Annotated in this window: 52 protein-coding genes (1 of these 52 running past the window's edge); 7 read left to right on the plus strand and 45 right to left on the minus strand. The window is 53.0% G+C overall.

Translation table 11 applies throughout. From position 1 onward, the window contains the following. Nucleotides 1-302: 302 nt before the first annotated feature. The 8 genes from ACE418_RS02245 to ACE418_RS02280 all read right to left on the minus strand — a co-directional run bounded on the left by ACE418_RS02245 (nt 303) and on the right by ACE418_RS02280 (nt 11,566). Nucleotides 303-575, minus strand: coding sequence for a GNAT family N-acetyltransferase (locus ACE418_RS02245; protein ID WP_022498315.1), 273 nt, complete (start codon nt 573-575; stop codon nt 303-305). 13 nt (nt 576-588) lie between these two features. Then, the gene (locus ACE418_RS02250; RefSeq protein WP_416449037.1) at nt 589-1,164 is read right to left on the minus strand and encodes a histidine phosphatase family protein; all 576 of its coding nucleotides are present in this window, start codon (nt 1,162-1,164) and stop codon (nt 589-591) included. Between the two features lie 163 nt (nt 1,165-1,327). Then, nucleotides 1,328-1,639, minus strand: coding sequence for an endonuclease domain-containing protein (locus ACE418_RS02255; RefSeq protein WP_416449039.1), 312 nt, complete (start codon nt 1,637-1,639; stop codon nt 1,328-1,330). A gap of 384 nt (nt 1,640-2,023) precedes the next feature. Next, nucleotides 2,024-5,554 carry a pyruvate:ferredoxin (flavodoxin) oxidoreductase gene (nifJ, locus tag ACE418_RS02260; RefSeq protein ID WP_416449040.1) on the minus strand — a complete coding sequence of 1,177 codons (3,531 nt, stop codon included), beginning with the start codon at nt 5,552-5,554 and terminating at the stop codon, nt 2,024-2,026. 556 nt (nt 5,555-6,110) lie between these two features. Continuing rightward, entirely contained in the window at nt 6,111-7,277 is a 1,167-nt protein-coding gene (locus ACE418_RS02265) for a class I SAM-dependent methyltransferase (RefSeq protein WP_416449042.1), read from the minus strand. A gap of 17 nt (nt 7,278-7,294) precedes the next feature. Continuing rightward, entirely contained in the window at nt 7,295-8,146 is an 852-nt protein-coding gene (locus tag ACE418_RS02270) for a bifunctional 5,10-methylenetetrahydrofolate dehydrogenase/5,10-methenyltetrahydrofolate cyclohydrolase (protein WP_416449044.1), read from the minus strand. Nucleotides 8,147-8,166: 20 nt separating this feature from the next. Continuing rightward, the gene (locus tag ACE418_RS02275; protein ID WP_416449046.1) at nt 8,167-10,143 is read right to left on the minus strand and encodes a penicillin-binding protein; all 1,977 of its coding nucleotides are present in this window, start codon (nt 10,141-10,143) and stop codon (nt 8,167-8,169) included. Next, nucleotides 10,136-11,566, minus strand: a complete 1,431-nt coding sequence (locus ACE418_RS02280) for a CCA tRNA nucleotidyltransferase (protein WP_416449047.1) — start codon at nt 11,564-11,566, stop codon at nt 10,136-10,138. Before ACE418_RS02280 ends, ACE418_RS02275 begins: the two co-directional genes overlap by 8 nt. A 146-nt stretch (nt 11,567-11,712) precedes the next feature. Here ACE418_RS02280 and ACE418_RS02285 point away from each other — a divergent pair, with 146 nt between their 5' ends. Beyond that, nucleotides 11,713-12,240 carry a cob(I)yrinic acid a,c-diamide adenosyltransferase gene (locus tag ACE418_RS02285; protein ID WP_416449048.1) on the plus strand — a complete coding sequence of 176 codons (528 nt, stop codon included), beginning with the start codon at nt 11,713-11,715 and terminating at the stop codon, nt 12,238-12,240. A 19-nt stretch (nt 12,241-12,259) separates the two neighbouring features. Further along, complete coding sequence (locus tag ACE418_RS02290; protein WP_416449050.1) at nt 12,260-13,519, plus strand: M20 metallopeptidase family protein; 1,260 nt, start codon at nt 12,260-12,262, stop codon at nt 13,517-13,519. 285 nt (nt 13,520-13,804) lie between these two features. On the opposite strand, the gene ACE418_RS02295 is transcribed toward ACE418_RS02290, so the two are convergent. Both ACE418_RS02295 and ACE418_RS02300 read right to left on the minus strand, forming a co-directional pair. Next, nucleotides 13,805-15,007 (minus strand): multidrug effflux MFS transporter, encoded by a 1,203-nt coding sequence (locus ACE418_RS02295; RefSeq protein WP_416449052.1) that lies wholly within the window; start codon nt 15,005-15,007, stop codon nt 13,805-13,807. A 1-nt stretch (nt 15,008) separates the two neighbouring features. Continuing rightward, on the minus strand, nt 15,009-15,671 hold the full coding sequence (locus tag ACE418_RS02300) for an HAD family hydrolase (RefSeq protein ID WP_416449054.1): 663 nt from the start codon (nt 15,669-15,671) through the stop codon (nt 15,009-15,011). A 235-nt stretch (nt 15,672-15,906) separates the two neighbouring features. On the opposite strand from ACE418_RS02300, the gene ACE418_RS02305 reads away from it, so the two are divergent. Beyond that, nucleotides 15,907-17,085, plus strand: coding sequence for a cation diffusion facilitator family transporter (locus tag ACE418_RS02305; RefSeq protein WP_416449056.1), 1,179 nt, complete (start codon nt 15,907-15,909; stop codon nt 17,083-17,085). A gap of 234 nt (nt 17,086-17,319) precedes the next feature. Here ACE418_RS02305 and ACE418_RS02310 read toward each other — a convergent pair whose 3' ends face one another. Then, nucleotides 17,320-20,799 carry a DNA polymerase III subunit alpha gene (locus tag ACE418_RS02310; protein WP_416449058.1) on the minus strand — a complete coding sequence of 1,160 codons (3,480 nt, stop codon included), beginning with the start codon at nt 20,797-20,799 and terminating at the stop codon, nt 17,320-17,322. 541 nt (nt 20,800-21,340) lie between these two features. Here ACE418_RS02310 and ACE418_RS02315 point away from each other — a divergent pair. Next, complete coding sequence (locus ACE418_RS02315) at nt 21,341-23,266, plus strand: sigma-54-dependent Fis family transcriptional regulator (protein WP_416449060.1); 1,926 nt, start codon at nt 21,341-21,343, stop codon at nt 23,264-23,266. Nucleotides 23,267-23,513: 247 nt separating this feature from the next. After that, entirely contained in the window at nt 23,514-24,665 is a 1,152-nt protein-coding gene (gene fucO / locus ACE418_RS02320; protein WP_298586664.1) for a lactaldehyde reductase, read from the plus strand. 106 nt (nt 24,666-24,771) lie between these two features. Here the strand turns inward: fucO and ACE418_RS02325 are convergent, their stop codons facing one another. The 4 genes from ACE418_RS02325 to ACE418_RS02340 are packed head-to-tail and all read right to left on the minus strand — an operon-like array spanning nt 24,772 to nt 28,050. Further along, entirely contained in the window at nt 24,772-25,626 is an 855-nt protein-coding gene (locus tag ACE418_RS02325; RefSeq protein WP_416449062.1) for a type II restriction endonuclease, read from the minus strand. Beyond that, a complete protein-coding gene (locus ACE418_RS02330; protein ID WP_416449064.1) occupies nt 25,596-26,402 on the minus strand; it encodes a DNA-methyltransferase in 807 nt (268 codons plus the stop codon). The genes ACE418_RS02325 and ACE418_RS02330 overlap by 31 nt, the downstream gene beginning before the upstream one ends. Nucleotides 26,403-26,412: 10 nt before the next feature. Continuing rightward, entirely contained in the window at nt 26,413-27,258 is an 846-nt protein-coding gene (locus ACE418_RS02335; protein ID WP_416449066.1) for a DNA adenine methylase, read from the minus strand. A 57-nt stretch (nt 27,259-27,315) separates the two neighbouring features. Further along, on the minus strand, nt 27,316-28,050 hold the full coding sequence (locus tag ACE418_RS02340) for a TRM11 family SAM-dependent methyltransferase (protein ID WP_416449068.1): 735 nt from the start codon (nt 28,048-28,050) through the stop codon (nt 27,316-27,318). A gap of 192 nt (nt 28,051-28,242) precedes the next feature. Between ACE418_RS02340 and ACE418_RS02345 the strand changes: the two genes are divergently transcribed. Beyond that, complete coding sequence (locus ACE418_RS02345; protein WP_416449070.1) at nt 28,243-28,794, plus strand: PD-(D/E)XK nuclease superfamily protein; 552 nt, start codon at nt 28,243-28,245, stop codon at nt 28,792-28,794. A gap of 409 nt (nt 28,795-29,203) precedes the next feature. On the opposite strand, the gene ACE418_RS02350 is transcribed toward ACE418_RS02345, so the two are convergent. Further along, nucleotides 29,204-29,617 carry a hypothetical protein gene (locus ACE418_RS02350; RefSeq protein WP_416449072.1) on the minus strand — a complete coding sequence of 138 codons (414 nt, stop codon included), beginning with the start codon at nt 29,615-29,617 and terminating at the stop codon, nt 29,204-29,206. 166 nt (nt 29,618-29,783) lie between these two features. On the opposite strand from ACE418_RS02350, the gene ACE418_RS02355 reads away from it, so the two are divergent. Then, nucleotides 29,784-30,194: an amino acid-binding protein gene (locus ACE418_RS02355; protein WP_416449073.1), complete on the plus strand. Its 411-nt coding sequence runs from the start codon at nt 29,784-29,786 to the stop codon at nt 30,192-30,194. 226 nt (nt 30,195-30,420) lie between these two features. On the opposite strand, the gene ACE418_RS02360 is transcribed toward ACE418_RS02355, so the two are convergent. The 29 genes from ACE418_RS02360 to ACE418_RS02500 all read right to left on the minus strand — a co-directional run. Beyond that, the gene (locus tag ACE418_RS02360; protein ID WP_416449075.1) at nt 30,421-31,455 is read right to left on the minus strand and encodes a 3-deoxy-7-phosphoheptulonate synthase; all 1,035 of its coding nucleotides are present in this window, start codon (nt 31,453-31,455) and stop codon (nt 30,421-30,423) included. A 75-nt stretch (nt 31,456-31,530) separates the two neighbouring features. Then, entirely contained in the window at nt 31,531-32,805 is a 1,275-nt protein-coding gene (locus tag ACE418_RS02365; protein WP_416449076.1) for a sensor histidine kinase, read from the minus strand. A 3-nt stretch (nt 32,806-32,808) separates the two neighbouring features. Beyond that, nucleotides 32,809-33,495, minus strand: a complete 687-nt coding sequence (locus ACE418_RS02370; protein WP_416449077.1) for a response regulator transcription factor — start codon at nt 33,493-33,495, stop codon at nt 32,809-32,811. A gap of 14 nt (nt 33,496-33,509) precedes the next feature. After that, entirely contained in the window at nt 33,510-34,124 is a 615-nt protein-coding gene (locus tag ACE418_RS02375; protein ID WP_416449078.1) for a GTP pyrophosphokinase, read from the minus strand. A 126-nt stretch (nt 34,125-34,250) separates the two neighbouring features. Next, nucleotides 34,251-34,886 (minus strand): redox-sensing transcriptional repressor Rex, encoded by a 636-nt coding sequence (locus tag ACE418_RS02380; protein ID WP_014015920.1) that lies wholly within the window; start codon nt 34,884-34,886, stop codon nt 34,251-34,253. A gap of 88 nt (nt 34,887-34,974) precedes the next feature. Next, nucleotides 34,975-36,252: an O-antigen ligase family protein gene (locus tag ACE418_RS02385; protein WP_416449080.1), complete on the minus strand. Its 1,278-nt coding sequence runs from the start codon at nt 36,250-36,252 to the stop codon at nt 34,975-34,977. Nucleotides 36,253-36,468: 216 nt separating this feature from the next. After that, nucleotides 36,469-37,773, minus strand: coding sequence for a bifunctional folylpolyglutamate synthase/dihydrofolate synthase (locus ACE418_RS02390; protein ID WP_416449082.1), 1,305 nt, complete (start codon nt 37,771-37,773; stop codon nt 36,469-36,471). Nucleotides 37,774-37,782: 9 nt separating this feature from the next. Then, complete coding sequence (locus tag ACE418_RS02395) at nt 37,783-40,446, minus strand: valine--tRNA ligase (RefSeq protein ID WP_416449084.1); 2,664 nt, start codon at nt 40,444-40,446, stop codon at nt 37,783-37,785. A 318-nt stretch (nt 40,447-40,764) separates the two neighbouring features. Further along, nucleotides 40,765-41,592, minus strand: coding sequence for an NAD(+) diphosphatase (gene nudC / locus ACE418_RS02400; protein WP_416449086.1), 828 nt, complete (start codon nt 41,590-41,592; stop codon nt 40,765-40,767). After that, on the minus strand, nt 41,589-42,506 hold the full coding sequence (gene thrB, locus ACE418_RS02405; protein ID WP_416449088.1) for a homoserine kinase: 918 nt from the start codon (nt 42,504-42,506) through the stop codon (nt 41,589-41,591). The genes nudC and thrB overlap by 4 nt, the downstream gene beginning before the upstream one ends. 3 nt (nt 42,507-42,509) lie before the next feature. Then, on the minus strand, nt 42,510-43,799 hold the full coding sequence (locus tag ACE418_RS02410) for a homoserine dehydrogenase (RefSeq protein ID WP_416449090.1): 1,290 nt from the start codon (nt 43,797-43,799) through the stop codon (nt 42,510-42,512). A gap of 22 nt (nt 43,800-43,821) precedes the next feature. Further along, complete coding sequence (locus ACE418_RS02415; protein ID WP_014015913.1) at nt 43,822-44,271, minus strand: ACT domain-containing protein; 450 nt, start codon at nt 44,269-44,271, stop codon at nt 43,822-43,824. Then, entirely contained in the window at nt 44,268-45,200 is a 933-nt protein-coding gene (locus ACE418_RS02420) for an NAD-dependent epimerase/dehydratase family protein (protein WP_416449091.1), read from the minus strand. Before ACE418_RS02420 ends, ACE418_RS02415 begins: the two co-directional genes overlap by 4 nt. A 17-nt stretch (nt 45,201-45,217) precedes the next feature. Beyond that, nucleotides 45,218-46,066, minus strand: coding sequence for a ChbG/HpnK family deacetylase (locus ACE418_RS02425; RefSeq protein ID WP_416449092.1), 849 nt, complete (start codon nt 46,064-46,066; stop codon nt 45,218-45,220). 96 nt (nt 46,067-46,162) lie between these two features. Continuing rightward, nucleotides 46,163-46,609, minus strand: a complete 447-nt coding sequence (gene larC2, locus ACE418_RS02430) for a nickel pincer cofactor biosynthesis protein LarC2 (protein WP_416449093.1) — start codon at nt 46,607-46,609, stop codon at nt 46,163-46,165. Nucleotides 46,610-46,614: 5 nt separating this feature from the next. Further along, nucleotides 46,615-47,292 (minus strand): nickel pincer cofactor biosynthesis protein LarB, encoded by a 678-nt coding sequence (gene larB, locus ACE418_RS02435; RefSeq protein WP_416449094.1) that lies wholly within the window; start codon nt 47,290-47,292, stop codon nt 46,615-46,617. A gap of 2 nt (nt 47,293-47,294) precedes the next feature. Then, nucleotides 47,295-48,104, minus strand: a complete 810-nt coding sequence (locus ACE418_RS02440; protein WP_416449096.1) for a TrmH family RNA methyltransferase — start codon at nt 48,102-48,104, stop codon at nt 47,295-47,297. 88 nt (nt 48,105-48,192) lie between these two features. Further along, the gene (locus ACE418_RS02445; protein WP_298587651.1) at nt 48,193-48,669 is read right to left on the minus strand and encodes an ATP synthase subunit B family protein; all 477 of its coding nucleotides are present in this window, start codon (nt 48,667-48,669) and stop codon (nt 48,193-48,195) included. 13 nt (nt 48,670-48,682) lie between these two features. Next, nucleotides 48,683-49,174: a pantetheine-phosphate adenylyltransferase gene (gene coaD / locus ACE418_RS02450; protein ID WP_020311470.1), complete on the minus strand. Its 492-nt coding sequence runs from the start codon at nt 49,172-49,174 to the stop codon at nt 48,683-48,685. A 3-nt stretch (nt 49,175-49,177) separates the two neighbouring features. After that, nucleotides 49,178-49,735, minus strand: coding sequence for a 16S rRNA (guanine(966)-N(2))-methyltransferase RsmD (gene rsmD, locus ACE418_RS02455; RefSeq protein WP_416449098.1), 558 nt, complete (start codon nt 49,733-49,735; stop codon nt 49,178-49,180). 54 nt (nt 49,736-49,789) lie between these two features. After that, nucleotides 49,790-50,413, minus strand: a complete 624-nt coding sequence (gene plsY, locus ACE418_RS02460; RefSeq protein WP_416449100.1) for a glycerol-3-phosphate 1-O-acyltransferase PlsY — start codon at nt 50,411-50,413, stop codon at nt 49,790-49,792. Beyond that, on the minus strand, nt 50,410-51,741 hold the full coding sequence (der, locus tag ACE418_RS02465; RefSeq protein WP_416449102.1) for a ribosome biogenesis GTPase Der: 1,332 nt from the start codon (nt 51,739-51,741) through the stop codon (nt 50,410-50,412). The genes plsY and der overlap by 4 nt, the downstream gene beginning before the upstream one ends. 69 nt (nt 51,742-51,810) lie before the next feature. Further along, complete coding sequence (locus ACE418_RS02470) at nt 51,811-53,769, minus strand: bifunctional 4-hydroxy-3-methylbut-2-enyl diphosphate reductase/30S ribosomal protein S1 (RefSeq protein ID WP_416449103.1); 1,959 nt, start codon at nt 53,767-53,769, stop codon at nt 51,811-51,813. Beyond that, complete coding sequence (locus tag ACE418_RS02475; RefSeq protein ID WP_416449104.1) at nt 53,766-54,380, minus strand: lysophospholipid acyltransferase family protein; 615 nt, start codon at nt 54,378-54,380, stop codon at nt 53,766-53,768. The genes ACE418_RS02470 and ACE418_RS02475 overlap by 4 nt, the downstream gene beginning before the upstream one ends. Further along, nucleotides 54,380-55,048, minus strand: a complete 669-nt coding sequence (cmk, locus tag ACE418_RS02480) for a (d)CMP kinase (protein ID WP_416449106.1) — start codon at nt 55,046-55,048, stop codon at nt 54,380-54,382. Before cmk ends, ACE418_RS02475 begins: the two co-directional genes overlap by 1 nt. Beyond that, nucleotides 55,036-56,289 (minus strand): BaiN/RdsA family NAD(P)/FAD-dependent oxidoreductase, encoded by a 1,254-nt coding sequence (locus tag ACE418_RS02485; RefSeq protein ID WP_416449108.1) that lies wholly within the window; start codon nt 56,287-56,289, stop codon nt 55,036-55,038. Before ACE418_RS02485 ends, cmk begins: the two co-directional genes overlap by 13 nt. Nucleotides 56,290-56,301: 12 nt before the next feature. Further along, on the minus strand, nt 56,302-57,021 hold the full coding sequence (locus ACE418_RS02490; protein ID WP_416449110.1) for a pseudouridine synthase: 720 nt from the start codon (nt 57,019-57,021) through the stop codon (nt 56,302-56,304). Next, nucleotides 56,990-57,538, minus strand: coding sequence for an SMC-Scp complex subunit ScpB (gene scpB, locus ACE418_RS02495; protein WP_416449111.1), 549 nt, complete (start codon nt 57,536-57,538; stop codon nt 56,990-56,992). The genes ACE418_RS02490 and scpB overlap by 32 nt, the downstream gene beginning before the upstream one ends. A 4-nt stretch (nt 57,539-57,542) precedes the next feature. Further along, nucleotides 57,543-57,671: the 3' end of a segregation and condensation protein A gene (locus ACE418_RS02500; protein ID WP_416449112.1), read on the minus strand. 591 nt of this gene lie beyond the right edge of the window; 129 of the gene's 720 nt are visible here — the last part of the coding sequence; the start codon falls outside the window, past its right edge; the stop codon is at nt 57,543-57,545.

Genomic DNA, 57,671 nt, shown 5'->3' on the forward strand with positions numbered 1-57,671 from the left:
TCCCATACGACAAACGATGAACGACCTACGATCAACGTAAAAAGAGGCTGTCTTAATGCGACAGCCTCTTTTTTTAGTGGTTAGTGGCTAGTTGTTAGTGGTTAGCAGATGATTTAAATTTAAAGCACTCTATAAGCACTCTATATAACAAAAAAGCCGCGTACTTGCGGTACACGGCCTTCTTCAAACACTAAAACTAGAGGAGAGCCGATGTCCCACCACCGAGCTATCTCTATTTTTATCATAAATGTACGATGAATGTACGATAAATGTACGATAAATCAAGTGGATTCTCGTCCTGATTATCCAAGTAAATCCTGTTCGTCTTTGTGGCGGCGGAACCAGGCGTCGGCGTAGGAGCAGCTGGTGGCCGTTTTTTTGTGGCGCCGCCGGATTTCGTCGGCTGCGGCCTTGACGAGTTTGGCTGCGGCACCTTGGCCGCGCAGACTGTCGTCGACAAAGGTATGGACGATGTCGTAATTGCCGTCTTCCCGTTCGACGAAGTCCACTTCTGCTACGACCGTCCCTGCTTCATTTTCCATCCAGATTTTATTGGGTCCATATTGTAATTCCATGGTGATTTCTCCTTTACATCGTGATTTCTACAATCTGTCCATTGTGGACCGGGCGGCTGCGGCGGAAAGCAGCCATGTATTCTTCTACGGGCCTGCCCGGATTTTCATAGACCAAGAGCAGGTTGCGGATAAACTGGGCATGCGTAAAGACCAGGATGAATTGTTCCGGCCGCCGCTGCAGCAGAGATAAAGTCCGTTCAATGCGCCCGATGAGCTGGCGATAACTTTCCGCCCCTTCGCCGTCGACATAGTCCGGGTCGAGTCTGCGCCAATAATTGATGACCCGCGGCCGCCGCTGCTGCGATGTCGTCCCGACACACGTCGCCGGTGCCAAATAAACAAATTCATGGACACAATCCCAAATCCCCGTCACCGTATCGGGAAACCGCCCGATCGTACACATGGCCGTCTGCTGCGCCCGGAGATACGGCGATGTGACAATCAGGTCCGGTTTTCTGGGAATCTGTAAGGCCAAGGCCTGCGCCTGCTTAAGCCCCAATTCCGACAAGGGAATATTGCGATGATCCTGCGTCGCTTCGCCGGCATTGGCAATACTTTCGCCATGACGGATGAGCCATATTCTCTTCACACTATCACCTGCTTTTTTTCTTTTATTTTATCACAAAAAAAGGAGGATTTGAAAGGCAACCTCTCCGGCCTGGCGGCCACCTCCCCTATGAGGGGAGGCTTTCCCACTGGCTCTCCTCATAGGAGAGCTGTCAGCGCCAGCTGACTGAGAGGTTGCTTTTTGATCACCAGGAACATCCTTTATGCTCACTGACGTATTGATGAATAGTTTGGCAAACTCCGCTAAAATTTTTATGGATATCCAAATTGGTAAAACGGATGACCGTCAATCCATAGGATTCCAATACAGCTGTCCGTTCCTGATCTGACTTCATACCGGTTTCATCGTAGTGCTGCCCACCGTCTAATTCGATGACGAGCCCTGCTTCTTTGCAATAGAAATCGGCAATATAATTACCAATTCGTCGTTGTTTATAAAATTTCACTGGATACGTCCGTAAAAAGTCATACCATAAGTGACGTTCTTCTTTGGTCATATTTTTCCTTAATGAACGGGCAAATGATATATTTTCTTTAGAATAGGGAAGCGTTTTCATAGAACCTCCTTTTACTGCAACCTCTCCGGCCTGACGGCCACCTCCCCTATGAGGGGAGGCTTTCCCAATGGCTCTCCTTATAGGAGAGCTGTCAGCTCAGGCTGACTGAGAGGTTGCTTTTTGATTATTGATAGACATTGGTGAACTGCAACCTCTCCGGCCTGGCGGCTACCTCCCCTATGAGGGGAGGCTTGGTTCCCGAGGCGATGTCGTTCTTTTGCGTCTGTTGCGGCTCTGCCGCATCGGAGTCCGAGTATACGAAAACAGGGCCGCCTTTTCGGCAGCCCTGTTTTCGGGTGTGTATATGGCATTAGCGTGTTTTAACTATTTGTCAGCCAATTCCTTATAGGTTTCGTATTTCTTCTTAGCAAATTCTTCGGCCTTGGCAAAGAGTTCTTCGGCGATGTCCGGGAAGGTTCTCGTCAGGGCAGCGTATCTCGTTTCGCCCATGAGGTATTCGCGGAAGGACTGCTTCGGTTCTTTGGAGTCGAGGATGAAGGGGTTCTTGCCTTCTTTCTTAAGCAGCGGGTTGTAGCGATAGAGGTGCCAGTAACCGCAGTCTACGGCGCGTTTCATTTCGTGCTGGGCATTGCCCATGCCGCCTTTGATGCCGTGGTTGATGCACGGTGCATAGGCGATGATGATGGACGGGCCATTGTAGGCTTCTGCTTCTTTGATGGCTTTGATGAGCTGGTTCGGGTCGGCGCCGAGGGCGACCTGGGCGATGTAGATGTGGCCATAGGTCATGAGCAGGCGGCCCAAGTCTTTCTTATTGAACTTGCGGCCCGATGCAGCGAACTGGGCAACCGCACCGATTGGCGTAGCTTTCGACGACTGACCGCCGGTGTTGGAGTAGACTTCCGTGTCGACAAGCATGATATTGACGTTGGCGTTCATAGCCAGGACGTGATCCAGGCCGCCGTAGCCGATATCGTAAGCCCAGCCGTCGCCGCCATACATCCAGATAGTCTTCTTGATGATGTGTTCTTTATGAGCCAGGATTTCTTTCTGCAGGTCCGCAGCCCGGCCGGTGAGATGAGCGGCCATCAATTCTTTGATGTACGTCCGGCTGATGCCTTCCGTGACTTCGCCTTCGTTAGGAACGCCGATGGAGTCGAGCCAAGCTTTGATGGCGTCGTGGAGGGCACCGTCGGTCAGGCCCATGAGTTCTTCCGATTTGATGCGGATAGCATCGCGCTGCTGTTCCATGGACAGGGACATGCCGAGAGCGAATTCTGCATTGTCTTCAAAGACCGAGTTCGACCAGGCCGGCCCGAAGCCTTCGCAGTTCGTCGTGTACGGGATGCTGGGCATGGCCGAGCCCCAAGCCTGGGTACAGCCCGTAGCATTGGCAACGATCATGCGCGGCCCGAAGAGCTGGGTCAGAATCTTCATGTATGCCGTTTCTGTACAGCCTGCACAGGCGCCGTTGAATTCGAGGAGCGGCTGATGGAACTGGCTGCCTTTGACGGAGAATTTATCGAGAGTCGTATGTTTTTCAGGGAGTGTCTGGGCATAATCCCAGTCGGCGCTTTCATGACGCTGCGTTTCCAGCGGTTTCATGGTCAGGGCCTGAGCCGGGCAGGCATTGACGCAGGCACTGCAGCTGTAGCAGTCGAGCGGCGAAACCTGGATGCGGAATTCATAGTCTTCCAGCCCCTTGCCAATGGCTTTCTTGGTCTTGAAGTCAGCCGGAGCCTTGGCTTTTTCGTCAGCCGTTACCAGATACGGACGGATAGCGGCGTGCGGGCAGACCAGGGAGCAGCGGTTACACTGGACGCATTTTTCCAGATCCCATTCAGGGACGGTCGATGCGATGCCGCGTTTTTCATATTTCGTTGTGCCCAGGGGATAGGAACCGTCAGCATAGGGAACGAATTCGCTGACCGGAATGGTATCGCCGAGCTGTAAGTTAGCCGGTTCGACGACTTTCTTGATGAATTCCGGAATATCGCGGGTATCGGCAACGATGGGATCGGACGGCAGGTCTTTCCATGCTTCTGGTACGGCGACTTCGACGATATCCGAAATACCGCGGTCGACGGCAGCCTGGTTCATGGCGATGACTTGTTCGCCCTTGGCCAGATAGGTCTTGGCAATGGCGTCTTTCATGTATTTTACGGCGTCATCGATGGGCAGGATGTTAGCCAGTTTGAAGAAAGCTGCCTGCAGGACCGTATTGGTGCGGTTGCTGCCCAGGCCGATTTCTTCGGCAATCTTAGTGGCATTGATGATATAGAAGCGGACGTGCTTGGATGCGAGCTGGCGTTTTACTTTATTGCTGAGGTGGCTGGCGACGTCGTCTTTATCCCAGCTGCAGTTGAGCAGGAAGATGCCGCCGTCCTTGATTTCACTGACAATATCGTAAGTCCCCATGTAGGCCTGTTTATGGCAGGCCAGGAAGTCCGCCGATTTGATATAGTACGTAGCCCGGATTGGGTTCTTGCCAAAGCGCAGGTGCGACTTGGTGACGCCGCCGGATTTCTTGGTATCGTATTCAAAGTAAGCCTGGACATACATATCCGTGTTGTCGCCGATGATTTTGATGGAGTTCTTGTTGGCGCCAACCGTACCGTCCGAACCAAAGCCCCAGAACTTGCAGCTGATGGTCCCTTCCGTATCGACGGTGATAGGTACGTCGGCCAGGGAATGATGGGTAACGTCGTCGATGATGCCCAGTGTGAAGTGGTTCTTCGGCTGGAGCGATTCCATGTTGGTGAAGACGGCGTTGATCGATGCCGGCGGTACGTCTTTCGACGACAGACCATAGCGGCAGGCCAGGACAGTGACGTCCTGTTTGACGTGGGACATGGCTGCACAGACATCTTCGTAGAGCGGTTCGCCCAGGGCGCCCGGTTCTTTCGTGCGGTCCATGACCGTAATCGTGCGGACCGTATCCGGCATGGCCTTCATGAAATGTTCCAGCGAGAACGGACGATAGAGGTGGACCTGGATGAAGCCGACTTTCTTGCCTTCTTTGCAGAGCTTGTCGATGGTTTCCTGGATGGCCCCGGTGACAGAACCCATGGCGATGACGACGTGTTCTGCGTCGGGAGCGCCGTAGTAATCGAAGAGATGGTACGGACGGCCCGTCAGTTCGCTGATCTGGTCCATGTAATCCTGGACGATATAAGGCAGGCGCTGGTACCAGGGATTATTGGCTTCGCGGGACTGGAAGAACATGTCCGGGTTGGTAACGGTACTGCGCATGACCGGATGTTCCGGGTTCAGGCCGGTGTGTTTGAAATGATAGAGGGCATCGCGGTCGATGAGTTTGCCCAGTTCTTCAGCCGGCAGCATCTTGATCTTCTGGATTTCGTGGGATGTACGGAAGCCATCGAAGAAGTGCATGAACGGCACGCGGCCTTTGATGGTCGACAGATGGGCAACGGCTGCCAGGTCGGCACATTCCTGGACACTGGCGCTGCAGAGCATGGCCCAGCCGGTGTTGCGACAGCCCATGACGTCGGAATGGTCGCCGAAGATGGACATGGTGTGGGTCCCGACGGTACGGGCGGCGATGTGCAGGACGACCGGTTTCAATTCGCCCGACAGGCGGTGCATGACCGGAATCATCAACATCAGGCCCTGCGATGCCGTAAAGGACGAACAAAGGCTGCCCGTTTCAGAAGCACCATGGACGGCACCGATAGCGCCGGCTTCGGACTGCATTTCGACTAATTTGACGGGCTGGCCGAAGAGGTTCTTGCGGCCATTGGCCGACCAGACGTCGACGTGTTCTGCCATCGGCGACGACGGTGTAATCGGGTAAATCGTAGCGACTTCAGTAAAGTTGTACGCAACGTCAGCCGCAGCTTCGTTGCCGTCTAAGGTTTTCACGATCTGTTTAATCATAAGAGACACTCCCTTTTCTGCTATTCAAAGATAATTCATCCGGATTCGTATAACGTTTAACGCTTTCTGTACTTTTAGTATAGCCGCTAGTGATATAAAAGTCAAGCATACTGTTTATGCTATTTTATCATCGAAATGGTTATGGTTATACGTTTTACGCGCATATAGGAGAGGGTGGGGAGTGGCTCGTGGTTCGTGGCTCGTGGTTCGTGGCTCGTGGCTCGTGGTTCGTGGCTCGTGGCTCGTGGCTCGTGGCTCGTGGTTCGTGGCTCGTGGTTCGTGGCTCGTGGCTCGTGGTTCGTGGCTCGTAGTTCGTGGTTCGTGGCTCGTAGGGGCCGTCTCAAAGGGCGGCCCGCCTACCCGCCTATGGGTACGTGGTCAGTTTACAAAAAAGGGGCTGTCGCATGTGCGACAGTCCCTTTTTGAGTATTAAGTTTGTAGTGGAAAATCAACCTCTCAGACCGCCTTCGGCGGCCAGCTCCCCTATCAGGGGAGCCGCGGGACGCCCCTGCGAATGCGACCTGCGACCTGCGGGACGCCCTTTGGGTGTCCCCTACTAGTACCAACGGGTCATGGGCAGGTCGTTTTTGGTGCCTTTGGTCATGAGGAGCTGGTGGATGTCGATATTGCCGATGTAGAAGGATACGGCGCAGCCGCAGAGATAGAGGTCCCACATGCGGGCAAATTCTTCGCCACGGGCAGCGATGACTTCATCGCGGACGTTCTGGAAGTTATTGAACCAGCACATGAGGGTCTTATAGTAGTGGCGGCGCAGGCTTTCGACGTCGATGACCTGGAAGTCGTTGTCGTAAGCGAGGCTGACGATTTCGCGGAGCGACGGCAGCGTTCCGCCCGGGAAGATGTATTTGCGCATCCACGGATTGCCGATGCTTTCATCGTGGCCGCTGATGTAATGGAGCAGGAACATGCCGCCGTCTTTCAAGAGGTGGCTGGCCGTTTCCATATACAGCGGATAGTTGGAGCGGCCGACGTGTTCCAGCATACCGACGCTGACGATGCGGTCGTACTGGCGGCCTTCGGCGACGAGGTCACGGTAATCGATGAGGTCGATCTGTACCAAGTCCTGGAGACCCAGCTTTTCAATACGTTCCTGGCCTTTTTTCCACTGTTCTTTACTGAGCGTGCAGCCATAGCCTTTGACGCCGTATTTCTTGGCAGCTTCAATGAGCAGGTAGCCCCAGCCGCAGCCGATATCGAGGAGCGTCATGCCTTCTTTGAGGTAGAGTTTTTCCAGGATATAGTGTACTTTATTGTGCTGAGCCTGTTCGAGGCTGTCGTCTTCATTCTTGAAGTATGCGCAGGAATAGCTCATGGACGGATCGAGCCATTTGGCATAGAAGTCGTTGCCCAAGTCGTAGTGGGACGAAACCTGTTTCTTCTGGGCCGATTTCGATTCCGACGGATAGAGGATGCGTTTGAACAAGGATTTATCCAGCGAGAACTGGCTCGTCTGGGATAAGAAGCAGCGAAGAGCTGTGAACAAATCGCCTTCAATTTCGACATCTTTGCGCATGTAGGCTTCGCCCAAGGCCAGCGACGTCGACGCCAGCAATTCTTTTTTCGGAATGTCCTTATGGATAACAACGTTGAACAACGGCTGGCCTTCGCCAATGGTGTAGGTTTTGTCGTGAAGTTGTACCGTAAAGCAATGTTTATCGAAGCGACGTAAATAATGAATCATAAAATTATCTAAGATATGCATAGATTACTCCCTCACTTTTATAAAATAGTTTCTGTCCGGGCGATGCCGCAGACGACGTTTTCCAGTACCATCATCGTCGTCACGGCGCCAACACCGCCCGGCACGGGCGTCACGGCCCCGGCTACGGCAGCCGCTTGGTCAAAAGCGACGTCACCGACGGTCTTGCCATCGACGCGGTTGATGCCGACATCGATGACGACAGCGCCGGGTTTTATCATATCGCCTGTCACCAAACCGGCTTTCCCGGCAGCGGCGATGACCAAGTCTGCCCGGCGGCAGACGGCTTTCAGGTCCTTCGTGCGCGTATGACAGTGCGTGACCGTGGCGTTGCGGTTCAGACAGAGCTGGGCCAGTGGTTTCCCGACGACATTGCTGCGGCCGATGATGGCTACCTCCTTGCCGCTCAGAGAAATATGGTAATAGTCGAGGATGGCAATGACCGCCCGCGGCGTACAGGGAACGAATCCCGGCCGTCCCGTATACAAATGGGCGATATTGACATCGGTCAGGCCATCGACGTCTTTCTTCGGGTCGATGCAGTCGATGATGCGCTGGCTGTTCAAGTGACGCGGCAGGGGCATCATGGGCAGGATGCCGAAGACAGAAGCCTGGTCGTTGAGCTTATCGATGAGCGATAAGATTTCTACTTCACTGACCGAAGCCGGTTCCTGATAGATTTCTGCCTTCAAGCCGACAGCCCGGGCCGTCTTCTGCATGGATCTGGCATACATAGCCGACGGCGCATCATCGCCGACGAGGATGATGGCTAATTCCGGCTGGATATGGAGTTCTTCCTGGATATCGGCCAGGCGGCGTTCCACCCGCTCGCGATGAAATGCGGCCACTTCCCGGCCGTTGAGTAATTGCATAACTAGTTCCCCCTGTTGTTCTATGGATTCCGTTTGAAAATAACGGTGACATTACTGCCCTGTGGTGCATAACTGCCCGCCTGTGGCGATTGCTGGATAGCTTTCCCCATCCCCTTGGGGATAAAGCCTAAGCCCGCTTCATTGAGCCAGTCATTGACTTCCCTTGTACTCCAGCCAATGAAGGACGGCATGAGGACGCCATCACTGGAAAGGTGGACGGGCGGAATGGTATGGGACGGCGTCATGACGACGGGTCCCAGCGGTTTCTGGTCCATCGCTTCAGTCGGACGGATGCCCTTCATGCGGACGATTTCGGTCATCATTTCCTTAAAGACCGGCGCAGCGACCTGGGCGCCGTAGTAGACGCCCTGCGGATTATCGACGACGATGAGGACCAGGAACTGTGGGTCTTCCAAGGGACCAAAGCCGATGAAAGAACCGACATACTCGCCTTCGGCGTACCCCGTGCTGTCTTCGTTCTTCTTCTGGGCCGTCCCGGTCTTGCCGCCAAAGCGATAGCCTTCGATTTTGGCGCTCTGGCCGCCGCCGATGGCGACTTCTTCACCCATGAACTTGCTGATGGTTTCAGCCGTCCCGGCGTTGATGGGCTGCCCTACTTCTTTCGGTTCTGTCTTTTGGTAAATGGAACCGTCCGGATTATCGATTTCCTTGACCAGGAAGGGCTTCATCATGTGCCCTTCATTGGCAATGGCGCTAAAAGCCTGTACCATCTGAAGGGGCGTGACGGCGACGCTCTGGCCGATGCCCATGGTAGCCGTATCGACGATGGACATTTTATCGGGGTCGAACAGGATGCCTTCTTGTTCCCCTGACAATTCGATTCCCGTAATCGTTCCGAAGCCAAAGCGTCGGGCGTAGTCGGTCAGCGTCTTGCCGCCTGTCGTCACGGCGACGTGGGCCATGCCGGTATTGATGGAATACATGATGATTTCCCGCAAGGTCACGTCACCCATGCCCTTATGGTCCCAGTTGTAAATTGTCCGGTCGGCGACATGGACAGAGCCCGTGTCGTGATAGACATCGCCGATATGCCATTTCCCCGAATCCAGAGCAGCTGCCGCCATGAGGGGCTTGAAGGTCGAACCCGGTTCATAGACGTTGACGACGGCCCGGTTCTTATAAGATTCTTTATTGCCTTTGCTGTAATCATTGGGGTCATACGTAGGCCGGCTGGCCATGGCCAGGATTTCGCCAGTCTTTGGATTCATGACGATAATCGAAGCTCCGTCAGGATGGCTGCGGGACATGATGCCATCCAGGCCTTTTTCGGCAATATACTGGATAGTACTGTCCAAAGTCAGGCGGACAGACCGTTCCTTGTTGGGCAGGATCCGTTCCAGGGCGGACGAAAAGACAGGGATATTATGGTTATCCGTCTGCAGGCGGAATGTCTGTTTGCTGCCACGGATTTCATCATCCAGCATCATTTCGAGGCCTTCCAGGCCATGGTCGTTTTCACCGACAAAACCGATGACTTGGGCAGCCATCGATCCATTCGGATAGAAACGGCGGTTTTCATCGCGAAAAGCCAGGCCGTGCAATTTTTCTTCCTTGATGAGCGATTCGACGGCTTCATATTTTTCGTGGTCCATCTGGCGATCGAGCCAGACGAAGGCTGTATCTTCTTTCAGGCGTCGTTCGATTTCATCCTTCGAGATGCGGAGATAAGGCGCCAGTAAATCGGCTACCAGGGCCGGATCTTCATTGAGCATGGTCGGGTCAGCATAGAGGGACTTGGACATCTCGCTGATGGCCAGGACCTTGCCGTTGCGGTCGAGGATCATGCCCCGCGGCGATTGCAGGTTCCGTTCGACCTGACTCTGTTCCTGGGCAGCTGCTACATTTTTGTCATGATAGATGACTTGTTCATAGAACAAGCGGCCTACCGTACAAAAACCGATGACCGCAAAAAATACCATGCAGCCGACCATGCGGGTGCAAATGCGATGGGTCAGGTTCTTTTCATTTTTATTCATGATGCCCTTCCCCTTCATGGCGCTTCATCCAGCGCCGGGCTGCGTCTGCCAGTATATCGGCATCGTTTTCCAGGTCCTGGTTCTGGACCCGTTTCAAAAGGATCCGCAGGCAGTCGCCGGTACGGCGGCCGCAGGTGTCTGGAATCCGCCGGTCATAGTGCAGGTCTTTAGTACTGACCGGCATGGCCGCAGCCAGCATGGCCATATAGGCTCCAAAGGATTCGGTCCCCTCCGTGCTGGCATCGGCATGGCCGCAGCCTAAAATATCACCGCAGGCGACAGCCGTAGCCTGGCCGACGGCTTCGACGAGTTCTTCCGTCCGATGGAAGGGCCCATCGAGGGCTTCATGACGCAGCCACTTCTCGACGTCGCCTTCGGCTGTATTGGCAAAGAAATGGAATTTCATGTGCGTCTTGACCAGCCAGGCCACGCGCTGGGCAAAGGCCGGTTTCTTGTGCCAGCGCAGCAGGATGGCTTCGGCCAGTTCCGCTCCCTTGGCATCATGGCCGTAATCGGTATAGCGGCCCTTGTGGACGCCGCGGATACCGGGCAGGCCTTTGGCGACATCGTGAAACAACGCCGCATATCGGATGGTCAGATTCGGCGGCGTGTTGGCGACAGTCGCCAGGGTGTGTACCCAAGCATCGAAGAGATGGAACGGTTTCGACTGCGGCGTATCGGGCAGGTGGCTCAATTCCGGCAGGATCGGGACGGCTTCATAGCAGCCGTTCACCTTCTGGCGGCACGAGCAGGCGCCGAGGCCGGTGCGGACGAGGATGTCCAGCCCCCGGTACGCTGCCGGCGTGACCATGAGGCGGTCCATTTCGTTGACGACCCGTTCCATGGACAATCCTGGGACGCGGCCAAAGGCCTGAGGCATGGCTTTGACGAGTTCCTTTGAAGCCATGAAATCGAGCTGGCCGGCAAAGCGGCAGGCCCGGAACAAACGCAAGGCGTCTTCCTGGAAACGGCGGACCGGGTCACCGACCGTGACCAGCCGTTTCTTGCGCAGATCCTTCTGGCCGCCGACGTAGTCGTAAATATCGCCGCGGCAATCCATGGCCATGGCATTGACGGTGAAATCGCGACGCAGGACATCTTCGCGCAGGCTATCGGCATACCAGACCGTATCCGGCCGGTGGCTGTCCTCCCCATAAGCCTCACCGCGGAAGGTCGCCACTTCAAAAGTCTGACCGGCGATGACGACGACGACGATGCCAAAGGCTTCACCATGGATTTCGACGGTGTGCCAGTCCTCCTTAGCGGCGACGGCCCGTATATCATCAGGCCGGGCAGAGGTAGCGATATCATAGTCGTGCGGCTCTTTCCCCATGAGCAGGTCGCGCACGGCACCGCCGACGATATAGGCTTCAAAGCCTGCATCCTCTAAAGCTGTCAATAGCTGACGGGCTCGTTCTTCCATCTTCCCGGCCATCCTTTCCAAAAAAATTAACTGATGTTATATTATATCACGAATGGATGAGCCTGACCACTACCTGCCCTTTTTTGATTATGGTATAATAATTGACGTATTAATGAATAGCTAACCGCTAAACGCGAGGTGATGAGATGGATACAGGTTTAATACATATATATTGCGGCGACGGCAAGGGCAAGACGACGGCTTCCCTGGGGCTGGTCCTGCGCTGTGCCGGCCGGGGCGGCAAGGTCCTTTTCGCCCAGTTCCTCAAGGGCCGGCCGACGGGGGAATTGACGGCCCTCAAGGCCCTGCCGCAGGTCACGGTCCTGCGGGGCAAAGCCATCTTGAAATTCACCTTTCAGATGACGGCGGCTGAAAAGGAAGCTACCTGCCAAGCCCAGACCGCCTTGTTGCAGCAGATCCGGGCCTTCTGCCAAGAACACCAGCCTGACCTGGCCGTCTGCGACGAACTCGTCGGCGCCTGCGCCCTGGGCCTCGTCCCGGAAAAACAGGTCATTGATTTCTTAAAAGAAAAACCAGCCCATACGGAAGTCGTCCTGACCGGTCGCAATCCCAGTCCGGCCCTGCTGGACTTAGCCGATTACGTCTCGGAAATCAAGAAAATCAAACATCCCTTTGACCGGGGCATTGCCGCCCGCATCGGGATTGAAGAATGACATAGAGGGGGAAGCAAAGATGATCGATATTCTTGAAGAAGTACGCAAAGAACAAGGTGAACTCGTCGCCTTGCGCCGCCATTTCCATGAACATCCGGAACTGTCCAAGCAGGAAGACCAGACCTTGGCCTATATAGCTGAAAAGCTGAAGAGCTATGGCATTTCCTACCGCCTGGTCGACAAAGGCGGCCTCATCGCCTGGATTGACGGGAAGGGCCCCGGCAAGACGCTGCTCTTACGGGCTGACGTCGACGCCCTGCCCATCGAAGAAGGCGAAAAGAACTTATCGTGCCAGCGCGTCTGCCGCTCTCAGAATCCCGGCGTCATGCACGCTTGCGGCCACGACGGCCATATGGCCATGCAGCTCATGGCAGCTAAGTTGCTGAAGCGCTGGAAAGACCAGTGGGACGGCACCGTCGTTCTCATGTTTGAACGGGGAGAAGAAGAATCGGGCCCCCTGGAATACCTCCTGCGCTACTTGGAAGGCGAAAGCCCTTGGCATATCGACGCCTGCTACGCTACCCACGTCCGCTGGGATATCCCGGCAGGCAAAGTCTCCATCTGCCACGATGCGCCCATGGCCGGCGGCTTCGGCTTTGAAATCCGCATCGACGGCCACGGCGGCCACGGTTCCCGCCCGGACCTGGCCGAAAGCCCGATTGACTGCTTCCACGACTTCTACGGGAATATGCAGGCCCTGCGGATGCGGGCCGTACCGCCCAAAGAATGTCTGACCTTCTCCATCGGCAGCCTGCACAGCGGCGACGTCCTCAACGTCATCCCCAACAGCCTGACCTTTGCCGGTACGTGCCGCTTCTTCAGCTACGACCACGCCGGCAGGCGCTTCTACGAAGAATTCAAGCGCATCCTGGCCAATGCCTGCCAGACCTATGATTGCCGCTACGATATCCTGCACATGCCGGAACCGCTCTTTGAAGTCCAGAACCATCCGGTCTGCGTCGCTATCGCCGAAAAAGCCGTCGAAAAATATATCGGCCCCGACGCTCTGACGGACTGCACACCCTGGATGGCATCGGAAACTTTCGCCATCACGTCCCGCCTCTACCCGGGCGTCCTGACCTTTACGGGCATCGAAAACAAAGAAAAAGGCTGCGGTGCCAATCACCACACGCCGGAATTCGACCTCGATGAAGACGGCCTGACCTATGGAGCTGCCACCTGCCTGGGCTTTGCCCTGGACTACCTGGCAGAAAAACCAGATATCCCCTTCCAGCGGCCAGACGAACCCCTCGACAAACTCGTCGCACGGAATATATGAAAAAGGGCTTGTCGCACGACGACAAGCCCTTTAAAGTTGTTAGTGGCTAGCAGTTAGTTGTTAGCGGATGGCTTTAAATTTGAAGGTTTTCTCTGCAAACTACAAACTCTGTTGCTACAAACTATAAAGTAAATGGGGCCTAGCATGAAAGCAAAAGCCTTCGTGCGACAGCCCCTTTTTCTGTAGGGGCGTCCACGTGGGACGCCCGCTCACACAAATCAAGTTTACAAGTATCTCGCATATCCCCGGCGGGCTCGCCACGTGCGAGCCCCTACTAACGAGTCCCTACAAACTATCCTTATGTCTCGGATAGATCAGGGCATAGAAGGTCAGGAGGGCGCCGATTTCGCCGATGACCATGACAATGCCCATGGGGATGGCTGTATGGTCGCCGGCAATGCCGACGACTGGGGCCATGACGGCACCGCTGATCATAGAGAAGAAGCCGATGAGGGCCGAGGCACTGCCGGCATTGCGTCCCTGGTCCTGCATGGCCATGGAGAAGCTGCTAGTACTCATCATCGCCAAAGGCGACACGGTCAGGAACAAGAGAACGATGACGACGGGCAGGGGCAGATCCCACCAGAACGAAGCCAGCAGCAGGACGCTGCCGACGGCTGCCAGCAGCAAGGCGCCGCAGAGCAGTTTCCAGTCAGCCACGCGGCCCGTCATGCGGCCGGTGATAGCCCCGGCAATCATCAGGCCGATGCCGTTGACGCCAAAGATATAGCTGAAGGTCTGGGCCGACACGCCGTAGACGTTCTGAAAGACAAAGGATGACCCGGAAATATAAGAAAAGAACGCGGCAAAGCCGAAGCACTGCATGATACAATGGCCCATGAAGTAAGGCTGGCGAAAGAGAGCGGCAAAGCCTTTGAGGCTGGCCATCATGCCGCCAGAGATACGACGCCGCTGTGGCAGGGTTTCATGCATGATACCGGCCGATGCCGTCAGGACCAGACCGACCAGGGCGACCAGGACGAAGATGCCTTCCCAGGGCGCAAAGCGCAGGATCTGGCCGCCGATGACCGGTGCCAGGATAGGTGCGATACCGTTGACCAGCATGAGCATGGCAAAGAGCCGCGTCAAGGCACTGCCCTTGCAGATATCGCGGGCGATGGCCCGGGAGAGGACGATACCAGCACCGCCGGCACAGCCCTGGATGAAGCGGAACAAAAGGAAGATGGCAATGGATGAAGACAGGATACAGCCAACCGTCGATAAGGTAAAGATAGCCATGCCAATCATCAAAGGCAGGCGGCGCCCCTTATCATCACTGATAGGCCCGACGGCGATCTGCCCCAGCGCCATGCCGGTCATAGAGGCCGTCAAGGTCAGCTGGATGACAGACGGCGTAACACCAAAAGCCGTCATCATCGACGGCAGGGCTGGCAGGTACATATCCGTCGACAGCGGCGCAATGGCTGCCAGCATCCCTAAAAATACGGTCATGAGCAAAAGCCAGCGGCTTCGCTTGGTCTGTGTCATATTATAAATCCCCTTTCGCCAGCAGTCCTGGAACTTCATCCAAGCTGTGGCAACACGTCCAGGCCAGGTCTTGTACGTTTTTGGGAATGGTAATTAAATCGGGAATCCAGATAGACGGAATCCCAGCCGCATGAGCCGCCAAAATCCCACTTTCCGAATCTTCCAATACCAGTGCCCTGGCCGGTGCAACGCGGGCCTTGTCGCAAGCCATGAGGAACACATCCGGATCCGGCTTGCCATGGGCCGCTTCTTCCCCGCTCTGGACAACGGAAAAGAAGGGCGCTACGCCCGTTTTTTCTAATAAATATTCAATCAATGTCCGCGGTGACGACGAAGCGACAGCACAGACAATCCCTTCTTCGCGGGCGTAGTGCAGGACGTGGAGCAGGCCTGGTTTGATGGGAATGGCATGGCTGCGGTAATATTCTAACTGTAAAGCCACCTTTTCCCGGCAGATGTCATCATAAGGATACTCCGACCCGAAGGCGTCGTCACAAATAGCGCGGATGCGCAGATTATCCCGCCCCAGCATACGGTCGAACACCGAGCGGTCCAGGTCAAAACCATATCGGGCTGACACATCCCGCCAGCAGCGATAAGAAATGGGCTCCGTATCAAACATGGTCCCATCCATATCAAAAATAAGCGCTTTTCGTATATCCATACATCCTCCCCATCATATACTTTATGAACTTATTATTTTTCAATCACTATACCATTATATAAAAAAATAAAGTAATTGCAATTCTTTCCGGCAAAATACTCAATAACTATTCCCATTTTCGATAATATTATGACTTTTTCGCATTTATTGTATTCTCAATTTCTTTCTCGTTATCACTTGTATCTCGCCCTATCTCTGCTATAATGAAGGGAATCAGAAAGCTGGGTGACTTCATATGATCGAATTCATTATCCGCCGCTTCATCAAAAATTACGAGGATACGGATGACAAATACGTCCGTGAACAATACAGTATCCTCGGCGGCATCTTAGGCATTATTTGTAATCTCTTCCTCTTTATCAGCAAATTCCTCGTCGGCATGATGAGCAACAGTATCGGTATCTTATCCGATGCCTTCAACAACCTGACCGACATGGGCTCGTCGTTCATTTCCATCATCAGCGCCAAATTGAGCAACCGGCCGCCGGACAAGGAACACCCCTTCGGCCACGGCCGCTTTGAATACCTGGCATCGCTGACCATTTCCATCATCATCCTCGTCGTCGGATACAAGCTCTGCGAAACGTCGATTGGAAAATTCTTCGAACCCGAAAACATGGAGTTCTCCTATTGGAGCATCGGCGTCCTCGTCATCTCCATCGCCGTCAAGGTCTGGATGTGCGTCTATAACCGCTATATCGGCAAGAAAATCAATTCCGGCGTCAACGATGCGACGGCAGCCGACAGCATCACCGATGCCATCGCCACGACGGGCGTTTTAGTCGCTACTATTGCCCAGCAGTTCACGACGCTGCCCATCGACGCCGCTGCCGGCACGGCCATCGGCCTGATGATCATGTACGCCGGCTACGGCATCGCCAAAGACGTCATCAATATTCTCCTGGGCAAAGCGCCGGATCCGGAACTCGTCCGGGGCATCGTAGCGACAGCCTTGAACTGTCCCCACGTCGTCGGCGTCCACGATATCCGCATCCACGACTACGGCCCGGGCCGCATGTTCGGTTCGATTCACGCCGAAGTACCGGACAAGGCCGACCTCGTCGAAGTCCACGCCGCCTTAGACGTCCTGGAAGATGAATTGCAGGATAAATACCACATGGAAGTCAATATCCACATGGACCCGCTCTGTACGGACATCCATAAGATCAATGACGTCCGCCACGTTCTGGATAAAATCGTCCACGAAAGATATCCCCGTTATCACACGGACCACCTGCGCATCACATCGGGCCACGCCCGCCTGAACATCATCTGCGATATCCACGTACCACCAGCAGAATACAACGTCGAAAACATCGCCCGCATCCGCCGCGACATCAACGACTGTATGCGCAAATACAACGATAAATATCGCGTCGTCCTGGCCAAGATCATGGCTGATCCGGGGAAATGACAAAAGAGGCTGTCGCATTAAGACAGCCTCTTTTTACGTTGATCGTAGGTCGTTCATCGTTTGTCGTATGGGATTAAAAATATCAATCCATCGCGATGAACGATGAACTACGAACGAAAAACTTTTAAGTTGAAGGGGCCTCGCATGATGGCAAAAACCTTCGTGCGACAGCCCCTTTAAAGTTGTTAGTGGCTAGCAGTTAGTTGTTAGCGGATGGCCGAAACCCTCCCTCTCCTACTGCACGACGAGGGAGCATGGTTCCAGCATGGCCTGTAGTTTCTGCCGCAGGTCTTCGGTGGTTTCTACCCAATACTTTTCATTGGTCAGGATGGTCTTGCGGCTGCCCATGAGGTGGAAGTAGACTTTGACCGGTCCCGGATGCTGTTCCAGGACTTGGCCGATGCGGCCGGCCAGGTCGGTCCGTTCCAAATGGGCCGGGATCTTGATGAACAATTTTCCTCCCATACCGGGATGCCAATAGTCCCCGGCCTGGCGGGCTGCAGCCGGCGATACGGCAGCAGGCTGCACAGGTTCTCCCTTTTCCTGGTCCAACGGTTTCACTTCTTCTGCCAGGATCTGGATGCTGTCGTCGTTGATGTCGGCCCGGCCGCGGATGGAAACGGCCATATCGACGGCGACGGCCTGCTGATAGCGGGCATAGGTCTTGGGGAAGACGACGACCGACACGGTGTGGGTGAAGTCTTCCACCGTAATGATGGCCATTTGTTCATTGCGCTTGGTCATGACCTGTTTCTTGGCGGTAATCAAACCGCCGATGCGCATCATCTTGCCGTCATACTGCCGCCCTTCTTCCCCGTAGAGGACCGACAAGGGCGTCAATTGTTTCATGATGTCTTTATATTTATTGAGGGGATGGCCGCTAAAATAAAAACCATCGTATTCCTTTTCCATGGCCAGGCGCATTTCAATAGGATATTCTTCGATATCCGGATATTCCAGTTCTGTCATGACATCTTCGGTATCATCGAAGAGACCCATCTGGCCGGACGCATAGTCCTTCTGGCTCAGGGATCCCATGGCGATGGCCTGGTCGATGACGGCCATGAGCTGGGACCGCTTCTTGCCAAAGGAATCCATGGCACCGCATTTGATGAGGCTTTCCAGAGCCCGCTTATTGACGATATGGTAGTCGACGCGGCTGCAAAAATCGCCGAGCGACGTAAACGGCCCACCTTCTTCACGGGCCTTGACGATGGCTTCGATAGCATTACCGCCGACGCTCTTGACGCCGGACAGACCGAAACGGATGGCGCCGTCCTGGACGGAAAACATGGATACGCTGGCATTGACATCAGGCGACAGGACCTGGACGCCGTGGCGGCGGCATTCTGCGACGTAGTAACTGATTTTGCTGACATCGTTGATCATGCTGGTCATGGTCGCTGCCATGAATTCCGGCCGATAATGGGCCTTGAGGTAGGCTGTCTGCCAGGCTACATAGGCATAGGCCGCCGAATGAGATTTGTTAAAGCCATAGCCGGCAAAATAGACCATGAGGTCGAAGACCTTGTTGGCAATGTCGTCGGGAATGGCGTTTTTCCGCGTCCCTTCCAGGAAATTGGCCCGCTGTGCCACCAGGATGGATTCCTTTTTCTTACCCATGGCGCGGCGCAGCAAATCAGCTTGTCCCAGAGAAAAGCCGCCCATGACCGAGGCGATCTGCATGACCTGTTCCTGGTAGAGGATGACGCCGTACGTATCCTTCAAGATCGGTTCCAGCAGCGGATGCAGGTAGGTGACTTTCTTTTCGCCGTGACTGCCCTTGATGAAATCATCGACCATACCGCTGCCCAGAGGGCCCGGCCGGTAAAGGGCGACGAGAGGGATCATGTCTTCAAAGTGCTTCGGTGCCAGCTCCTTGACCAGGTTGGTAATGCCCGACGATTCCATCTGGAAGACACCGGCCGTATCGCCTTCGGTCAGGAGGCGGCACGTTTCCGGGTCGTCCAGGGGGATGGCGTTAATATCCAGGTCGATGCCGTGGTCCTTTTTGATCATCTTGACGGCATCGCCGATGACGGTCAGCGTCCGCAAGCCCAGAAAGTCCATCTTGAGCAGGCCCAGTTCTTCGACCAGGTCCTTTTCGTACTGCGTCGTCAAATCGCCTTCCTTGGAATGTTGGACCGGCACGTAGTCGTCGACAGGAGCTGCCGAGATGACGACGCCCGCTGCATGGGTCGACGAATGGCGGACCAGGCCTTCCAGGGATTTGCCGAAATCGACGAGGCGGTGGACGGTCGCATTCTGTTCGTATTCCTCGCGGAATTCCTTGCTCATCTTCAAGGCCTTATCGAGGGTCATGCCCAATTCATTAGGCACCATCTTGACGATGCGGTTCACTTCACTTAAAGGAATATCGAGGACGCGGCCGACATCGCGCAGAACGGCTTTAGCTGCCAGCGTCCCGAAGGTGATGATCTGCGACACGTGGTCGACGCCGTATTTCCGGGTGACGTAGTCGATGACGCGGCCCCGGTTTTCATAACAAAAGTCCATATCGATATCCGGCATGGTGACGCGTTCCGGATTGAGGAAACGTTCAAAGAGGAGGTCGTACTTGAGCGGGTCCAGGCCGGTGATGCCCAATAAGTACGCGACGACCGACCCGGCTGCCGAACCACGGCCCGGCCCGACGGGGATTTCATGGTCGCGGGCGTATTTGACGTAGTCCCAGACGATGAGGAAGTACGACGGGAAACCCATGGTATCGATGACGCCCAGTTCGTAGTCCAGCCGTTTGCGGACTTCCGGCGTAATGGGGTCGTATTTCTCCGGCAGCGCCTGTTCGCAGAGCTTGCGCAGATACGACGAATCCGTTTCCCCCTTGGGCACGGGGAACTGCGGCAGATGGCGTTCGTTAAAAGAGATTTCGACATTACACTTATCGGCGATTTCCAGCGTCGTATCCAAAGCTTCAGGCATATCGGCAAAGAGGTCGGCCATTTCGTCGCCGCTCTTCATATAAAACTCGTTATTATAGAAACGGAAATGCGACGGATCATCAAGGGTGCTGCCTGTAGAAATACAGAGCTTGACCTCCTGGGCGGCTGCATCGCTGGGGTCGATATAGTGGTAATCGTTAGTTGCGACCAGCTTCAGGCCGTATTCCTGGGACCAGCGCTTGAATACCGTGCGGACGACCTTTTCTTCGGGAATCCCATGATTCTGGACTTCCAAATAAAAATCATCCTTGCCAAAAATCGAAACCAGGCGCTTCAACGTCCGTTTGGCCCCTTCTTCATTGTGATTGAGGATGTCCTGCTGGATGTGGCCTTCGATGCAGGCACTCATGGCGATGAGCCCTTCATGATACTGTTCCAGCAAATCATAGTCGACGCGGGGCTTGTGGTAATTATTTTCCCCATCGACAAAGCCTTTGGACACGATTTTGATGAGGTTGTGGTAACCGGTATTGTTTTTGGCCAGCAAAATCAAATGGCAGAGCCGTTCCTTGGTCTTCTTTTCAAAGCGGCTGCCCCGTGTCATATACACTTCACATCCCAGAATCGGCTTGATGCCTTGGGCTACGGCTTCCTTATACAAATAAATGACACCGTACATATTGCCATGATCCGTAATCGCCACAGCCGGCATATTCAGCTCCTTGGCGCGCTTCACCATATCGGGGATCTTGCACAAGCCATCGAATAAACTGTACTGCGTATGGACATGCAAATGAACAAAAGGCCGCATCCCAAAAATCCTCCTTAAAAAAAGTCGCTAATGTGATAATGTTATCCGTAATAGGATATTATACCACATTAACGAAAAGATTGTTAGGGGCATAAACCGCCGTTCGCAGGCCGCCCTCTAACTCAAATGCCGCCACGCGGCAACAGACTCAGAATAACGACATCGCCTCGAGTGACCCTCGGCTTGTGGAAAAAATTGTGGCTCGTGGTTCGTAGTTCGTGGTTCATAAAAGCCTGCCATTATACTCGGATGGGCTATGATCAAATCTCTCTAACGGGCTCGCCACGTGCGAGCCCCTACGCGTAAGGCCGTTGGCCGTGTATTTTTTTGCGACCTGCGTTCATTTTCATCGCCAGCATGCGATACCGTAGGGGACGTCCCGGAGGGCGTCCCGCCGTGAATCCTGTGCATAACTGGAAGTTATGACGGGCGACGCACAATCGTAACACAATCATGAATCTATCGCAGCAAAGCCACTTATAATCCGCGGAAAATCGAAATATGATATAATGAGGAATATATATGTGCAGGAGGCGTCAGAATGGATCAGATAGAATGTAAAGGCATTTGGGAACGTTTTATAACAGACGGGGTCTTAGACCCTCGGCTTCCGTCGTTAGTGGCCCGTTCCTGGCAAAAGTGCCGTACCTGCGGGGTCGACCCATGGCATCGGGAAGCAGTGACGGCGTCTCCCGAAGAATTACAGGCGATTCTGCAAAAAAACCGGTTGCTCATACAGACGGCACAGCCAATCATGCAAAGTGTCCTCGATATCATCCGGGATTCTCATTTCCTATTAGCCCTCACAGACGACCAGGGCTATGTCCTGCTGACTATGGGCGACGATACCATCCTAGCCCGTTCGGAGAATATTCTTTTCCAGCGCGGTGCCATTTGGCGTAATGACCAGGTCGGGACCAATGCTCCAGGAATCGCCTTGGAATATAATCAGCCTATCCAGCTCATCGGCGCTGAACATTATTGTGCCGACCAGCATGATTGGACGTGTTCAGCGGCTCCCATCCACGGCGTAAATGGCAATGTCATCGGCAGTCTTGATTTATCCGGCAACGCCGATGCGGCCCATCTCCATACACTGGCCCTGGTCGTGGCCGGGGCCTTCAGTATCGAACGGACACTCATCAGTTATCATCAAAGTCATTTTATGCGGGCAGCCGCCAATGGTATCCGTGAATCCATTCTGCTATTCGATGAACGATTACATCTGCGCTGGGCCAATACGACGGCTCAACAGGAATTGGGCATGACACAGAAACAATTAAGTGCCCTCGATTTCCGGAAAATCATGCCGCAGATTGACTGGAGCCTGGCTGATGATGCTAGCCGCCATGCTCCCTGGTACATCGATGATCTGCGGTTCATCCTGCCCGGCGACGTCCGCCGTTTCAGTGCTACCATATCCCAGACGGCCGATGCGACTGGCAAGACGTATACCCTCATCCTGCGCCGTCAAGAACATCTGATCCGGTCTGTCAACCGGGTGTCCGGCAATCAGGCTACCTATACCTTCGATTCCATCTATGCCGCAGACCCCCAAATGACGCAAGTTATCGACAGGGCCCGGCAATATGCCCATTATGATGGCAGCGTCCTCATCGAAGGTGAAAGCGGTACGGGCAAAGAACTCTTCGCCCAGGCCATTCATGCTGGCAGCGCACGGGCCAATGGACCGTTTGTCGCCGTCAATTGCGCATCCCTTCCGCGCGACCTCATCGAAAGCGAATTATTTGGCTATGAAAAGGGAGCCTTCACCGGCGCATTACGCGAAGGGAATCCAGGCAAATTCGAACTCGCTGATCACGGGACTCTGTTCCTCGATGAAATCGGAGAAATGCCCATCGAATTCCAGCCTAAATTGCTCCGTGCCGTAGAAACACTGTGTATCCGCCGTTTAGGCGGCAAAGAAATCAAAAAATTAGATGTCCGCATCATTGCAGCGACGAATCGCGATTTAGAAGCAGAAGTCGCCCGCGGTACCTTCCGGGGTGATTTGTATTACCGGCTCAATGTCTTACGCCTGGATATCCCGCCTTTACGCCAACGCCCAGAGGATATCGCCTATTGCAGCCGCTTATTTTTACAACGTTTCAATGAACGTTACCCGGAACGTCAGCGGCAATTAGCAGTCGATGTCCTCCCCTGCTTACAGCAATACGATTGGCCCGGCAACGTACGGGAATTACAAAACACCATCGAGCGGGCCTTTTATCTGAGTACAGGTCCAGCCATAACGGTCTCCGACCTGCATCTTCCTCAACGTCCGTCAAAAACAGGCATGAATGAAATCCTGATAAACGAAAAGCAACAATGCCTGCACTGCCTCCAATCAGCCAACGGCTATGTGGAAGAAGCCGCTGCCGCGATGGGAGTCAGCCGGGCTACTTTTTATCGCCTTTGTCATCGCTATCAAATCAGTCCCAAACAGATTCGCCGTCAACGAAAATAAAAGTCTCATTTATCTCAAAAATATCATTTTTCTCGATATTTTTGAGATTTTTTTATTCTTATCCGGCTATATTTCCATTATTTCCTAGGACAAGAAATTTTTTTGAAGAAGCACGAAGACAGCATATTACCTCAAAAATCCGGCAGTCAATTCCCTGTTTCAACAGCGCACATCGTATTTGGCCCAAAAATTTCATATATATCAGTGAGTGAAAATTTCTACATTTACAAAGGAGGAATTGGCTACTATGGCTAACAAAATCACGTTGAATGAAACATCTTATTTCGGCAAGGGCGCTATCAATGAAATCATTACGGAAGTCAAAGCGCGCGGCTGTCAGCACGTCGTCGTCGTAACAGACAAGGACTTGATGAAATTCAAAGTCGCTACGAAAATCACCGACTTACTGGATGCCGCCAGCATTCCCTACACGGTCTATGATCACATTAAACCGAACCCGACGATTCAAAATGTTCAGGATGGCGTAGCTTTCTGTAAAGAAGCACAAGCCGATATCCTGATTGCTGTCGGTGGCGGTGCCGCTATGGATACATCGAAAGCCATTGCCATCATCCTGACGAATCCGGAATTCGCCGATGTCCGCAGCCTGGAAGGTGCTTCACCGACCAAAAACAAGTGCCTCCCCATCATCGCCGTATCCACGACGAGCGGGACGGCCGCCGAAGTCACCATCAACTATGTCATTACGGACCCGGAAAAGCATCGTAAATTCGTCTGCTGTGACCCCCATGACATCCCAGTCGTCGCTGTCATCGATCCGGATATGGTCGCCTCTATGCCCCGGAAACTCTGTGCCGCTACGGGCATGGATGCCTTAGTTCACGCTATCGAAGGCTATATTACGAAAAATGCCTGGGAAATGACCGACATGATGCACCTGAAAGCCATTGAAATCATCAGCAAATGGCTCCGCAAATCCGTTGACGGCGACCCGAAAGCCCGCGAAGAAATGGCACTGGGCCAATATATTGCCGGCATGGGCTTTTCCAATGTCGGCTTAGGCATCGACCACTCCATGGCCCATCCGCTCAGTGCCTTTTATGATATCCCCCACGGCGTGGCCTGCGCCATCTTATTGGCTCCGGTCCTGACCTTCAATGCTCCGGCAACAGGTGAACGCTATCGGGAAGTCGCCCGCGCCATGGGCGTTGCCAACGTCGATGCTATGAGCCAGGAAGAATACCGTCAGGCCGCTATCGACGCCTGCCAGAAACTGGCCGATGACGTCGGTATTCCCCGCAAGTTGTCCGAATTGGGTGTCCAGGAAAAAGACATCGACTTCCTGGCTGACTCGGCCATGGCCGATGCCTGCACGCCGGGTAACCCCCGTGATGTAGAAAAATCGCAGATCGTCGAACTCTATCATTCCATCCTGTAAAGAATCCGACAGATGAAAAGCCCTTCTCGTCGCCCACAACGAGAAGGGCTTTTTTCATCGCCACGAGCAACCATCGGCTCGTGAAAATTTCCACACGGGCATGCGCCTAATCCGCAAACAACTTTTCTAAAATGCCATTTTCCATATCCGCAATATTATATAGCGTATCCATAACCTGAAAAGTTTCTTCTAAATTACGAGCTGCACTTTTCCAACCTCCGCCATCTGTAATCCAAACAAATTTCACATCCGTTATATCTTTGGATTCTTCTGCAATCATCTTATAACTCCGGCTCGTTTCATTTAATTTAGAGCCACCAGATGTATAGAAATTGGTTTCAATAACATATATCATCTTTGGCGTTTTCACAACAAAATCCCAGCGTTTTGTCGTCGTTCCCTGCGCCGAAATCGCCGATAAATCAACATTCCACTTTTCTTCCACGTCTGATAAGTACATTTCTTTGTAATACTCTGCACCCGTATGCTGAATACAGCGTTCAACCAAATCTTCCATTTGATCGCCACCACGATTTTTTCTTCCATTCGTATCTAATCCCGTTTCAACGCCAAGGCAATAATCATACAAGTTATTGATAATATGATTGGAAATCAAATCAAACAGGCCTGTTTTTTCCATAAAATATACATATTGCTCAATAGACTGATTCATTTTATGGAAATTATAATTAAAAGCCCCCTGTTCATCTTGCGCATAAATTTCATTAGTTCGTACTGCTAAAATAATAGGTATACACTCCAACACTTCCGGATAGCGATGCAAAATATCAACAAATTCTTTTTTTATGTTCTTGCTCCCTACCAATGCATTCAGAATGTGAAGTTCAACTTTCTTTTCCTCAACGTTTTTATATACTTTCGGAAAATCAATATAGTAATTATACTGGTTTATTGATTTTCTCATAGTCTTCAGCCAATCTTTAAAGTTTCGTTTGCACATTTCTTTAATCTCCTTATGGATAATTCAATATATTCGTTATTGCTATCAATACCAATATATTTTCTTCCTAATTTTTGTGCTGCCACACCAGTCGTCGAAGAACCACAGAAAGGGTCCAACACAATATCGCCAGCATTGGAAGAGGCTTTAATAATTCTTTCTAAGATAACTAATGGTTTTTGCGTCGGATGCTTGCCTTCCGTTTTTTCGGATGGCGGAGTGAGCGAAGTAGTCCAGACATCCTTCATTTGCTTTCCACCATTTTCTGCTTTCATTAATTCATAATGAAAAGTTTGTTTTGCCTTCTTGTCATTTAATTTAGCCCAAATAATCGTTTCGGTCGAATGAGTAAAACAACGACAAGCTAAGTTAGGCGGCGGGTTGGTCTTTTGCCAGGTAATATTATTGATAATCTTAAACCCTTCTTGCTCCAAAGCCATGCCAATGGAAAAAATATTATGCAGTGTACCACTAATCCAAATACTGCCATTAGGTTTTAAAATACGATGGCAGCGATGAAGCCATCGCCGGTTAAATCGATGTTTTGCAAGCCATCCATCAGACCTATCCCAAGCCCCCTTATTGACAGAAACTTGTCTTCCCCCGGAACAAGTAAAACCATCATTTGATAAAAAGTAGGGTGGATCAGCAAAAATTAAATCAACAGATTGCGATTTCATTTTATCTAAAACTTGAAAAGTATCCCCCAAAATAAGCATCGAATTTTCTGTCTCATAAGCTGGTATAATATGTTGCCCTCTAAATAGCTTATCCATTTTTCCTCCGTCAGTAATTAGTAATAATAACCTCTTTCCCCGTCCGTTTCTTTGCATTGCGGTTAATCAGTCTTTTTACGTCAACAGACTGTATTCTATATCCTTTATGCCCATATAATTCATGGACCAATGGAGTATCATTATTTGATAACATAATAAAAACGCCTCGGTCATTCAATATATCAAATAAATTCGCCAATCGTTGGTGGTCGGCCAAGGTAAATCCATCAGCTGTATAATCTGTAAAATTAGCCGTTTCAGTAACCGGTATATAAGGACTGTCAAAATAGACAAAATCACCAGACTGAACTCGTTTGCAGAAATCTTCAAAATCTTCATTGCAGATGACTACATCATTTTCTCGAAGATATTGCCCTATAGCCTGCAAATTGCTTTCATCAAAAGAATTTCCTTTTTCCCTTCGATTCCAAGGTACATTAAACAGCCCTTTTTTATTAACCCGATACAGCCCATTAAAACAATGCTTGTTCAGCCAAATCATGAGTGCAGCTACTTCTGTATCCAAAGTGCAGCCTTGCATAATTTTTTCATTATATTTCTCTCTCAATTGGTAATACCGCTCTTTATCACAAAGGACAGAATCTAAATTTTTCAGCCGTTCAATCACTTCATTCTCGTTTTCTTTCAACTGCCGATAAATATTGATTAAAACACTATTGGTATCGTTAATAGCTGCCTGCTTGGGAGATAATCCCAATAAAAAAGCTCCGCCCCCTACAAATGGCTCGTAATATCGTCCATAATGTGCTGGAAGTTTTGCAATCAAAGTATCCAACAGCTGTCCTTTACCACCTGCCCATTTCACAAAAGGGCTCATTTTAAATTCTGTCATCATTTTACCTCAATCTTAAAATTATTACTCGTATTATTGTACCAACAGCCCTCCTATCTTTCAACTAATTTTGTGAAATACGAATAAATGTTCATGTGCTAATAGCAAAAAATTATACTTTACACTATTCGTCTTCCAAAATCCTGTTGCTTTACAATTATGCTGTTCTTTTATAATCATTTCTTTTAAGGAAAATCCTTGCCGTAAAAATAAGTCCATAACAAAAAAACTCAATGGAATAACGTGCCCCTTTTTTCGAACGTCCCCCATTAAGATCGCACAAAATTTTCCTTTTTTCAGGATACGATAACATTCACAAACTACCTTCTTCATTTCCTCTAAAAATAATTCAACATCCAACCGAGATAAATCTTGTTCTATATCTTGACTATACTGAATAATATTTGCATAAGGAGGATGAGTGCAAATAAAATCAATCGATTCATCTTGTATAAAATAAAGATCCCTTGCATCACCCTGCTTCAAATAAATTTTTCCCATATTAGGATATAAGAAATCACATTTCTCTCGACATCGCTCTAAAGCCTGTTCATTTACATCAACGCCGATGCAATTCCGATTTAACAGTTTAGCTTCAACTAAGGTAGTTCCGCCCCCAACAAAACAGTCTATCATTTTATCCTGTTCATTAGAGTATCGAAGTATTAAATTGCGTGGAATATAAGGAGACCAATTTCCCCGATATTTTCCATCATGCGTAGCCCACTTTCCTCGTTGTGGAAAAGACCATACCGATGTCATTTCCAAGGTAAAATCATCTGGCTGCCATTTCATGTTATCACCTCAAATGAACTTTTATTATCCCAAATGTACAAGGCAAAAATGAGAATATCATAAAAATTCACTCAAAGATCATTAAAAATTCATTAGAAAATCAAAAATGCCTCAAAAATTGAGTATAATAAAGATCCATATAAAATGACTAAAAAGTCAATTTAAAATTTATTCACGAAAGGAGTTTTTATTATGACTCGTATTCCAAACACCCATGGTGGAGGCGCAAAAACCAATATGAATGGTTTAAGATTTGAACAAACAACCTCATTAAATGATGCCTTACAAGATCATAACTTTATCTTGAAGCCACTTTCATCAAACCGGAAATCAATCGGTTACGAAGTCTGTAGAGGAGAGAGTCTCATCGGCTATTCCGTTCCCAAACATGCTTTATATTCTTGCTTTTTAGCACCTCGTGGAATCAATTATCGTCAGTATAATTCAAAACAATGGCTTCCTGATGAATGTTTCATTAATGAAATAACGAAAACGGCCTTTATTATTGAAAAGAAATTTCAAAGTTCGGCTGGCTCTGTCGACGAAAAATTACCCAGTTGTCATTTTAAAAAAGGGGAATATGAAAAATTATTTTTCCCATTAGGATATTCGGTAGTATTTATTTACGTATTTAATGATTGGTTTCAACGCTCTATGTATCGTGATACGTTACAATATATTAAGGATATGGGGTGTTATTACTTCTTCAATGAAATTCCATTAGCCATATTTACTAAGTTATAAGGAAGACCGTAGCTTGTAAAGAGCCTACCATTATATCAGAATAAATTATGACTATAACCTCACAGCGGGCTGCCCTTTGGGACAGCCCCTACGGATGCGGCATACAGACGCATAATTTTATCGCTTGTATGCGATTTCGTAGGGGACGTCCTGCAAAGGCGTCCCGCCGTGAATCCTATGTACGGACAGAATTTATGACAAATGGCATACGGTCGTAATATAATCGTGAGTCTGTCGCGGCGAAGCCGCATCTGAGTCCAAAGGAAAGTCGTTGTTCTTGGTTCGTGACTCGTACTCACCATTATATTCGAATTGGATTGTGGTTTAATATCACAGCGGGACGCCCTCTGGTCGTCCCCTACGCACAGGGCCGCTGGCCGTGTATTTTTTGCGGTCTGCGAAATCTCCATCACTCCCAGTCGTCGTACTGGTTATCGTCGTACTGGTTATCGTCGTATTGGCTGTCGTCATCGGGGTTCTCCCAATTGCCGTCGTAATCGCGTTCGGCCCGTTCTTGTTCTTTGTTCCGTTCGTGAAGTTCGTGCAGGATGAGGCCCGTCCCGACGGCTGACAAGAAGGCGGCGTCCTTGGCGTCGAGCTGATGGGGTATCTTGGCCTTTTCGGCTTCCAGGGCGGCAGCTTTTTCCTGTGCCTTCTTTTCGGCCTGTTTCTGGCCGCTGCGCCGCAGGATACAGACGATGACAAAGGTCGTCAAGGTCGCAGCGATGATGGCTTTCAAAGGATCTGTGACGCCGAGCCACATATAGAGTTTGGCAATGCCTGTGAGCAGTAAGAATAAGAAGATGATGACCCAAGCTGGCATAGCGCTCACCTCGTATCATAAAAAACATACTTCGTATGCTTTTATTATATCATAATTCTAAAATTCTGAAACGTTTAACAAATCCCTTCCCCATTACAAGCCTGTCTTTTTATGGTAAAATGGGAATAACGTCACAATATTTTATCATCAAGGGGGATTCTGATTTATGCTCAATCAAGTTTCTGTATTCGCTGAAAATACGAAGGGCGCCTTGCGCAAGATGACGTCGGTCTTAGCCGATGCCAATATCAACATCTACACTATGCTGGCCAACGACAGCGCAGAATTCGGCATCATCCGCCTCATCGTCACCGACCCGGAACTGGCCGTCTCGAAATTGCAGGAAGCCGGTTACCAGTGCCATACGGATAAAGTCGTCGCCGTCGAAATGGGCGACACACCGGGCTGTCTGGACAAGATTCTCGACAGCCTCCGCCAGGCTAATATTTCCATCGACTATTTATACATCTCCTATAACCGCCAGGCCGGCACACCCGTTGCCATCTTCAAGACCCGCGAAATGGAAACGGAAACGTTCCTGCGCGGCAAAGGATACACCTTGCTGGATACGTTTTAAAAAAAAGCGCTGTCGCACGTGCGACAGCGCTTTTTTAGTGGCTAGTGGCTAGGGGCTAGTGGCTAGTGGCTAGGGGCTAGGGGGGCTAGGGGCTAGGGGCTAGGGGTTAGCGGTTGGTTTTAAATTTAAGGGCCTCTTCTACAAACTACAAACTATAGAGAAGCTCCTACAGTGCAGCCATAAGGCCGCAAAAACGAGCCACGAACCACTAGCCACGAGCCACGAATTATAGCAATTCTGCCATATCGTAGATGAGGCGTTCAGATTTTTCCCAGCCCAGGCAGGGGTCGGTAATAGATTTGCCGTACGTGCCTTCGCTGATTTTCTGATTGCCGTCTTCAATGTAGCTTTCGATCATCAAGCCCTTGACCAGCTGTTTGATATCCGCCGAATGTTTGCGGCTGTGGATGACGTCTTTGGCGATGCGGATCTGTTCCAGGTATTTCTTGCCCGAATTGGCATGGTTGGCGTCGACGATGACGGCCGGATAGGACAAGTCCCGTTTACCATAGGCTTCGTACAGGCGCTGGAGGTTTTCATAATGGTAGTTCGGCATGCTGTTGCCAAAGCTGTCGACGTAGCCGCGCAGGATGGCATGAGCCAGCGGATTGCCTTTCGTACGGACTTCCCAGCCGCGGAAGAGGAAATTCTGCGTATGCTGAGCGGCTTCGATGGAATTGAGCATGACCGAGATGTCACCGGACGTCGGATTTTTCATGCCCACCGGGATGCCGACACCGCTGGCAATCATGCGGTGGAACTGGTCTTCGACGGACCGGGCCCCGACAGCCGCATAGGATAAGAGGTCCGACAAGTAGCGGAAGATTTCCGGATAGAGGACTTCTTCGGCGCAGGTAAAGCCCGTTTCGCGGACGACGCGGGCATTCATTTCACGGATAGCGATGATGCCGCCCAGCATGTCTTCCTTGCCTTCCGGGTCCGGCTGATGGAGCATGCCCTTATAGCCGACGCCGATGGTACGGGGTTTGCTGGTATAGACGCGCGGGATGATAAAGATTTTATCTTTGACCTGTTCCTGGACTTTGACCAGGCGGTGGATATAATCGAGGACAGCCGGTTCATTGTCGGCCGAGCAGGGCCCGATGATGAGCAGGAAACGGTCATCTTTGCCAGTCAGGATATTTTTGATTTCTTCATCCCGTTTGGCCTTGATGGCTTTGACCTTATCGTCGATAGGAAATTGTTCCATCAGTTCCTGCGGTTCCGGTAATTTTCGGATATATTCCATTTGCATTTCCATTGGTATCTTCCCCCTGAGTAAAAGTGATGTTGGTCACATTATAACACAGGTTGCGGCCTTTCCCTATAGGAAAAATCAGCCCAGCCGAACAGTAAACGTTATACGTTGGGCCTTATAAGATACATTGATCTTGCCGCCCATGAGTTTCGTCAATTCTTCGGCCATGGACAATCCGATGCCGTAGCCGGCTTTCTGGCTGTTATGGGATGTATCACCGCGATAGAAGCGTTCAAAGAAGCGGGAATAATCGACATTGGCGCCATCGGCATAGGTATTGGTCACGGCAATGACGGCCCCCTTCCCCAGGCGGCCCCGGCGCAGGGAGACGTCGATGTTCCCCTTATCGTCGCAATACTTGACGGCATTGTCGACGAGGATGTTGACCAGTTCATAGAGGCACTTGCTGTCGCCTTTGACGTGGATGCCGTCAGCAATGGCTGTCGTCAAAGTCTTTTCGCCATCAATGGCCAGCTGCTGGAAAGAATCGGCCACCGCCTGGACCGTCTCCGATAAGTTCACATCGGTAATGACCAGGTCGACCTGCGAGCGTTCGCCCATCTTGGACAGCATGATGAGGTCCTGGATCAGGTTGGACAGGCGGCGGACCTGTTTGAGGATGCTGTCCGTCCACTGGCTCTTCCCATTGAGCATCTCGATGGCTTCGGCATTGGCCGAAATAATGGCAATCGGCGTTTTGAGCTCATGCCCGGCGTTGGTGATGAACCGCTTCTGGTTCTCCATATTACGGACAAAAGGCCGGATGGCGATATTGCACATGGCCGCCAGGATGATGACATAGAGGACGACGCAGCCTACGCCGAACCAGAGAGAATAACGCATGAACGAGGCTACGGCAGCGACGTCGCGCGTGCAGTCCAGGATGACGATGAGGAAGCTGCCGTCGTCGTTGGGCTTAATCATATAGGCATAACTGGCCCGGTTCTTTTTGAAAAAGCCCTGTTTCGTCCCATTTTCCCGCGCCTCAGCGACAGTCGTCCGGGCGTAGTCGATGGCTTCTTTTTCAGAAAACGAAGCGATGTGCTGAATGTCGATTTTTTCCGCATAGCCGCTGGCATTGACGAGGACGCTGAAAAAGCGTATCTGATAGGCAAATTCCGGCGTTTCTTCCGTCCATGACGGGTCACTGAAAAAGCTGCCATCGTCGCCGCCGATTTTTTGGGGCACAGCGCCATCATTATGGATGATATAGGTCAAGACCGACATGACCTGCTGGTGCATGCGCATATAGGCGATAGTATTGATGAGGCCCAGGGCACCGCCGAGGACGACGAGGACACCAATCGTCGCCATGATGATGAATTTACGGCGCAGGCGCTTGATGATGTTCATAAACTACGCCTCCGCCGGTGCTTCTTTCACGGTCAAGGAATAGTCCTGCCCTCTTTCACCGATGATTTCGATATCGGCCTGGACCGCTTCCAGTTTTTCCCGTAAATACGAAACATAAATGAAGACGATGCTTTCATCGACGTCGTCTTCATCGCCCCAAACGTTGTCAAAAATCTGTGCCGTAGACAAAGTCTTGCCGGCGTTGGCCATGAAGAATTTCATGAGCTTCGTTTCCTTATTGGCCAGGCGGATAGAGTTGCGGCAGGCCAGTTCTTGTTCTTCCACATCGAGTTCGACATTGCCGACGGTGAGTTTCGACGGCGCAAAGGACGTCGACCGCCGCGTCAGGGAGCGCAGGCGGGCCAGGAGTTCCCCCATGGCAAAGGGCTTAGTCAGATAGTCGTCGGCACCGGCATCGAGTCCGGTGATGCGGTCGTCGATTTCGGCTTTGGCCGTCAGCATGATGACCGGCGTCATATTGCCTTTGTCCCGGATTTCCTTCAAGGCCTGGACACCGTCCTTCTTGGGCATCATGATGTCGAAAATCATGCAGTCATAGGACTGGGACAAGGCTTTTTCGACGGCAGCCTGGCCGTCATAGACGGCGTCGACGTCGTAGCCCGAATGGGTCAGTATGGCCGACAGGGCTGCGGACATTTCTTTTTCATCTTCAGCTAATAGCAAACGCATGGCGTTCCCTCCCCTTATTCTTGCGCATGAATCAAATTGCGGATAGTCTGCATGGACACGTCGCACGAAGCCAGTTCATCGGCACAGCGCTTGAGTTCCCGGACAATGAGTTCCGGGTTCTTGATATCATGCTTGTATTTCATCTGATGTTCCAGGCTGGCCCAGGAGTCCATGGCAATCGTGCGCAGCTGGACTTCGGCGTAGAAACGGCCCGGATTGGCACCGGTCACATCTTCGTAGGGTTCTTCCAGTTCCAAAATGACGTGGTAACTGCGGTAACCGTTCGGCTTGACGTGGCGTATATAATCTTTCTCTTCGACGATGCGGACGCCATCGAGGCTTTTCAGGAAATCGATAGCCCGATAGATGTCATTGAGGAAGCAACAGACGATGCGGATGCCGATGGCATCGTGGATATCGTGGAGGGCCGAGTAAGCCGTCTGCGGCAGGCCTTTGCGGTCGCATTTTTCCCGCATGCTCCCTTCGGATTTGATGCGGTAAATCAGGTGCTCATAAGCCGCTTCCCCTGTTTTTTCCTTTATATCGTCACTATAGGCGCGGATGCGGCCGATAATATCTTCCAGTGCGGCATGTAAAGCCGGTTCGTACGAACCATAGATAGAATCCATAGTAGTATCACCTCATTCTATAAATGTTGGAGTGTAGGAATATTATAGCATAGAAAAAGGCTTGTCGCACGGCGACAAGCCTTTTTAGTGGTTAGCAGCTAGTGGTTAGTGGTTATCCACGAGCCACTAATCTTTCTTATTCGTTAAATAGTACGAAATGCGGCTCAGGCCGATAGACAGGTCTTCGCGGAAGACGAAGATGCCATCCGGTACGGTCAGGCGCAGTGGTGCAAAGGACAGGATGCCCCGGATGCCGGCGGCGACCATCTGGTCGGCTACCTGCTGAGCTACGGCTGCCGGCGTCGTGATGATGCCGATCTGGATGCCTTCGCGCTGAATGACTTCGCCCATTTCAGAAATCGGCGTAACTTCGACACCGCCGACATTCTGACCGATGATGCGGTGGTCGACGTCGAACAAGCCTGTCGTACGGAAGCCCAGGCGGCCGAAGGTCTTATAGTTCGCCAAAGCCCAGCCGAGATGGCCGATGCCGGCGATGCCGATTTTCCAATGCTGCTGCAGGCCGATGATTTCTACGATCTGCTGGCATAATTCACTGACGTAATAGCCTACGCCCTTTTTCCCAAAAGCCCCAAAACAGGTCAGGTCTTTGCGAATCTGTTCCGGCGTGATGCCCAGCCGTTCCCCTAACTTTTCGGATGAGATGATATCGATTCCCGCGTCTTGCAGTAATAGCAAGTCCCTGTAGTACAGCGGCAATCGTTCGATGACAGCATCCGATATTGCCTTTTTCTGTCTCATGGATAATACCCTCCAACTATGTCCCAAGCTATTCCCTATAGCTATAAGTCATCTTATCTAGTGATAATAGTCACAGACTTATTATATATCATTGTGAATTATTTCGCAAACTATTTTTGCTGTTTTTTTCACATTCTTCGCCATACATATTGGCGAAAAGGGCACTCATCAGCCAAAAAGTAAGTGAAATCTGGGTACTAAATAAATCGTAGTCGCTCATGCCGCTGATGGCCAGGGACAGGACAGCCGAGGCCATCGTCATGGCCAGGGACCGGTTGAAGGTATGGACTGCATGGCTGCGCAAATAGCGGATGGCATACCAGGCATTGCCGAAGAAGAACCATAAGCCGAAGCAAAAACCGGCCATGCCCGTTTCAGCCAGGACGTTGAGATACATATTGTGGGCATGGAAAATGACGATGCCCGCTTCCTGGATCAGCTCGTTATAGACGGGATAGACGTGCTTGAAAGCCCCCCAGCCAATTCCCAGGACGGGATGGTCGACAAACATAGCAATGGCCGCTTCCCACATATCCATGCGCATCGAGACCGATGTATCGGCTTCACTGTGACTGAAAATGGACAGCAACCGGTCGGCGACACCGCCATGGTAAAAAGCCAGGATCAACGGGCCGGCCAAAAAGAGGAGCCACACCCGTTTATCCCAAAAGAGCCCGAAAAAGAAAATCAAGGCGCAGACGCTGAGCCAGGCACCACGGGAATAGGTCAGGACCAGACAGAGGGTCAGGATAGCCAAAAAAGCCAGGTACATGACATGATGCCAGCGGTGGCGGGTACAGATCATCATCGACGCCGAAGCGCTCATGATGATCAGCAAGAAGGCTGACAATAAGTTGGGGTTGTACAGCGTCGAATACATGCGGCGCCGCAGCATGGGAAAGGCTGAATTGTCGACCCATTCGGCCTCGTGGAGGGTCAGCATGTGGGCATACTGGTACAGGCCGTAGAGGGCGACGACAAAGGCACTGAGCAAGAGCGTCGAAAAGAGCAGGCGCCGCTCCCAGGAATGGCGGACGAACATAAGGATGCCAAAGTAGAGCACGAGGTACTGCAAAACCGTAAAGACGTAGAAAGCCGTCCCCAAGAGAAAGTGCGGTGAGCCGACGAGAGACAGAAAGGCCACCAGGGCAAAGCCGGCAGCTGGCAGGGACAACGGTGACTGACGCAAAGGCAGCTTGGGATATTTCTTACAGTAATACAGCCCCAGGCCCAAGGCGATGATGAAAAAGCCTTCCATGATGAACAAGTTCAAAGGCATAAAAAAGACAGTCCCGGCCATCGCATAGACGACGCGCAGCCGTGCCCGCTCGGCTGGCGTACTGCCGGTCCGTATCATCCACTTCATAACGTTCGCTCCTTACATTCCGTGTAAAATATATGTATCATTTTACCATAAGAAGGCGCGGAGGCGCAACGAAAAGGAGCTGTCGCGATGCGACAGCTCCTTTTCAGGGGTTAGGGGCTAGGGGTTAGGGGCTAGGGGTTAGGGGCTAGGGGTTAGGGGTTAGGGGCTAGGGGTTCGTGGCTAGTGGCTGGCTGCTGACCGCTAGCCGCTCGGCCCTTACTCAATATGGTATCTATTCCGGAAATACTTCCGGACTTCTCCCTGGATGTACAGGGAGCCGACGATGCAGAGGACCTGGTCCGGTTTGACGGCGGCCAGGGCCTTGTCCAGGCCGCCGGCGATGCTGCCGGCCCAATCGGCTTGGCACGGCAGGATAGCGGCCATGGCCTTGGGGTCGGCCGAGCGCGGCGTAGGTGCCGGCGCGCAGACGACGTAATCGTCGTCGTGGAAGAGTTCCTGCACCATCTGGCTGTAATCTTTGTCGGCCAGGACGGAGAAGAGGAAGACCCGTTTCCGCGAAGCGAAGACGTCTTCATAAGTCTTGCAGAAGGTGTCGATGCCAGCCGGATTGTGGGCGCCGTCGAGGACGACGTCGATATCCCCGGCCTTGAAGACCTGGAAGCGTCCGGGCCACTGGACGTGGCGGATGCCGTTTTCCAGCACCGTGCGGGTCAATTTCTTTTCATGGCGGGCCAGGATGAGCAGGGTCATGACGGCCGCTGCACAGTTCGTCCGCTGGTGCTTGCCCAAAAGGGGCAGGACCGTCGTAATGGCAAAGCCATATTTTTCCCGGACCGTCACCATCTGGCCGGTTGCCGGATCTTCCGGCCCGGCATTGCCGACGACGTCGAAGCTGTGGTCCAGGGCATAGAGGCGGCTGTGCTTTTCATAGGCCTTGCGGGCAATGACCTGCAGGGCCGGCCCGTCAGCCGTCGTGACGACGGGGACGCCTTCTTTGATGATGCCGGCTTTCTGCTCGGCAATGGCTTCAATCGTATTGCCACAGTATTTCATGTGGTCCATGGCGACGTTAGTGATGACCGAGACGACGGGAACGATGACATTCGTCGAGTCGAGGAGGCCGCCCAGGCCCACTTCGATGACGGCATAATCGACGCCGATATAATCGAAGTACCAGAAAGCGGCAGCCGTAATCATTTCAAATTCCGTCGGCCCTTCCCCGCCGTCAGCGACCATAGCTGTCACAGCGTCTTTGACGACGGCTACGGCCTTGGCGAAGTCGTCACGGGAAATATCATGATGGTCGATATGGATCCGTTCCGTATAGTCTTCCAGATGAGGCGACGTATAGCGTCCCGTCCGGAATCCCGCTTCCGTCAGGACCGATGCGATCATGGCCGTCACCGACCCTTTGCCATTGGTCCCGGTGACGTGAATCGTCTTATAGTGATTCTGGGGATTGCCCAGCCGTTCCAGTAAGGCCTGAATACGGCCGAGCCCCAGCTGGATGCCAAAGACATTGGCTGATTCCAGATAGTTGATTGCTTGTTCGTAAGTCATAGCCGCCTCTTAGAGTTTGGCCAAATCTTCCATGCGTTTGGTCAATGCAGCCATCTTTTCCTGATAATCGGCGAGTTTACCCTTTTCCTTTTCGACGACAGCTGCCGGTGCTTTCGAGAGGAAGCCCTGGTTGGACAATTTCTTGTCAAGGCGGGCGATTTCTTTCTGGAGTTTTTCCTGTTCCTTCTGGACGCGGGCCGTTTCTTTTTCGACGTCGATGAGGTCTTTGAGCTGTAAGTAGACTTCAATGCCCGGAACGACAGCGACGACGGCATTTTCCGGTTTGGCATCGTCCGCAGCCAGGAGGGTTACTTTATCGGCAAAAGCCAGGGTATGGAAGTAATCTTCATACGTCTTCAGCGTCTGTGCCATGTCTTCCGTAGCCGGTGCCAGGATGACCGGGGCTTTCTTACCCATGGGGACATTGGATTCAGCACGGAGGTTACGGATACCTTTGATGGCTTCCATCATGGTATTCATAGTAGCGGCATCGGCCGGGAAGTTCCATTTATCCTGCGTCTTCGGCCAGGGAGCGACGATGATGCTTTCGCCTTCGTGAGGCAGGTGCTGCCAGAGGTGTTCCGTAACGAACGGCATGAAGGGATGGAGCATTTCCAGTGTGTGCGTCAGGACATAGACCAGGACGTACTGGACCGTGTGTTTGTCCCGTTCGCTTTCGGCCTGGTACAGGCGCTTCTTGGCCAGTTCGATATACCAGTCGCAGTAGGAGTTCCAGATGAAGTTGTAAACGGCATCAGCAGCGTCGCCGAGTTCGTATTTATCGAGGTCTTCCGTGACTTTCGTGACTGTATCGTTGAAGGATGTGAGGATCCAGCGGTCGGCCAGGGTCAAATCTTTATCTTCGGGGACGAAGGTATCATCGAAATCGCCGAGGTTCATGATGACGAATTTAGAAGCGTTCCAGATCTTATTGGCAAAGTTGCGGTTGGCTTCGACGCGTTCCATGTAGAAGCGCATGTCGTTGCCCGGCGTATTGCCCGTAACCAGGGTGAAACGCAAGGCGTCGGCGCCGTACTGTTCGCAGACGCCGAGGGGATCGATGCCGTTGCCCAGGGATTTACTCATCTTACGGCCCTGGCTGTCGCGGACCAGGCCGTGGATGAAGACGTTCTTGAAGGGGATATCTTTCATGAATTCGCAGGTCATGAACATCATGCGGGCGACCCAGAAGAAGATGATGTCATAGCCCGTGACCAGGACGCTGGTCGGGAAGAACTGCTGGATATCCGGGGTCTTATCGGGCCAGCCCATGGTCGAGAACGGCCAGAGAGCCGAGCTGAACCACGTATCGAGGACGTCCGGATCGCGGTGGATATGTTTGCTGTGGCAATGCTGGCATTCGGTGATGTCTTCCCGGCTGACTGACGACTTGCCGCAGTCATCGCAGTACCAGACAGGGATCTGATGGCCCCACCAGAGCTGACGGCTGATGCACCAGTCGTGGACGTCTTCCAACCAGTGATTGTAGGTCTTGACGAAACGGTCCGGGATGAACTTGGTCTTGCCATCTTCGACGGCCTTGAGCGCAGCTTCGGTCAGGGGTTTCATCTTGACGAACCACTGCTTGGTGACGAACGGTTCGACGGTCGTCTTGCAACGCGAGCAATGGCCGACGGCGTGAGTCAGTTCTTCGATGTGGTCCAGGAGACCCAATTCTTTCAAGTCGGCGACGACGGCTTTCCGGCAGTCTTCCCGGGTCATGCCATTGTATTTGGCGCCGGCTTTTTCGTTCATCGTGCCGTCGAGGTTCATGATCATGATGGATTCCAGGTTGTGGCGCTGGCCCATTTCAAAGTCATTCGGGTCGTGAGCCGGCGTAATCTTGACGGCGCCAGTACCGAAACCGATGTCGACGTAATCGTCGGCAATGACTTCGACTTCACGGTCGACGAGGGGGACGACGACTTTCTTGCCGATGTATTTCTTCATGCGGTCATCGTTGGGATTAACGGCGACAGCCGTATCGCCCATGATGGTTTCCGGACGGGTCGTGGCGATCATGATATAATCATCTTCACCGACGACGGGGTATTTGATATACCAGAGATGGCCCTGGACATCGGAATGGTCGACTTCGATATCGGACAAAGCCGTATGGCAGTGCGGGCACCAGTTGGTGATGCGCTGGCCTTGATAGATGAGGCCTTTTTCATAGAGCGTGACGAAGACTTCGCGGACGGCACGGGCACAGGTATCGTCCATGGTGAAGCGCTTGCGGCTCCAGTCGCAGGAAGAACCGAGGCGGCGGACCTGCTTTTCAATGCGGTTGCCGTACTGTTCCTTCCAGGCCCAGACGCGTTTCAGGAATTCTTCACGGCCGATGTCGTAGCGGGTCTTGCCTTCTTCTTTAGCCAGCTGCTGTTCGACTTTGACCTGGGTAGCGATGCCGGCGTGGTCCGTGCCGGGAATCCAGGCGACGTTATAACCTTCCATGCGTTTGAAGCGGACGAGGATATCCTGCAGGGTATTGTCCAGGGCATGGCCCATGTGGAGCTGACCTGTGACGTTCGGCGGCGGCATGACGATGCTGAACGGTTTCTTGCTCGGATCCGGATCCTGATGGAAGTAGCCATTCTTTTCCCAAAAATCATACCAGGACATTTCAATGTCATTCGGTGCATAAGCGCCTAACTGTTCCTTATTCCATTTCATCTGTATTTCCCTCCAAAACAAAAAAGAGCATTCCCTCGCCTAAGGGTATTCCTTAGGACGAAAGAATGCTGTATCTTCCGCGGTACCACCTAATTTGCCGCTTGCGCGACCGCTTCATGGCACAGGTAACGTCTGCTGCACGGGCAGGCCTTTCCTCCTGCCAGCTCCCGGGTGACGCGCCCTACCCTCTTTGGATGCCCTCGCACCATACCTGGCATCTCGCTGGCAAAAAGAAATAAGGCTTCTTCCGCTCATCGCTTTTATGTGATAAATATTGTAGCAATTTTGCTTAGGCCTGTCAAGGTACTCCGCGTAAAATCAATAGATGCCCTGTTTGAAGAGGGTCATCATTTCCATGGTCAGGCTGGCCTTTTCCGTATCTTCCGGGATGTCCTGGCGGTCGATCCAGCCGGCCGCAGCCAATTCACCGTGGTCGACTTTCAAATTGTCATCGCCGTCGAGGTCGCAGAAGAAACCAAAGAGCAGCGTGTCCGTAAAGCACCAGGGCTGACTCTTATAGAATTGCAGGTTCTTGACCTTGATGCCCACTTCTTCCATGACTTCCCGGTGGACCGTTTCTTCGATAGTCTCGCCGACTTCGGCAAAACCAGCCAAGAGGGCGATATTCTTATATTCCCGGCCAGCGTACTTCGAGACCAGCAGTTTGTCGCCATGGCGGACGGCGACGATGACGGCCGGACAGATGCGCGGATAAATCATGGTATGGCAATGGTCGCATTGTACCATGCGTTCCTTCTCGCTGTGCATCATAGGGCGGCCGCAGCGCCCACAATAGATGTGGTTGCTGTACCAGTTGTTCAGGGACAGGCCGGCGATACCGGCAAAGGCCAGGTAGCGTGGCCGGGCAGCGCGCATGAAATTGATGGACACATAGGCAAAGCCGTCCCGTTCCGGCAGGGCTTCCCTGGCCAGGTAGAACTGAGACCGGTCTTCGGAAAAGAGCCAGCGGAACCGGTCTTCTCCGACATCGGCATAGTCGGCATAGCGGGGATAGACGAATTCTTTATCCCCTGTCAGCCGGACCAGGACCTTGCGCCCCTGATAAGACAACAGAATACCATCCTGTGCCAAGGGCACAGGGTGGTATTCGACATGGTACGTGTGATTTCCGATGTCTTGTATCATTCGACGAGTTTCGCTCCTTCATTGCTGCATTTCAGGATGTGACCCGTAGCGGCGATGCCGTGGTCGTTGAAGCAGTTGATCATGGCGTCCATGATCTGTACTTCCTTATCCGTCGCAAAGGCGATGAGCGTCGAACCGGAACCGCTGATGGTAGCGCCCAGAGCACCGGCTTCGACGGCCTTCTTGAGGACCAGGTCGCCGCTGGGGATGAGGCGCAGGCGGTAGGGCACGTGCAATTTATCCTGCAGGCCATAGGCGATGCGGTCGTACTGCTTGGTAAACAGTGAAGAAACGAGGAAGCTGACGCGGCTGACGTTGAAGACGGCGCTCTGATAGTCGATGGTCTTAGGCAGGGCCTTGCGGGCTTCTTCTGTCGAGACTTCGACTTCCGGGCTGACCGTAATGAAAGACAAGTCATCGTCGATAGGGATGGAATTGGTCAGGGTCTTGCCATCGGCCATGATGGAAACGGACAGGCCGCCGTAAATGGCGGGAGCCACGTTATCGGGATGGCCTTCGAGGACGGTCGCCATGGTCAGTATATCTTCGCGGGTCATCTTGTTGCCCGTCAGGGCGTTGCCGATGAGGATACCGCCGACCAGAGCTGCCGAACTGCTGCCCAGGCCGCGGGCTGGTGGGATGGCATTGACCAGGCGCAGGGTCCCACCCTTGGGCAGGGGCTGGCGGTTCTTGATGGCGACGGCTTTCATGGCCTGACCGACCATGTTCGCATCGAAATCACGGGGCAGGGTATTGACGCCCAGGCCTTCGATTTCGACGGTGATCGTGTCTTTATCCGGTTCTTCCGTAAAATAAATGTCATTGTACAAAGTCAGGGCAATCCCGACGGCATCAAAGCCGGAGCCGACGTTAGCCGACGTAGCCGGGATCTGTGCGTGCAGCGTTTTTGTCATTTCTTACACCTCGATTACACGAATGGCATTCGCAATCTTGCGAACGCACGACAAGTCTTCGATTTTCTGGAGCGAAGCCTGAACCAGGCCAGCTGCCGATTTGTCGATGAGGATGACGATTTCAGCGATTTCTGTCGTTTCATCCTTCTGAATGAGGGAGCGGATACTGATATTGTTTTCTGCCAGGACCTTGGAAACGGCTGCCAGGACGCCCGGTGCATTGTTGACGATCATGCGGATGTAGTACGGCGAGCAGATGTCGGCCTGCGGTTTGAGCTTGGCTTCGTGCCATACGTAATCCCGTTTGCCTGTCATCTTCAGGTTGCGGTGCAGGATGACGTTCATGACGTCGCTGACGACGGCGCTGGCTGTCGGCAGGGAACCGGCGCCCTGACCATAGAACATGACGTCACCGACGCAGTTGCCGCGGACGCAGACGGCATTGTAAGCACCGTCGACGTTGGCCAGCGGATGGCCTTTGCGGATGAAGGACGGATGGACGTTGAGGGAAATGCCGTCTTCATCCTGGCGGGCAATGGCCAGGAGCTTGATGACATAGCCCATTTCCGTGGCGTGTTCAATATCTTCTTTGCTAATGTTTTCAATGCCTTCGACATGGACATCGTTGAAGGTCACCGCCGAATGAAAGCCCAGCGTTGCCAGGATGGCAATCTTGCGGGCTGCATCGTAACCGCTGACGTCGTTCGTCGGGTCGGCTTCGGCATAGCCTTTTTCCTGAGCTTCTTTGAGGACGTCTTCATACGACGAGCCATAGGCCGTCATGTTGGACAAGATGAAGTTCGTCGTGCCGTTCATGATGCCGATGATTTCTTCGATGCGGTTGCTGTTGAGCGACGAATACATGGGGCGCACGATAGGGATACCGCCGGCGACGCTGGCTTCGAACTGGAAGTCCACGTCATGCTGCTGCGACAATTTCAGCAGCGGGATGCCGTAATCGGCAATGAGGTCCTTATTGGCACTGATGACGCTCTTGCCGCGCAGGAAGCACTGTTCGATGCAATCCTTGGCAAAATCGGCACTGCCCATGACTTCGACGACAATTTCGATGTCATCATCGTTAATGATATCGTTGAAATCCGTCGTGAGCTGGATGGAATCCGGTAAGTCTTCCATCTTTTCGTACTTATTCAAATCGCGGATAAGGACCCGCTTGATGTTGATTTTCGTATCGAGCTGTTCTTCAATGAGCGGACCGTTCATGGCCAGTAAGTCGACAACCCCTTTACCGACCGTACCGCATCCTAACAAGGCAATGGAAACATTTTTCATGAGCCTACTCCCCCTTTTTATCTTACGCTTGTCCGATGATATCGACTTTGCTGACACCAGACAGCTTTTCTAACGTTTTGATCAGTTCATCGACAGGAACAGTCATATCCTTGGTTTCGATGGACAAGCTGACATCTGCCATCCCCTGCAAGGGAATCCCCTGGTTGATAGTCAGGATACTGCCGTTATTGGCAGCGACCGTGTTGAGCACTTGCGATAATTCGCCAGGACGGTCGAAGATCATGACCGACAAGGTGACGATTTTCCCCTGGGTTACATCGTAAAACGGGAAGACATAATCCTTATATTTATAGTACGCACTGCGGCTCAAATCCATCATGCGGACGGCTTCATTGATGGTGCGCGTCTGATGATGCTTGAGGATTTCTTTGACCTTGATGGTCTTCTTGATGGCTTCAGGCAGAATGTCTTCACGGACCAGGTAAAATTTATGGTTACTGTCTTCTTTCACTCGGCTTCCTCCCTTTCAAGAAAATATTGATATGTCGCCATGAGGCCCGGCATGAGTTTCATCTTCGGCCGCCAGCGGAGCGTTCCGATGGCTTTGCCATTGGCCAGGGACGACCGGAAAATATCGCCTTTACGGGCTTCTCCATAAGAAACGGCCACACCGGCATGAGAGAAATACAAGAGGATTTCTTTCAGCGCGTTGATAGTCGTCTCGATCTGCGTGCTGATGTTATAAATCCCTGACGGCACGCCGTCGTCCATAGCGGCGATATTGGCACGGGCTACGTCCTTGACGTAGACGAAGTCGCGGGACTGTTCCCCGTCGCCGAAAATCGTCAAGTCTTCGCCGCGGGCCAAGGCCCTGGCAAAGAGGCCGACGACACCGCCTTCGCCGCCATTGCCCTGGCGTTCGCCGTATACGTTGGCATAGCGCAGGATGGCATAGGGCAGTCCGAAAAGGCTGCCATAGAGCTGGATATACTTTTCCGCAGTCACTTTGGTCAGGCCGTAGAACGACGCCGGTGCCAGCGGTTCCGATTCGTCCAGGGGCACTTTGGGATTATCGCCATAGACGGCGGCCGACGACGAATAGATGAATTTCTGTATCCCCTGGCGGCGGCACTGTTCCAGGACATTGATCAGGCCGATGACGTTGAGTTCGGCATCGTCCCTGGGATGGGCCAGGGAATAGGACACCTGGGTCTGGGCCGCTTCATGGAAGACGATATCGAAACGGCCTTCTGCAAAAAGGGCCTGCAGGGCCGCTTCATCGCGGATATCGCCTTCGACGAAACGGGCCGCTGCCGGGATCTGATCCCGGCAGCCTGTACTCAGGTTATCGAAGACCGTCACGTCATGGCCAGCTTCCAGCAAGGCGTCGACGAGGTGGGAACCGATGAAACCGGCCCCGCCGGTAACTAAAATATGCAAGGTAAGACCTCCAATCCTTACGGCAGGTCGCCGTAAGTAATGAGTTCAATCTGTTTGGCTTCCAGCTGCTGGCGGATAGCCGGTGACAGCAGGGCCTGGAATTCATCCTGCCAATGATAGCTCCAGGAAAAGGACTGGCTGAGGACAGCCGTACTGCGTCCTGGGTGCATCATGATTTCATGCGTCCCAAAAGGCAGTCTGTCAATGAGATAGTGCAGATTGCTTTCGGTCATGTGACCGCCGTCGACCATACCCCAGAAAAAATCCGTCGTCGTGAAGTGCAGGCGCCGGACCGAGGCCATGGCTTTCTTTGACAAGTAGGTCAGGCCGTCGCGGCCGGCAATGCGCACGGGATTGGCCGACAATACCTTATAGGAATAGGCTTCCCTGGGGATGCGCAGGCGGTGGATACCGTATTTCATCATCAGCGACTGGACGATGGACCAGATCTGCGGCAGGACGTGCAGGTGCTGGTGGCTATCCAGGTGGTCGATGGGAAGGCCGGTGGCCATGATCTTTTCCATCTGGGCGTCGAGTTCCCGATAGACCTGACCGTAATCGAGCTTCCCCTGGCAGGCCCGCTTGATGACTTCCGTATAACTTTCCGGCAGCAGGCCGTCGGGCTGGACCAGAGTCGGTACTTCCTTAGCCGCTAGGATCGTCGGCAGGGACCCGACCAGGCTGAGATGGATGCCGATGCCCAGTTTGGGACACTTCCGGGCCAGATCGACGGCTTCGTCAAAAGCCGGGCCGTTGGCCAGCAGGGATGTGCTGGTCAGGACGCCTTGTTCACAGGCTTCGATGACGGCCTGATTGACTTCTGTATGGATGCCGAAATCATCGGCATTAATGATGACTCTATTCATCTTTCAAACTCCCCGTCCTTTCAGGACGTACTACATAACGAGCTTAATGACTATTATACATGGACAATCGTATTTTGACAATATCCCTCGCCCATTCTATTCCGTAAATTGCCGATACGCCGCTTCCTTCACTTTACGCTGCCAATCCTTCAGCGGCGTCCCTGTCTCAGCGGCTGCAGCCCGGCAATCATCGTATTCTGCGGATATGTTGACGACCTTGCCGCCATAGCGGCAGACCTTGCAGTGCAGGTCGCGGCCGTCGACATGGACCGTCGTGATGAGCCGGTCGCAGGCCAGGCGGGTCACCGGGAAAAAGCGGACACCAATGGACGTCGTCTCCCTGACGATGACGCCGATGAGGGTATCGATGAGTTCCTGACGGCACAATACGCAGAGCATAGACGCCATGCGGCCTTTCTTCATCATCATCGGCATGGCCCAGACATCGTTGGCGCCCTGGGCCAGGATGAGGGAAAAGACGTATTCCATGTTCTGCGGGTTCATGTCATCGATATTTGCTTCCAGCTGCCATAACGTTTCCATTGCCATCACCTCAAGCTGTTCATCGTATCGGCCAGGCGGCCGGCGCCGAAGCCATTGTCGATATTGACGACGGATACGCCGGCAGCACAGCTGTTGAGCATGGCCAGGAGGGCCGACAGGCCATGGAAATTGGCGCCATAGCCGATGCTGGTCGGCACGGCAATGACCGGTTTATCGACGAGGCCGCCGACGACGCTGGCCAGGGCTCCTTCCATGCCGGCGACGACGATGTTGACGTTGGCCTGGCGGATATCATCGACGCGGGCCAGGAGGCGGTGGATGCCGGCGACGCCGACGTCATAGATGCGTTCGACGCGGTTGCCCATGATTTCCGCCGTCAAGGCCGCTTCTTCGGCAATGGGGATATCGCTCGTCCCGGCGGTGATGACAGAAATGAGGCGGTCGCCATTGACGACGGTCTTGTCTTTATGCTGATAGACCATACGGGCCAGTTCGTCATACTGGGCAGCCGGATGGCGCCCGGCCAGGGCGTCGTAGACGGCTTTGTCGGCCCGCGTGCCGATGACGTTGTCGTACTTTTCCATGAGGATGTCCAGGATCTGTACCGACTGGTCGATGGTCTTGCCGGCACAGTAGACGACTTCCGGAAAGCCGCAGCGCTGCTGACGCTGTAAGTCCAGTTTTGCAAAGCCCAAATCGAGGGTTTCCTTATTTTCTTCCATAATTACTCCTTAAAGCCATTTTTTTCCCATGCCTTATATAAGACGATGCCGACCGACATGGACAGATTCAGTGATTCTGTATCGGGACGCATGGGAATGGTCAGTACGTCATCACAGCAGTCCAGGAAATCCCCTGGCAGGCCGTTTCCTTCGTTGCCGAAAGCCAGGATGACGGGCTGGCTGTAATCAGCGTCGACATAAGAAATGGTCCCTTCCGGGGCCGTCCCGTAAACCTTACGGTCCTCATCAGCGCAGAACTGGTCCAGCTGTTCATCGGTCACGTCCTGGACGACAGGAACCTTGAAGATGGCCCCCATGGCACTGCGGATTGTCTTGTCGTTGTAGACGTCGACGCTGCCTTCACTGAGCAGGACGGCACCGGCATTGGCAGCCGCCGCCGTGCGCAGGATGGTCCCCAGATTCCCCGGGTCCTGGATGGAGCGCAGATAGAGGACAGCTTTTTCCGGTGCAATAGCCGGCAGGCTGTCAAACGTATAGGCAAAGAAAGGCAGCATAGCGGCCAGCCCCTGAGGCGTCTTCGTATCTTTCAGCTTGTCATAGACGCTGTCGGTGACCGCATAAAAAGTCCAGCCCAGTTCGAGTCCCCTGGCATAGAGGGCTTCAAAGCCATCCAGGGCCCTCCCCTTTTCCGAGACGAAGCAGATGGCATCGGGAATCGCCATGGCCGCCGCGTCGGCGATGACCCGCAGGCCTTCGACGAAGACGCGCTGATGGGCCTGGCGGCCTTTCTTCTGCTTCAGGGAGCAGGCCATCTTGACCCACTGGTTGTCGCGGGACGTAATTTCGTTCATAGTACCTCCTATCTACCCGCCGTGCGGATAAAAAAAGGGACCTCGCATGATAACTTTCATGCGACAGTCCCTCTCGTATAAGCCATGGTTACTGCTGATCCGGCTTGTCATCCTGATGTCCGTTGCTCTTGAGCAGGCTTTCGCGGTTCTGCTGGATGCTGGACAAGGTCTTTTCCAATGTTGATTCAACGTATTTGAGGACATCGCCGGCATAGGTAATGGAGCTGTTCTTCAGCTGTTCCGACGAATCGTTGGCATTCTGGATGATCTGGTTGGCATGTTCCTGAGCCTGCCGTACCAGTTCGCTTTCTTCTGTCAATTTGGCAATATAATCCTTGGCCTGGGCGACCATGCTTTCGGCATGATGCTGGGCATCGGAAATGATCTTATCTTTTTCGGACAAGACTTTCTTAGCCTGTTCCAATTCGGCCGGCATGGATTCTTTCAAATCGTCGATGATCTGAAGGATTTCTTCTTCTTCGACCATCTTCTTATTGGTAAAAGGCATCTTCGAGGCGTTCATTACCAAACTTTCCAAATCTTCTAACAGTTTATCCGAATTCATGTATTCTCCACTCCTAAGCATTGTACTTGTCTGCAAACTTCTCTTTCAGTTTCTGTTCGACGTAATCAGGGACCATATCATCGAGCTTGCCGCCGAAGCAGGCCAGTTCGCGGATACCCGTCGAGCTGATATACGAATACTGGGTGCTGGTCATGATGAAGACCGTTTCGATGCGCGGTTCCACCTTCTTCATGAGCAGGGCCCGCTGGAATTCGTATTCAAAATCGCTCAGGGCGCGCAGGCCGCGGATGATGATAGTCGCACCGTGTTCGATGGCATATTCGTTGAGCAGGCCATGGAAGCTGACGACTTCGATGTTGGGAATGTGTTTCGTCGTTTCCCGCAACATCTCTTCCCGCTCTGCCATCGAGAACAAGGGCTTCTTCGACGGGTTCTCAAAGACAGCGACGATGAGCTTGTCGACAAGCTGGCTCCCCCGTTCAAAAATATCAATGTGTCCATTGGTGACAGGATCAAAACTGCCGGGACAAATACCGATTCGCACTTTCTAGACTCCTTCCTGACGACGGCGGATAAAGGCGATCCGCGTGTCTTTCCCATAGGATTTTTCTCTGATGACCTCATACAATGGGCTCTCCGTTATACCTTCGTTCCGGCTGTATTCCATCAGAATCAATCCTCCCGGAGCCAGCAAATCGTATTCACCTATCAAAGCGATTGTATCGTTCACCAAATTTTTGTTATACGGCGGGTCCGCAAAGATATAATCAAATTTGCGTCCCTGCAGCCGTGCCAGGGCCTTGGCCGAATTAAGGCGCAGCACTTCGACACAGTCTGCAAAACCGCAAAGGGCTGCATTCTGGCGGATGAGCTGCTGCGTGTAATGGTCGATGAAGACCGCCGAGACCGCACCGCGGCTCAGCGCTTCCAGCCCGAGGGCACCCGTACCGGCAAAGATATCGAGGACAACGGCACCGCGCAGGCCGCCGCTGTTTTCGAGGATATTGAAGAGACTTTCCCGCGTACGGTCCAGCGTCGGCCGGGTCAGCATCCCTTTCGGGGATTTCAGGACCCGTCCTCTGGCACTGCCGGATATGATTCTCATAGGATCACCTGCTCGTACATAGTTAATTATACACGTTTTTTATTACATATCAATCTATTTTTTCTTAATTCGTTCGACCTTCAGTTCCTTGCCGTGCATGAGGCGGATGATGTTATCTTTATGGCGCACGACGACCAGCAGGGCGGCCAGCAGGCCGAAAATCGTCAGCGGCAGGGGTTCATGGAAAAAGAACATGGTAATGGGCACCAGGATGGCCGCTACGATGGAGCCAAGGGAGACGATGCGCGTCAAGGCGACGATGACGGCCCAGACGCAGAAGACGATGAGCGTTTCCCACGGAGCCAGGAACAAGATGATGCCCAGACCGGTGGCGACGCCCTTGCCGCCTTTGAACTTGAGGAAAATCGAGCACGAGTGGCCGATGATGGCCAGCAGGCCGCCGACAATCATGAAGTAAATCTGCGTGTCTGCACTGCCCAGACCCGCCTGGCTGGCGACCTGGCCGAGGTAGACGCCGAGCATCCCCTTGGCGACATCGCAGATGAGGACCAGCAGGCCGCCGACGGCGCCCAAGACGCGATAGGCATTGGTCGCCCCTGTGTTATGGCTGCCGTAGTCCCTGATGTCCGTATGATACAAGGCCTTGCCGATGACCAGGCCGCTGGGGAAGGACCCGGCGATATAGGCCAGTATCAGGCAGAGGATTCCGAGCATCATAAGCTTTCACCGTCCTTCTTCCCGCGCAGGATGAGCCGGATCGGCGTCCCTTCGAAGCCGAAGGTTTCGCGCAGGCGGTTTTCCAAAAAGCGCAGGTACGAGAAATGCATGAGCTGTGGTTCATTGACGAAGAGGATGAACGTCGGCGGCTGGACCGAAGCCTGGGTCATGTAGTAGATCTTGAGCAGCTTGCCGCCCTTGGCCGGCGGCGGATTGGTCAGCTGGGCATCTTCGATGAGTTCGTTGAGGACGCTCGTCGACACGCGCATGTGCTGCTGTTCCGAGACGAACTTGACCATATCGGCCAGGCGGTTGATGCGCTGCTTGGTCAGGGCCGAAGCGAAGAGGATCGGTGCATACTGGAGGAAAGCCAGTTCGCGGCGGATATCTTCTTCAAATTTGTGGCTCGTCTTGCTGTCTTTTTCGACGAGGTCCCACTTGTTGACGACGATGATGCAGCCCTTGCCGGCTTCATGGACGTACCCGGCAATCTTCGTATCCTGTTCGGTCACGCCTTCCGTCGCATCGATGACCAGGACGGCGATGTCCGAGCGGTCGACGGCGCGCAGGGCCCGGACGACGCTGTAGCGTTCGACAGGCATATCGATCTTAGCCTTGCGGCGCATGCCGGCCGTATCGATGAGTACGAAGTCCGTCCCTTCATAGGACCAGTGCGTATCGATGGAATCGCGCGTCGTACCCGGCACGTTGCTGACGATGACCCGGTCCTGCCCTAAGAGGGCATTGGTCAGGGACGACTTGCCGACATTCGGCCGGCCGACGAGGGCGATGTGGATGGCTTCATCGTCATCGTCCATAGCCGGGACTTTCTTGATGTACTTCAGGACTTCATCGAGGAGGTCGCCGAGGTTCATCAGGTTGACAGCCGAGACGCCGATGGGGTCGCCTAAGCCGAGGCTGTAAAATTCGTAGATATTCATTTCTTGTTCGACGCTGTCGATCTTGTTGACGACCAGGATGACCGGCTTGCCGCACGAACGGAGGATGTGGGCGATTTCTTCATCCTGGGGCTGGACGCCGACTTTGCCGTCGACAACGTAGAGGATGACGTCGGCTTCGCGGATGGCCAGTTCAGCCTGATAACGCATACTGGTGAAGATATGGTTATCTGAATCGACGAATTCGATGCCGCCCGTATCGATCATGGTGAATTCCTGGCCGAGCCATTCGGCGTCGAAATAAATGCGGTCGCGCGTGACGCCGGGGATGTCTTCGACGATGGAAATGCGCTTCTTGACGATGGCATTAAAGAGCGTCGATTTGCCGACGTTCGGACGTCCGACGACAGCGACTAAGGGTTTGTACATGGCAGAATCCTTTCTATAGACGAAAAAAGGATAACCGGTAGAGCCCGGCTATCCCCTTTTTGTGAAACCTTAGTTGTTTTCTTCTTCTTTATCCTGGTTATCGAGATAGTTGCGAACTTCCTGTTCTTCTTCATCTTTCTGAATGGCCAAGACGCTGAGAGAAATCTTTTTCTTATCCGTATCGATGCCGATGATCTTAACGTTCATGACATCGCCGATGTTGACCAGGTCTTTGACAGCAACGCCGCGTTTTTCCGTCAATTCGGAAATGTGGAGCAGGCCCTGCAATTCCGGATCGATGGCCAGGATAGCGCCGAAGGGCAGGAGCTTCTTGACTTCGCCTTTGACGATATCGCCGACTTCAAATTTTTCGATAGCAGCGATCCAGGGGTTCTTCTGGAGTGCTTTCAAGGACAAGGAAATACGGTTCCGTTCTTTATCGAATTTCTGAACGAGGACCTGGAGTTTTTCACCCGTATGGAGAACGGCATCGACAGAGCTGATGCGTTTCCAGGAAATGTCGGAAATGTGGAGCAGGCCTTCTACGCCGCCGAGGTCGATGAATGCACCATAGGGCATGATCTTGACGACGGTGCCTTCGAGGACAGCGCCTTCTTCAATGTGTTTGAGGGCTTCTTCGCGTTTGGCTTCGCGTTCTGCTTCGAGGACAGCTTTGCGGGAAAGGACGAGGCGGTTCTTGTGTTCGTCGATGTCGATGACTTTGACCTGGAAGGTCTGGCCTACGAGATAGTCCAAAGATTTAACGAATTTGATATCGCCCTGGGAAAGGGGAATGAAACCACGCAGGGATTTGATGGAAACGACAAGGCCAGCCTTGTTCGTTTCTTTACCTGTACATTCGACGAGCTGGTCGTTTTCAAAAGCATCGCGGACTTCTTTCCAGTCTTCGACTTTTTTCATCTTGACGAGGGAAACGACGATAGCTCCTTCTTCTTTGATGTTGTTGGCGATTTCAACAGTCAGTTCGTCGCCGACTTTGACAAAGTCACTTGCTTTTTCCGGAGCGGGAACAGCCATTTCCTTTTTCGGCAGGATTGCTTCTGCTTTCGTACCGATGGAAACATAGGCAGCATCATCATTCACAGAAATAACCGTGCCTTTGACCACGTCACCTTTCTTTGGATTTTCTTCATAGTCATACTTGTCCAACAATTCTTCACTCATTACTTCTGTGCCTTCAGCTTGCAAATTTTCCATAATCTTAACAACCTCCTGTATTATCCAATCCGGCGTGGAAGCGCCGGCTGTAATGCCTATATGATTCATACCACGGAACCAGGCCGTATCCAATTCGGCTGCTGTTTCGATGTGGTATGTCGGGCAATCCTGTTCACGGCATACCTGCGCGAGGCGGCCTGTGTTGGCGCTGTTCTTGCCGCCAATGACGATCATGGCGTCCACATGGCCTGCCAGTTCTATCGCTGCCTGCTGACGCTGCTGCGTCGCCGTGCATATGGTCATATGCACATCGAGATGATTGGTCTTTCGTTGCAGGATAGCGGCGATACGCTTGAATTGCTCTTGAGAGAACGTCGTCTGGACGACGACTCCCATAGAATCGCAAAAGGGAATTTTTTCAGCTTCTTCTTCCCTATCTATTATAATAGCACGATTTGCCCCCCATTGTGAAATGCTAATTACTTCAGGATGGGATTTTTCTCCTACTATTATGAGTTTTTCGCCCTTTTCGACGATGTTTTTGGCGTCTTGCTGGGCCTTTTTGACGTGTGGACACGTCGCATCTATGACTTTTAGTTCTTTTTGAGCGGCCTGTTCATAGATATCCGGGCCGACTCCATGAGAGCGTATCAGGACGACAGCCCCCCTGTCGACATCATTCAGCGAGTCGACAGGTGATACGCCATGAGCGGCTAAACGCCCGACAACTTGCGGATTGTGGATGATGGGTCCCAGGGTATGGGTTCCCTTTTCAGCCTGCCCCGCAAGCTCGACAGCCCGGCGCACGCCATAGCAAAAGCCACAGGCCGCGGCGAGAGTTACTTTCATTTTGCGTCCCCTTTATACTGATTTTGCATAGCTATGATAATATCGCGGATTTTGTCGGAAAAACCTTTGACCAAGTCGCGATCCGACGCCTTTCCTACCGGCGCCGGGACAGGTTTGCCAAAGATGACCCGGACAGGGCCGGTCTTTTTCGGCAAAAATTCGGAATTGACGATAGCCGCCGGCAGGACCGGCACCTGGGCCTTGATGGCGATACCGGCGAAACCTTCATGGAAGGGACCGACTTTGCCGCCCCGCGTCCGTTTCCCTTCAGGGAAAATCCCCAGGACCTCGCCGCTTTTCAAGACCCGGAAGGACTCGATGACGGCTTTGCGGTCGATATGGCCGCGATGGACCGGGAAGGTGTGGACATAGCGCAGGAACCAGCCCATGAGGGGATTGCGGAACAATTCCTCTTTGGCCATGAAATGGATCAGATGATGGCGCATGGCCGTCCCCAGCAGGGGCGGATCGAAATTGCTGGCGTGATTGCAGACGACGAGGAACGGCCCCTTTTCGGGGATGTTCTCTTCGCCGATGACTTCCATGCCCAGTACCCCATAGGTAGCAGCATTGAATATCTTGCGGATTATGCCATAAGTAAAGGTATGCATCAGCCTCGCTCCTTCATCAGGCCGAGGATGACGTCGGCCGTCTGCTCTAAATCGAGATCGCTGTTGTCGACGACGATGGCATCGTCCGCCTTTTTCAGCGGCGAAACGGCACGGTGTGAATCCATGTCGTCGCGGGCAGCGATGCTGGCGGCGATTTCTTCATACGTTTCGCTGCCGCCTTTGGCCTGGACTTCCAAGTAACGGCGGCGGGCCCGGGAATCGACAGATGCCGTCAGGAAAATCTTGAGGTCTGCCTGGGGCAGGACGACCGTCCCGATATCGCGGCCGTCGAGGATGACGCCGCCTGCTTTCGCCATAGCCTGCTGTAATTTTACCAGTTTTTCCCGTACGACCGCAAGGGCCGCGACGGCAGAAACATGGGACGATACGCGCTGGGTCCGGATGGCTTCGGTCACTTCCGTCTGCCCAACGTAGACGCGGCACAGGTCAGCCTGCGGTTCCAGGCGGATGTCAATGGTATCGACGAGGTCACGGACCGCTTTTTCATCGGAAAGATCGATGCCCTTTTCCAGGACAGCCCAGGTAAAGGCGCGGTACATGGCTCCCGTATCGATATACAAGTAATGGACCCGGTTGGCCAGGACCTTGGCGACACTGCTCTTGCCCGCTCCGGCCGGCCCATCAATGGCAACCGTTAATTTTCGCATGGTATGCACTCCTTTGTAGCGGCCGCCGTTCCGGCTACGAAGCCCGTCGAAAAGGCTGCCTGCAGATTATAGCCGCCTGTAAAGGCGTCGATGTCGATGACTTCTCCGGCAAAATAGAGATTGGGGACAAGTTTCGACTCCATCGTCTTGGGGTTGATTTCCTTGACGGCAATACCGCCAGCCGTGACGATAGCTTCTTCTATGGGACGCGTCCCGGTCACGGTCAGGCTCAGGGCCTTGAGGGTATCGACCAGGTCCTGCCGCTGTTCCCGGGAAATCTGGTTGACCGGACAGTTAGCGGCGATGCCGGCCTGGTCGAGGACGATGGGGATGAGCCGCTGGGGCAGGAGATCCTTCAGCCCATTGGCGGCTTCCTTGCGGATGTATTTTTCGAAATCCCGCCGCAGCCGGGCATCAAGCTTTTCCTTGGACAAGGCCGGTTTGAGGTCGATGCGCAGCTGCATGGGAAAGGTACAGGACTTCTTATGGGCCACCTCGGTGCTGAGCATGAGGATGATCGGCCCGGAGACGCCGAAATGAGTAAAGAGCATTTCGCCGAAATGGGAGGCGGCTTTCTTGCCCCGCTTCCACAACGACGCTTCGACATTGCGCAGGGACAGGCCCGACAGGGTATGCGGCCAAGTTTCTTCCGTCGTAAAGGGGATGAGCGACGGTTTCAGCTCGGTCACGCTGTGGCCCAGGCTGCGTGCAAAGCCGTAGCCATCGCCGGTCGAACCGGTCACGGGATAGGACATGCCGCCCGTCGTGATGATACAGGCATCGCCTTCATAGTTCCCTGACGCAGCGCTGACGACCATGCGGCTGCCCCAGGCCTTGACGGCGTGAACGGCATCGCTCAGATGAAGGTCGACGCCTTTCTGGCACAGCTTGCGATAGAAGAGCTTGCGCACTTCGATGGCACTATCTGACTGGGGGAAGATACGGCCGCCCCGTTCCTCTTTCGTCGCCAGGCCCCAGGTATGCAATTTATCCAACAGATCCTGGTTGGTAAATTGTTCATACGCACTGTAGAGGAATTTGCCATGGCCTGGCGTATGGGCGACGAAATCGGCCATGCTGCATGAATTGGTCAGGTTGCAGCGGCCTTTGCCGGTGATGCCCATCTTCTTGCCGACGATATCATTTTTTTCAAATAAGTGTACCCTGGCCCCGGCTTCTGCCGCGGCCAGCGCAGCCATGATGCCGGCCGCACCGGCACCGATGACGAGTATTTCCTTCATAGGCACTCCTGTTTATTTATATTTGTAGAGTTCCGCCACTTCTTCGCGGGTCAGCTTGCGATAGGCCCCGCGCTTGACACCGCTCAGGGTCAGGAAGGCGTACTGGACGCGGCGCAGGTTGTGGACCTGATAGCCGAAGAACTCGAACATGCGGCGGACCTGGCGGTTACGCCCTTCATGGATGGTGATTTCCACACTGGTCAGGTTCGTCTTCGGGTCATAGCCGATATAGTAGACATCGGCCGGAGCCGTCATGCCGTCCTTCAGTTCGACGCCGTCTGCCAGGTGCTGCAGGACCGAATCGGCGATGCGCCCTTTGACCTTGACTTCATAGGTCTTGTCGACGAGGCGGCTGGGATGCATGAGGATATTGGCCAGTTCGCCGTCATTGGTCATGAGCAGCAGGCCTTCCGTATTCTGGTCCAGGCGGCCGACGGCATAGATGCGGTCTTTTTCCTTCTTGAAATAATCCATGACCGTCGCCCGGCCCTGGTCGTCGCTCGACGTGGTGATGACGCCTTTCGGCTTATTGAACAGATAATAATGCTTCGGCTGCGCTTCCAGAGTCTTGCCGTCGACGGCAATGCGGTCCTTGTCGGGGTCGACTTTCGTACCCAGTTCGCGGACGATGATGCCGTTGACGCGGACGCGCCCTTCTAATATCATCTTTTCTGAAGCGCGCCGTGAAGCGACACCGCAGTTACTCATCACTTTCTGTAACCGTTCTTCCATCAGTTGCATCCTCCGTAATATCTGCCGGCATATGGCCGGCTAAATCGGCCAGGGAATCCATGCCGATACATTCTAAAAAATAAGCGGACGTACCATATAAAATCGGCCGTCCCGGACTGTCCTTGCGTCCCAGTTCGACGACCAGCCCCTGCTGGACCAGCGACGTCAGGACCCGTTCCGACGAGACACCGCGCAGCTTTTCGATTTCGGCCCGCGTAATGGGCTGCTTGAAGGCGACGATGGCCAGGACTTCCAGGGCCATGGAAGTCAACTCTGTCGTCCCCGTCCGGACCCATTGCAGGGCATCGTGGAGATCCGGCCGCGTGACCAGCTGAAAGCCGCCGGCGACGCGGATGAGGACGATACCCCGGCGCTGGCTGCTGAGCAGATGCTGCAGGCGGTCTGCCGTTTCTTCGGTTTCGGCCTGGGTCCAGCCCGTATGGGCACAGATGGCCGTCACCGTCATGGGGTCGCCGCTCAAAAAGAGCAGGGCTTCCAGCAGAGCCGTAGGCTCCATGGTATCAGTTTGGCGTGTATCGTAAGGCAATGGTATTCCCATCCTCTCCTTCAGCAACAGTAGCGCATTGGCCGACTTTCAGCAGCTCCAGGACGGCCAGGAAGGTGACGACCAGTTCAACCCGCGACCGGCA

Origin of the sequence: Megasphaera jansseni (assembly GCF_047974155.1) — a bacterium.
GTDB lineage: Bacteria > Bacillota > Negativicutes > Veillonellales > Megasphaeraceae > Megasphaera.

Excerpts from the sequence above, each read along its gene's own strand:
- ACE418_RS02245 (WP_022498315.1), bottom strand. The coding sequence starts at position 575 with ATGGAATTACAATATGGACCCAATAAAATCTGGATGGAAAATGAAGCA.
- ACE418_RS02255 (WP_416449039.1), bottom strand. The coding sequence starts at position 1,639 with ATGACCAAAGAAGAACGTCACTTATGGTATGACTTTTTACGGACGTAT.
- nifJ (WP_416449040.1), bottom strand. The coding sequence starts at position 5,554 with ATGATTAAACAGATCGTGAAAACCTTAGACGGCAACGAAGCTGCGGCT.
- ACE418_RS02265 (WP_416449042.1), bottom strand. The coding sequence starts at position 7,277 with ATGCATATCTTAGATAATTTTATGATTCATTATTTACGTCGCTTCGAT.
- ACE418_RS02270 (WP_416449044.1), bottom strand. The coding sequence starts at position 8,146 with ATGCAATTACTCAACGGCCGGGAAGTGGCCGCATTTCATCGCGAGCGG.
- ACE418_RS02275 (WP_416449046.1), bottom strand. The coding sequence starts at position 10,143 with ATGAATAAAAATGAAAAGAACCTGACCCATCGCATTTGCACCCGCATG.
- ACE418_RS02280 (WP_416449047.1), bottom strand. The coding sequence starts at position 11,566 with ATGGAAGAACGAGCCCGTCAGCTATTGACAGCTTTAGAGGATGCAGGC.
- ACE418_RS02285 (WP_416449048.1), top strand. The coding sequence starts at position 11,713 with ATGGATACAGGTTTAATACATATATATTGCGGCGACGGCAAGGGCAAG.
- ACE418_RS02290 (WP_416449050.1), top strand. The coding sequence starts at position 12,260 with ATGATCGATATTCTTGAAGAAGTACGCAAAGAACAAGGTGAACTCGTC.
- ACE418_RS02295 (WP_416449052.1), bottom strand. The coding sequence starts at position 15,007 with ATGACACAGACCAAGCGAAGCCGCTGGCTTTTGCTCATGACCGTATTT.
- ACE418_RS02300 (WP_416449054.1), bottom strand. The coding sequence starts at position 15,671 with ATGGATATACGAAAAGCGCTTATTTTTGATATGGATGGGACCATGTTT.
- ACE418_RS02305 (WP_416449056.1), top strand. The coding sequence starts at position 15,907 with ATGATCGAATTCATTATCCGCCGCTTCATCAAAAATTACGAGGATACG.
- ACE418_RS02310 (WP_416449058.1), bottom strand. The coding sequence starts at position 20,799 with ATGCGGCCTTTTGTTCATTTGCATGTCCATACGCAGTACAGTTTATTC.
- ACE418_RS02315 (WP_416449060.1), top strand. The coding sequence starts at position 21,341 with ATGGATCAGATAGAATGTAAAGGCATTTGGGAACGTTTTATAACAGAC.
- fucO (WP_298586664.1), top strand. The coding sequence starts at position 23,514 with ATGGCTAACAAAATCACGTTGAATGAAACATCTTATTTCGGCAAGGGC.
- ACE418_RS02325 (WP_416449062.1), bottom strand. The coding sequence starts at position 25,626 with ATGTGCAAACGAAACTTTAAAGATTGGCTGAAGACTATGAGAAAATCA.
- ACE418_RS02330 (WP_416449064.1), bottom strand. The coding sequence starts at position 26,402 with ATGGATAAGCTATTTAGAGGGCAACATATTATACCAGCTTATGAGACA.
- ACE418_RS02335 (WP_416449066.1), bottom strand. The coding sequence starts at position 27,258 with ATGATGACAGAATTTAAAATGAGCCCTTTTGTGAAATGGGCAGGTGGT.
- ACE418_RS02340 (WP_416449068.1), bottom strand. The coding sequence starts at position 28,050 with ATGAAATGGCAGCCAGATGATTTTACCTTGGAAATGACATCGGTATGG.
- ACE418_RS02345 (WP_416449070.1), top strand. The coding sequence starts at position 28,243 with ATGACTCGTATTCCAAACACCCATGGTGGAGGCGCAAAAACCAATATG.
- ACE418_RS02350 (WP_416449072.1), bottom strand. The coding sequence starts at position 29,617 with ATGCCAGCTTGGGTCATCATCTTCTTATTCTTACTGCTCACAGGCATT.
- ACE418_RS02355 (WP_416449073.1), top strand. The coding sequence starts at position 29,784 with ATGCTCAATCAAGTTTCTGTATTCGCTGAAAATACGAAGGGCGCCTTG.
- ACE418_RS02360 (WP_416449075.1), bottom strand. The coding sequence starts at position 31,455 with ATGGAAATGCAAATGGAATATATCCGAAAATTACCGGAACCGCAGGAA.
- ACE418_RS02365 (WP_416449076.1), bottom strand. The coding sequence starts at position 32,805 with ATGAACATCATCAAGCGCCTGCGCCGTAAATTCATCATCATGGCGACG.
- ACE418_RS02370 (WP_416449077.1), bottom strand. The coding sequence starts at position 33,495 with ATGCGTTTGCTATTAGCTGAAGATGAAAAAGAAATGTCCGCAGCCCTG.
- ACE418_RS02375 (WP_416449078.1), bottom strand. The coding sequence starts at position 34,124 with ATGGATTCTATCTATGGTTCGTACGAACCGGCTTTACATGCCGCACTG.
- ACE418_RS02380 (WP_014015920.1), bottom strand. The coding sequence starts at position 34,886 with ATGAGACAGAAAAAGGCAATATCGGATGCTGTCATCGAACGATTGCCG.
- ACE418_RS02385 (WP_416449080.1), bottom strand. The coding sequence starts at position 36,252 with ATGAAGTGGATGATACGGACCGGCAGTACGCCAGCCGAGCGGGCACGG.
- ACE418_RS02390 (WP_416449082.1), bottom strand. The coding sequence starts at position 37,773 with ATGACTTACGAACAAGCAATCAACTATCTGGAATCAGCCAATGTCTTT.
- ACE418_RS02395 (WP_416449084.1), bottom strand. The coding sequence starts at position 40,446 with ATGAAATGGAATAAGGAACAGTTAGGCGCTTATGCACCGAATGACATT.
- nudC (WP_416449086.1), bottom strand. The coding sequence starts at position 41,592 with ATGATACAAGACATCGGAAATCACACGTACCATGTCGAATACCACCCT.
- thrB (WP_416449088.1), bottom strand. The coding sequence starts at position 42,506 with ATGACAAAAACGCTGCACGCACAGATCCCGGCTACGTCGGCTAACGTC.
- ACE418_RS02410 (WP_416449090.1), bottom strand. The coding sequence starts at position 43,799 with ATGAAAAATGTTTCCATTGCCTTGTTAGGATGCGGTACGGTCGGTAAA.
- ACE418_RS02425 (WP_416449092.1), bottom strand. The coding sequence starts at position 46,066 with ATGAATAGAGTCATCATTAATGCCGATGATTTCGGCATCCATACAGAA.
- larC2 (WP_416449093.1), bottom strand. The coding sequence starts at position 46,609 with ATGGAAACGTTATGGCAGCTGGAAGCAAATATCGATGACATGAACCCG.
- larB (WP_416449094.1), bottom strand. The coding sequence starts at position 47,292 with ATGGAAGAAAATAAGGAAACCCTCGATTTGGGCTTTGCAAAACTGGAC.
- ACE418_RS02440 (WP_416449096.1), bottom strand. The coding sequence starts at position 48,104 with ATGAACGAAATTACGTCCCGCGACAACCAGTGGGTCAAGATGGCCTGC.
- ACE418_RS02445 (WP_298587651.1), bottom strand. The coding sequence starts at position 48,669 with ATGAATTCGGATAAACTGTTAGAAGATTTGGAAAGTTTGGTAATGAAC.
- rsmD (WP_416449098.1), bottom strand. The coding sequence starts at position 49,735 with ATGAGAATCATATCCGGCAGTGCCAGAGGACGGGTCCTGAAATCCCCG.
- plsY (WP_416449100.1), bottom strand. The coding sequence starts at position 50,413 with ATGATGCTCGGAATCCTCTGCCTGATACTGGCCTATATCGCCGGGTCC.
- der (WP_416449102.1), bottom strand. The coding sequence starts at position 51,741 with ATGTACAAACCCTTAGTCGCTGTCGTCGGACGTCCGAACGTCGGCAAA.
- ACE418_RS02470 (WP_416449103.1), bottom strand. The coding sequence starts at position 53,769 with ATGAAAGTAACTCTCGCCGCGGCCTGTGGCTTTTGCTATGGCGTGCGC.
- ACE418_RS02475 (WP_416449104.1), bottom strand. The coding sequence starts at position 54,380 with ATGCATACCTTTACTTATGGCATAATCCGCAAGATATTCAATGCTGCT.
- cmk (WP_416449106.1), bottom strand. The coding sequence starts at position 55,048 with ATGCGAAAATTAACGGTTGCCATTGATGGGCCGGCCGGAGCGGGCAAG.
- ACE418_RS02485 (WP_416449108.1), bottom strand. The coding sequence starts at position 56,289 with ATGAAGGAAATACTCGTCATCGGTGCCGGTGCGGCCGGCATCATGGCT.
- ACE418_RS02490 (WP_416449110.1), bottom strand. The coding sequence starts at position 57,021 with ATGGAAGAACGGTTACAGAAAGTGATGAGTAACTGCGGTGTCGCTTCA.
- scpB (WP_416449111.1), bottom strand. The coding sequence starts at position 57,538 with ATGGAGCCTACGGCTCTGCTGGAAGCCCTGCTCTTTTTGAGCGGCGAC.